This window comes from Acinetobacter sp. ANC 5600 (assembly GCF_002018395.1).
Classification (GTDB): domain Bacteria; phylum Pseudomonadota; class Gammaproteobacteria; order Pseudomonadales; family Moraxellaceae; genus Acinetobacter; species Acinetobacter amyesii.
On the sequence record NZ_MVKW01000009.1, the window covers coordinates 1 to 57,671 of the forward strand.

The following is a 57,671-nucleotide window of genomic DNA, read 5'->3' on the forward strand; positions in this document are numbered from 1 at the left end:
CCATTTGTGCAGCACCAGTAATCATGTTTTTAACATAATCGGCGTGACCTGGGCAGTCTACGTGAGCGTAGTGACGGATTGGAGAATCGTATTCTACGTGTGAAGTATTAATTGTAATACCACGTGCTTTTTCTTCTGGTGCAGAGTCGATAGCAGCGTAATCTTTCGCTTCACCACCGAATTTTTTTGCACATACAGTTGCAATTGCAGCTGTTAAAGTAGTTTTACCGTGGTCGACGTGACCAATTGTACCCACGTTAACGTGTGGCTTATTACGTTCGAACTTAGCCTTAGCCATGAGATCTTCCTTTTTAAACTACTCATGCAGGGATACTGCATGAGCATTTGGTTTTTAACTATGAATTAGTTTGGGCTTATAGTAATCGAAAGATTACTCGTCGTCACCTTTTTTACCGCCAGATTGGAACTTAGCGATGATGCCTTCAGCCACGTTACGTGGTGTTTCAGCGTATTTAGCGAATTCCATAGAATAAGTCGCACGACCTTGAGACATAGAACGCATTTGAGTCGCGTAACCAAACATCTCAGCAAGTGGAACTTCAGCACGGATTGCTTTAGTACCGCCAGGAAGATCGTCCATACCTTGAACCATACCACGACGACGGTTTAAGTCACCCATGATATCGCCCATGTAGTCTTCTGGAGTTTCTACTTCAACTTTCATGATTGGTTCAAGAAGAACAGGATCTGCTTTCATGAAACCGTCACGGAAGGCATAAGAACCCGCCATTTTGAACGATAATTCGTCAGAGTCGACATCATGGTAAGAACCATCGAACAATGTCGCTTTGATGCCAACAACTGGGTAACCAGCAAGGACACCATTCTTCATACGTTCTTGGATACCTTTGTCTACTGCACCGAAGAATTCTTTAGGTACTACACCACCAACAACTTCTTCAGCGAACTCGTAGTCTTTGCCAGCATCTTCAGCAAGTGGTTCTAAGCGTACGTATACGTGACCGAATTTACCTTTACCACCTGTTTGACGAACGAATTTACCTTCTTGTTCAATCGTTTTCTTAATCGTTTCACGGTAAGCAACCATTGGTTTACCAATGTTTGCTTCAACGTTGAATTCACGTTTCATACGGTCAACAATAATGTCAAGGTGAAGCTCACCCATACCAGCAATGATAGTCTGACCAGATTCTTCGTCTGTGAATACGCGGAACGATGGATCTTCTTTCGCTAAACGGCCAAGCGCAACTGACATTTTTTCTTGGTCAGCTTTAGTCTTAGGTTCAACAGCCAATTGAATTACTGGCTCTGGGAATTCCATACGCTCAAGTGTAATGATGTTGTTTTCGTCACACAGTGTATCACCCGTAGTTGTGTCTTTAAGACCTACACACGCCGCGATGTCGCCTGCACGAATTTCTTCGATGTCATGACGGTCATTTGCGTGCATCTGTACGATACGGCCAACACGTTCACGTTTCATTTTTACTGGGTTATAACACGGGCTACCCGCTTTAAGAACACCAGAGTAAACACGTACGAATGTCAAGTTACCTACGAATTTGTCGTTCATGATTTTGAACGCAAGAGCAGAGAACGGAGCATCGTCAGACGCTTCACGAGAACCTTCGGTTTCGTCTTTGTCGTCTAAGATACCTTTAATTGCTTCAACGTCAGTTGGCGCTGGCAAGAACTCAATAACAGCATCCAACATACGTTGAACACCTTTGTTTTTGAACGCCGAACCACACATCATTGGTTGGATTTCACCAGCCAAAGTACGTTGACGAAGACCAGCTACGATTTCTTCTTTAGAAAGATCGCCTTCTTCCAGGTATTTGTCCATGAGTTCTTCTGATGCTTCAGCAGCAGCTTCAACCATGTTTGTACGCCATTCTTCAGCTGTATCTTGCAGATCAGCAGGAATGTCGCCGTATTCAAACTTCATACCTTGAGAAGCTTCATCCCAGATGATTGACTTCATTTCGATTAAGTCAACAACACCTGTGAATGTATCTTCCGCGCCCACTGGAACAACGATTGGCACTGGGTTCGCACCAAGACGTGTTTTCATTTGCTCAACAACGCGGAAGAAGTTCGCACCAGTACGGTCCATTTTGTTTACGAACGCAATACGAGGCACTTTATATTTGTTCGCCTGACGCCATACAGTTTCAGACTGAGGCTGTACACCACCCACAGCACAGTAAACCATACACGCACCGTCAAGAACACGCATAGAACGCTCAACTTCAATTGTGAAGTCAACGTGTCCCGGGGTGTCAATTACGTTAATACGGTGTTGGTCGAACTGGTTAGCCATACCTTTCCAGAAGCATGTTACAGCTGCTGAAGTAATGGTAATACCACGTTCCTGCTCTTGTTCCATCCAGTCAGTCGTTGCTGAACCTTCGTGAGTTTCACCTAGTTTGTGGCTCTCACCTGTGTAGAACAAAATACGTTCAGAAGTGGTTGTTTTACCTGCGTCAATGTGCGCAGAGATACCAATGTTACGGTAACGAGAAATTGGGGTTTGACGTGCCATGATTTCTAGCATTCCTAAATTTTGTTGTTTAAAACAGGACGCTTTAAGCTGCATAGCAACTTAAAGCGATTCGATGACAAAACAGTGACAACTGATTTGTCACCCTCCTGAATAGGGGCTGTTTTATCCGCTTAGAAACGGTAATGAGAGAAGGCTTTGTTGGCTTCAGCCATACGATGCACATCTTCACGTTTTTTGATCGCTGCGCCTTTACCTTCAGCTGCATCAAGCAACTCACCAGCAAGACGTAAAGCCATAGTTTTTTCAGAACGCTTAGCAGCAGCATCTACTAACCAACGCATAGCCAAGGCAGTACGACGGGATGGGCGTACTTCCATAGGCACTTGGTATGTAGCACCACCAACACGGCGTGCTTTTACTTCGACCATAGGACGAACTTTTTCAAGAGTAGTCTCGAAAAATTCAACTGGGTCTACTTTAGATTTTTCTTGAACGCGGTCTAAAGCACCGTAAACGATACTTTCAGCAATAGATTTTTTACCATCTTGCATTACGTGGTTCATGAATTTAGCGATTGTTTGGCTGCTGAACTTAGGATCCGGAAGGATTTCACGGGCAGCAACTACGCGACGTCTTGGCATTTTAATACACCTAATAAATATGACACTTCAGGTTACTCCAGCAGGTGCACAAAGTGTCATGTGCTTTCGCTGGCCTTACTATACGTCGCTTGGAATTTTCACAAAAAATGCAGAAATCAGACAAGCGAGACGATAAAGGATTGCAGTTCTAACGAACTAAGAAGTTAATCTTTTCAGATTATTTCTTAGGACGTTTAGCACCGTATTTAGAACGAGACTGGTTACGATCTTTAACACCAGCACAGTCTAAAGAACCACGAACGGTATGGTAACGTACACCCGGTAAATCTTTAACACGACCACCACGGATAAGAACAACACTGTGCTCTTGTAGGTTATGGCCTTCACCACCGATGTAGCTAGAAACTTCGAAACCTGAAGTTAAGCGAACACGGCAAACTTTACGCATTGCTGAGTTAGGTTTTTTAGGTGTAGTTGTGTAAACACGTGTACAAACACCACGACGTTGTGGACAAGCCTTCAACGCAGGAACTTTAGATTTTTCAACTAAAGTTGTACGACCCTTACGGATCAACTGATTTGTTGTTGCCATTTGGCAATTCTCCCGTTAATAAAAAGCCCCAAAAAATACTACTTTTTGAGGGCATGCAATTGTAAGCGAAGACTTAAAATTGGTCAACAATATACGATCATCGAAAACATTTATTCATCATGATTTGCGCAATTTTTCACCCACAAATAAATAGTTTATTTTTCAGAAGAATCTGCTGATTTTTTTGTAACTTTATCTACGGCTGCTGTTTTGGCTTTACGCGGCTTAGTTTTAGGTGCAGCTTTAGCCACAGGGACATCATCTTCCTGCACGGCTTCCAACGCATCAAACTCATCTTTTTCAGCTAAAGCAGGTTTTTGCGCAGCCCCGGGTGCATGAGGCTCAACAACTTTCTCCGCAAGTGCCTCCAAACCTTCTGAGACTTTTTGTTCCTGCTCTACTTCCACTTCGGCTGCATCAGAGTTTTTAACTTGTGCTTTTTTGATGACTTTTAATGCGCGGAGACTCTCATGACCTGTAACATCTATAGTCTGATCTAGTACAGGCTCAGCCAAATCCATATCTTTCGCCTTAATACCTTCTAGTAATTTAGGTGTTGCTTGAGCAAGCAACTCAAGAGAACGCTCATAGGCATGTAAAGGTGACAAGCTAATATCCTGATGCTGCAAAATATATTGGCGCGCATTAGAAAAGACTTGCTGTGCCTTCTGATTCACTTCATCCACTAAACGGCGACTATACACCACACTTACACCAACGCTCGCCACAGGAGATAATCGTGATAGCTGATTTAACAATGAAACTTTTGGCATTTGATTGAGCCATGCCCACTTAAACTGACCATTTTCATCTAGTACATATTTTTTCAATGCTGCTGCATCAGTGTCTGAACCCACCAATTGCTGCAATTGATGTAAATCACTATTTTGTAGCGTGCTACTCAGGGCTTTAATCGCCATAAGTAAGGTTTGTTTTTCTGCAATTAAACTCAGGTCGACCTGTTTAAAAATAAACTGAACAATATCTTGATCACTTTCTTTACTTAAGTCGAAACCATAAGAACGCCCAACTTGATAAATCACTCGCAAAGTCATAATCAGTGAAGCAGGAATATCAATACTTGAACCGATGACACCTGTCGCACCTGTTAAAGCCCCTTGAATTGAAGCAATCCATTTATTTTGCTCGCCCAAGGCCTGACTAATGCGACGTGAACGATCGACATCTTGTGTCAACTCTTCTAAATCACGCACCCCAGCTTCATCAAGCACCGCATCTACAGATGAAATATCCGAACTAAAATGATTAAGTCGATCAAATAAATAATCAGAAATTTTGTCACTAAATTGAGGAGCAACAAAATTAGCCACATTATTTACAGTATTAAAATGTCGACCGAATAATTGTCTAGAAACATTTGGAACGTGTTCACGTAAGATTTGCTGAGGATTATCATATTTTTTTACATCAAATACGCCCGCTTGCCTTGACTGACCCTCCAAGGTTTGACCATTTTTTTGAGGTTGAATGACCTTAGTTACGGATTCGGGTGCGACATGATTAATGATGGACACCCCAGTAGAACTGAGCTTTTTAGCCACTCCAAAGGCGTTTGAGAGTAGACCTGCCGTTGGTTTATTATTCGTTTTCACCATTCCCTACCTCATTAAAACTATTCTTGAAATTATTGATAAATACTAGGTGTAGTCAAACTTTATCACAACTTGAATATGTATCTTTAAGTTAAGTTTTTTGCTGCAAAGTTGCAAATTAGCTCAGTCAACAATAGGCATAGGATTTGCCATAAGAATTCAAAAAGCTTTCTGCTATCATTATTCCAATCAAATTATATGAGTTCGCCTATTTAGAAAGTTTCCTTCGTATACTTTCTATAGCTTGCTCACACACTACCTATAAAGGATCTGTAGATGAAACGTGTTGTAATCACTGGTATGGGCATCAACTCATGCATTGGTAATACATTAGAAGATGTCACTCATTCTTTGCAAAACGGGATTTCTGGAACACGTTTCAACCCAAGTTATGCTGAACTTAATTTTAAAAGTCATGTCAGTGCGGCTGCAGAACAAAACTTTGACGGTATTGACCGCCGTTTAAAACGCTTTATGGGCGTATGCGCAATGTATGCATACAACTCAGCTTTGGCTGCGGTAGAAAATGCAGGCTTAACAGCAGAACAAATCGGTGGTAATCCACGTTACGGTATTGCGGGTGGGTCAGGTGGTGGTTCAACTGCATCTGTTGTTGAAATGAAAGAACTTCTAGACACCAAAGGTGCACGTAAAGTTGGTCCATTCTTTGTACCACGTAACATGACCAACACCATTACCGCAAACGTGGGTGTGGCATTTAAAATGCAAGGTATTGCACATACGATTACTAGCGCTTGTGCAACATCTGCAGATGCCATTGGTTATGCATACAACCTGATTCAATTAGGCAAACAAGACTTAATGCTTGCCGGTGGTGGTGAAGAAGACCATTGGTCACAAAGTCTTTTATTTGATGCAATGGGCGCACTTTGTTCAAAATATAACGACACTCCAGAGACTGCTTCACGCCCTTACTCTGCTGACCGTGACGGTTTCGTGATCGCTGGCGGTGGTGGCTTCGTTGTACTAGAGTCACTTGAACATGCTCAAGCACGTGGTGCAAACATTTTGGCTGAAGTTGTCGGCTATGCAGCAAATTCTGACGGCGCTGACATGGTTGCACCATCGGGCGAAGGTGCGACGCGTTGTATCCTTATGGCTTTAGAAGAAGCTAAACAACATGGTGTAGATACCATCGACTATGTTAATACACATGGTACATCTACTCCGGCAGGCGATGTCACTGAACTTAAAGCGATGGAGCGTGCTTTCGGTGTAGGACAAGTTCCTCCGCTCAGCTCAACCAAGTCGATGACAGGTCACAGCCTGGGCGCTGCAGGCGTACAAGAAGCGATTTATTCTATTTTGATGATGCAAAATGACTTTATTGCACCGAACATCAACGTGACTGAACTTGACGAAGGCGCAAAACCTTTTGATATCGTACTTGAAAAACGTGATGCAAAATTGAATACTGTGATGAGTAACAGTTTTGGTTTTGGCGGTGTAAACGCTTGCCTCGTTTTCAAAAAATGGGAAGCTTAATATAAAGTTTGCTGCTTTGGCGCTTTGCTGCCAAAGCACACACCCACCGCCCTTTTAAGGGTTAATATATGGATGCTCCATCAGATGCTTTCCTCTGGGTAAAAGCATTGCATATCATCGCAGTTGTTTGCTGGTTCGCAGCGCTATTCTATCTCCCTCGCCTTTATGTCTACCACGCTATGAGTGATGATGCTACGAGTCATCAGCGCTTTCAAATCATGGAACGTAAGCTATACCGCGGCATTATGTGGCCCGCTATGATTGCTACATTGATCACTGCGCACTTCCTCGTAGATTGGGGTGATGCAACACGACACTACCATGAAGCGCTTTGGTTCTACTTAAAAGTGGGATTGGTTGGACTATTGGTGGTTTATCATTTTGTTTGTGGTTATTACCGTAAAAAGCTTATCGAAAATGCACATTATAAGTCGCATAAATTTTGGCGTTATTTTAATGAAATGCCCACTTTGATTTTATTTGCGGTTGTTATTTTAGTTGTAGTAAAGCCAAGCTTCTAATATTTCATATTCAAAAAAACCTCCAAATGGAGGTTTTTTTGAATTCATAGACATCAAATAAGCAAATTAATTAAAATAATTAAATCTTCATTATTTCAATGTCTTACGCTTAAATAATTTTTTTTGTAGCATAAGCTTTTGAAAACTTAGACTAAAGTCTAAGCCATCTCAAGTAAAGACAAATATCTTTTCAATTTACCTGTTGCATGCAACATGCTAGTATCTATTTTATAACCAATTCAGATACTCACTTGTACTGTAGTCAGACCAACTACTGTCCCGCTTAGCTGATTCTTGGTTAATCAATAATGTCGCTGTATTGATGATATGTGTACGCATGCAATCTGCAGCCTTTTGCGCATCACCTGCAACTACCGCACTATGTAGTTCCAAGTGATCTTCAAAAGTCTGCATGCAGTTTCTTGAAGATGGAATAGTTGCAGAACCTGCAATCAAAACCTGATTTCGCGTATTACTGATAACGTCAATTGCCTTTTGATTACCCACAATTTGCAGCAATGCCAAATGATAGTCGCGGTCCGCTTTTAAAGTTCCTGTGATGTTTTCTGATGAAGCCTGTAGCTTGAATTCTTCAAACAAAGTATTCAAGCGCTCAATATCAGCCTCTGTTCGAACCTCTGCTGCACGATGAATTAGCGGAACTTCCAGCATGAGGCGAATTTGGAAAGACTCAATCATGGTAGGAAATGAAGTGGGAATAATGCGAATGCCTTTGTTCTTTTCAATTTTTACAATTCCAATCTTTTCCAGCATTTGAGCAGCTTCGCGAACGGGTGTGCGTGAAATGCCGCCCAGCATCTGACCCAATTCGGTTGCAGAATATAAAACATTGAATTGCAAATGATTATTAATAATTGCGTCCTGCAATATTTCAAATGCTTCTTCCGTCAATGTTTTAGGTTTTTGAATCAATTTCATGCTGTTTTACAAGGGAATAAATATGACTAACAAACATTATGCCATCATCGGAGGGGGAATCAATGGATTAGCTGTTGCCCGACAACTCCTTCTCGATTTCCCTGATGCCAATGTAACAGTCTTTGAAAAAGAAACAGAAGTTGCAATGCACCAATCTAGCCACAACTCAGGCGTTGTCCATGCGGGTCTTTACTATGAGCCAGGCGGCTTAAAAGCGCGTTTGTGCCGACGCGGTGCGGAATTGGTTCAGCAATATTGCACAGAAAACAATATTCCTTATGATGAGTGCGGCAAAGTAGTTGTTGCACTTTCAAAAGAAGAAGAAAGCCGTTTAGATGCCATCTATCAAAAATCGATTGCCAATAAAGTGCCTGATGTCCGCATTTTAACAGGCAACGAAATACAAGATGTAGAGCCAAACTGTATTGGCACTAAAGCGTTGTATTCTCCACGTACAGCCATTGTGAGCTATGGCGAAATTGCACGTCATATTGCGCAAGAAATTAAACAAAAAAATGGCACAATAGTCCTTGGTCGCAAGGTCGTGAACTTAACCGAGCAGCACAACAAAATCACCGTTCACTTTGAAGGCGGCGACCATTATTCAGAAGCATTTGACTATGTTGTGACTTGTGCAGGCTTACAGTCAGATCGTTTAGCAGCAAACTCTGGTGATATTGAAACTCCCAAAATTGTGCCTTTCTTTGGACAGTACTATGTCATTGATGAGCAATTTAAAAGCCATGTCAAAGGCCTAATCTACCCAGTGCCTGATCCTAAATATCCATTTTTAGGTGTGCACTTCACCAAACGCATTGACGGTCAAATGACCATTGGGCCAAATGCATTTATTTCTTTCGGCCGTGAAAATTATACAGGCAATAAATTCAATCTTTCAGATATTTACGACTTTCTAACGTACAAGGGTTTTTGGAAATTCTCATCGAAAAATATGTCTGCAGCTATGCGTGAACTTAGAACCGTACTGAGCCAGACTAACTTCGTTTCTGAAGCAGCCAAATACGTACCCTCACTTGCCGATGTATCAGTTGAGCCTGCAACACGCGGCATCCGCGCGCAAGCCATGGAATCTGATGGCTCGCTAGTAGATGATTTCGTCATCCGTAAGCAAGGCAATATTACCCATATCCGAAATGCACCATCTCCAGGGGCAACCTCATCCCTTGCGATTGCCGAATATATTGTTCGGGAAATTATGACGCACCACTAATTCATCAGGACACTCACTTAAAGGAATATTAAATGAGCAACATCAAAGAGACAGAAATCGAAAAAAAGAAGCGGCTAAAGAAGGTAGCCACTGCAACCATCGTTGGCTCCATGCTGGAATGGTATGACTTCTACCTCTATGCAACCATGGCTTCGATTGTATTTAGTAAGGTTTTTTTCGATAATTCAGATCCGGGCAGCGCAACCCTAAAAGCTTTTGCAACTTTTGCAATCGGCTTTATTGCCCGCCCTATTGGTGGTTTATTCTTTGGCTATTTTGGCGATAAATATGGCCGTAAGAAAATGCTATTTGTCACCTTTTTATTAATGGGGCTATGCACCACTGCAATTGGATTCATTCCGACTTATGAATCCATTGGTATTTGGGCTGCGGTATTACTGGTATTCTTCCGTATTATTCAAGGTCTTGGTGCGGGTGCGGAGTTTGCAGGCGCTGCCATTACATCTTATGAACATGCCTCTGAAGATAAGCGCGGCAGCCAAGGCGCTTGGCCTGCTCTCGGTCTAAATTTAGGTTTATTGCTTTCATCTCTAACCGTATTCTTGCTGACTTTAAATGGCGATGAATTCTTGGTGAATGGCGGCTGGCGTATTCCATTTATCCTTAGTTTTGTTCTAGTCCTTGTGGGCTTATGGGTTCGGAAGAGTCTGCCAGAAACTCCTGACTATGAAGAAGCGCATGTCACCAAAGCTAAAGTGAAAAACCCATTCAAAGACATCATGAAAACCAACATGAAAGGTTTAGTGGTGGTGTTTATTGCAGCCATTGGCTACAACGCTTTGAGCTACATCTTTAAGACATTCTCCTTAGCCTATTTAACGCAATTTCAAGGCGTAAGCGCGCATGTCACATCTTTATCTGTGACCATTGCCAGTTTAGTGGCAATTTTCAGTGTGCCTTTCTTCGGCTGGCTATGCGATAAGTGGAACAGCAAAAAAGTGCTGATGATGGGCGGCTTTCTATCTGTACTCTTTGCCTATCCATTTATGAAACTTTTAGAAACGGGTGACAGCACTTCTATCTATATTGCGATTGCAATTGGTACAGGTCTTTTAGCACCAATGATGTTCGCACCACAAGGATCGTTCCTCAGTCGTCAATTTGCTGTCGAAAACCGCTCTACTGGTGTAAGTTCAGGTCGTGAAATTGGAACAGCCATCGCTGGCGGTTTAGCCCCTTTAGGTGCACTTTCCATGGTAGCTGCATCGCCAACACACTCAACAACCAGTGTTATTATTATTTTGGGCATCTCTGGCATTTTGGTGGCAATTGCTGCATTCTGCGATCAGGGCTATAAGTTTTCCAAACATAAAAATTAATATGGTGTATATATAAAAAAGGCGCATAAAGCGCCTTTTTTATATTGTCCATTTTTACATTGCTCATATCTAAGATGAGCACTGAATAACAGCCCCTCCCTGCTTAATATTAGGCAGGAATACGCAGCACTTGCCCTGGGAAAATGTCATCGGCATTTTTTAACAAAGGACGGTTCGCTTCAAAAATTTTATTGTATTGATTTGCATCACCATAAAATTCTTTAGAGATTTTAGACAGATTATCCCCCGACTTAACAGTATAGAACTTACTTTCAGGCTCAGGACTCGTCACTGTTAACTGATCATCCACTTGCGCCACATGATCAATATTTCCTACTGCTAAGATAATCTTTTCACGATCTGCTTGGCTTTGTACCTGACCTTTCACTGTTGCTAGATCTGAAGTCCCGTTATAACTCACAGACAAGCCTGTTACAGGTAAGCCCAGTGCTTTGATATGACCCAATAACTTATTGGCAATTTCTTGTGCAGATGGTTCAGAAGGTGTTGCTGGCGCTGCCTGAGGTTCTGCAGGCGCTGTATTTTTTTTACCAATACCTTTTACAAAATCAAAAAGACCCATGTTTTTCTCCGTTGTTTTTACTGTTTTAAATCATTTAACTATTGTTCAAACTCTATTTTTATAGCTAAAAAATAACCGCTTTTGAGTTGTTGTTGGTGACAGAAACGTAAGCTAATGTAAAAACAAAATATTCGGCATAAAAAAAGCCACCGAATGGTGGCTTTTTAAATCAGCATCGCTGAAATCTAAAATTAACCTAGTTTCTTAGAAACGTAGTCAATTGCAGATTGTACAGTAGTGATTTCGTTTGAATCTTCATCAGGAATAGTGATGTCGAAATCGTTTTCGAAAGACATAACTAATTCAACTAGGTCTAGAGAGTCTGCACCTAAGTCATCCATGAAAGAAGCTTCGTTTTTGATCTCGTCTGCTTTAAGACCAAGTTGTTCAGCTACTGCTTGTTTTACGCGTTGTTCGATATCGCTCACAGGAATTCTCCTCATTGCTTGTGGCGTTTTTAATGCCGTTAGTTTAATTGAATCTAAATCGTTTTGAAAGTTTATACTTGAGCGCTTAGCTCATGTATAAACCACCATTTACATGTAATACAGTTCCGGTAATGTAACTTGCCTTTTCAGAAGCAAGAAAACTTACGGCATTTGCGATATCTTGTGGCTCACCTAAACGGTTTAAAGCCACTTGATCACTCATCTTTTTACGAATTTCTTCGCTTAACTGTTCTGTCATTTCTGTTGCAATAAAGCCCGGAGCCACTGCATTTACAGTGATTTGGCGGCTTCCCATCTCTTTTGCAAGGCTGCGACCAAAGGCCTCAATCCCTGCTTTTGCAGCAGAATAGTTTGCTTGTCCTGGGTTAGCAAAATGTGCAACCACAGAACTAATATTAATAATTCGGCCAAAACGTGCTTTGGTCATACCCTTTAAAACACGTTTAGAAAGTCGATAAACGGCTTTCAAATGAATGTTAAGAATGTCATCCCAATCATCTTCTGACATACGAAGTAACAAATTATCTTTGGTAATACCAGCATTGTTCACCAAAACCAATACAGAACCAAAGTTTTGCTCAATGTCTGATACCAATGCATCAATTGCAGTTGCATCACGTACATCTAGAACTTTACCCGCACCATTTTCAGCAAAAGCAGCAGATAATTTTTCCGCACCCGCTTCTGAAGTTGCAGTACCTACAACAAAATAACCGTCTTGAATCAATTGCTGAGCAATTGCTGCTCCAATCCCTCGGCTCGCACCTGTTACTAAAGCAACTTTGCGTTCTTGTGTCATGCAATTTTCCCTTCTGCCACTAAAATGGCATTCAGTGCATCTTCCATACGACCTTTCGTGTCGAGTGGGAATGCTTTTTTAATATTTGGCAAACGTTTTGCGAGATTCGCAAGGACATTACCCGGACCACATTCAGCAATGTACTGAATACCTTGGTCTTGCAAATACTGCATGGTCTTTGTCCACTGTACAGATTGGTATAACTGTGCAGTTAACGCCTGACGTAATTGCGCTACATCAGTCGCGATTTCAGCGCCTACATTTTGTATTACAGGTATAGTAGGCAGCTCAATGGCAGTTTGTTCCAATGCTGTCGCAAACTGTTCAGCAGCAGGTTTCATCAATGCACAATGCGATGGCACAGAAACCGGAAGTGCAATTGCCTTACCGCCATTTTCTTTAGCAGCAGCCATAACCGCTTCAACCATGGCTTTATCGCCCGCAATGACAACTTGACCTTGTGCATTGTAGTTTGCAGCATCTACTGAACCTGGTCCTTCTGCTTGAGCACAAAGTTCAATGACTTTGGCATCATCTAGACCCAAAATTGCCGCCATTGCACCTTGACCTTCAGGTACAGCACTTTGCATTAACTGACCACGTAGGTTCACCAGTTTAACGGCATCACCTAGGCTCATCGCACCTGCAGCAACCAAGGCGCTGTATTCACCTAATGAGTGACCTGCAAGGTATTTCGGTGCAACACCACCTAACTCTAACCACACACGCCATAAAGCAATACTGGCAGTCAGTAGTACAGGTTGAGTAAATTCTGTTTGGTTTAACCCTTCACCACTTTGAGCAATTTGCCAAAGATCAAAGCCAGCCGCTTCTGATGCTTCTGCAAATGTTGCTTGCACACTACTAAACTGTTCTGCAAGTTCAGCGAGCATGCCGACTTTCTGTGACCCTTGACCCGGGAACACGAATGCAGTTTTAGTAGCTTGAGCTGCTTGCTCGAGTTGTTTAGCAGACATAAAAAAATCCTTTATCAAGACTGGTGAATTTATGCTATTTGGACATTTATTCAACACAATCCCATGTAAGCTTGTTTCAGGGACGGAAATTTAACACTTAATTTTTGTCTTTGTAATTGCCAAATGCAACAAAAAATCGGTACAAAAAAAGGGAGCTTAAAGCTCCCATTTTTTCTACTAAGCTTGACGCTTAATACATCACCAATTATTCAGCAGATGCTTTAGCGAATAATTGACGACCACGGTAGATACCATCTTTAGATACGTGGTGACGACGGTGAGTCTCGCCAGTAGCTTGGTCTACAGTTAATGCATTCTCGGTTAAAGCGTCATGTGAACGGCGCATGTCACGGCGAGAGCGACTTTTACGGTTTTGCTGAACGGCCATGATGGCTCCTTACAAAGATCGAAAAAATGGATCAGAACAAATTCGATTGTCTTATACTCAAGAGTATAACACAAAAATTAGTTAAGTTTACCCTTCAAACCTGCCAAAACATCAAACGGGTTGTCCCGTTTTTCTTCAACAAGCTCTTCAGCGGCAGGTTGATGCTTATGTTCACAAGCGTCATGCTTAGGTGACAAAGGCATCAACAATAACAATTCATCCTCTATCAGTGAGAGTAAATCAGCAGTCGCAGGCGCATCATATGAACCTTTGGTTGTTGCTTCACTTTCACCTAAAACGATGAAATCAGCATCCTCATCCAAGCGCTCTATCAGTGACTCGTCATCTACAAGAGCTAGATGAAAACTTGAAACAAGTGGGATCTCAACAGTATCCAGACAACGCTGGCATTCCATTGGAACATTTGTTTCAACATGACCATCTAGCCATACAATACGATGATAAGCATCCATTGATAGCTTACAGTCTATGTTAATCAATTGATCATCAATTGATCCAACAGCTTCACGAGCAATACGAACAAAGCGAGATAATGGCAGTGTTCCTGACCATTTAAAGCCCTGTTCAGCCCATTTAAACGGCTCAATCTGTGCCGGAAAGGTATTTGCTGACATAATTAAGGCGGCAATTCTACAAATTCATCAGTACTCTGTCAAAGATTAAGATACAATTTTGTACTTATTTAGACAGACCATTTGGGTAACTTAAGTTATGCATCTGTTGCAGCCGCAAACAGAAGTGAATGTTTCATCACTTATGAGCACAATTTCAACGCTTGATTCTGACATTTCAACCGACCAAGTGCAACTCTCGGCTTGGGAGAAACTTTCCACAGAAACAGAACACGTCGATTGGCTCATCTTACACTTTAATCATTGGTTTTCCCACCTGAATGTGTGCTTAGTGAAAGGTGACTGTGAGCCCGAGTACTTTCCTGCCGATTTAAACGGCCCTGCCCGCATTCAATTTGCTCATGGTTATTTCAATAGCGCTTTGCATGAAATTAGCCATTGGACTATTGCTGGCGAGCAACGCCGTTTACTTCCCGATTTAGGCTATTGGTATGCACCAGATGGTCGTAGCAAAGAGCAACAAGCCCTCTTTGAACAGGTAGAAATTAAGCCCCAAGCGATCGAATGGTTATTTGCCAAAGCCTTTGGACGTAAGTTTCGTGTATCACTCGATAACCTCACTGGTGAAGGAGGAGATGGCAGCAGCTTTAAAGATAATGTCTATGCACAATTACAGGCTTATTTTAAAGGTGAAGCCAAACTTCCACGCGATGCTTGGCGCTTTATCCAATGCATTTGCCACTGTACACGTGCTGGCAAAATGTTACAGGCGAATGAATTTCAACGTGAAATGCTTGATTAAATTATACAATTTGACTGCATTTCACGTTGCACAAAGCGAATAGACCGCGACATAATGTCTAGAGCTTTTAATAATAAGAGGAAAACGACATGTTGCATTTAAGAATACATCCGGAAAATCCTCAGCCCCGTTTAATTACGCAGGCCGTTGAACGGATTCGTGCCGGCGATGTGGTGGTTTATCCTACAGATGCCGCCTATGCCATCGGTTGCCAGATTGGGAACAAAAATGCCATGGAACGCATTGCCCAAATTCGTCAGCTCGATGCTAAACATCAATATGCGATTATTTGTGCAGATTTATCTGACATTGCCACGTATGCCAAAGTCGACAATGCCATGTATCGTCTATTGAAAAATAACACCCCTGCTGTCACCACCTTTATTTTGCCTGCGACCAGTGAAGTTCCTCGCCGTTTAATGCATCCTAAAAAGAAAACCATTGGACTGCGTATTCCGAGCAACCCGATTTGCCAATTATTACTCAAAGAATTGGGTGAGCCTTTATTAACATCGACCTTAATTTTACCGGGCCAAAAAGAACCGATTGATGATCCTTACGAAATTGAACTGCAAATCGGTAAACGCATAGATGTATTGATTGATGGCGGTTTAGGTACTTTAAATACCACTAGCGTTGTAAACCTTGCAGGTGAATACCCTGAAGTGATTCGCCGTGGTGTCGGTGATGTCAGTGCCTTTGAATAGCATGTACTGTTAAATACATGCTGTTACCGATCAGAGGCACAGCATGTAAAGGTCATCTGCTCAAAACGCGGTTAAAGCACCTTTCGATAAAGGAATCGACCTGATGACTTTATTTCAGATTTTACTCAAGCTCCAAAATGCGATAGACCTCAGTGTCTCCGAGCAAAACAGTCTCAATCATTTTGCTATATATGCCACTGAGCCTTGGACTTTAGAATCCACGGCTCAACTAAGGGCAATAGATAAGAATTTAATTTCACCAATAGCGACAACACAGCCGCAAATTTTTCATTATTTTCTACATACATCAACTGTGAAATCGCTGTTTAAACGTAGAGCTAATCAAAACCTCTGTTCGCAAGCGCAGTGCCAACTCATCATCGAATTTGCACTTGAACAAAGGGTCTTACTAACAGGTTCAAAGCCTTGATCGTGTACTTTTGCTCAAGCGCAATAAAGCTGCATAAATTCTTTTAAGTGAATTTTTTGTTGTCCCTGCTCATCAAAATTATTTGTATTGAGCCATGCTGTATAAGCTTGAGACAATATTGGCCAATCCTGATCCAACATCGCAAACCAAGCAGTATCACGGTTACGACCTTTCACAACAACATGCTGACGAAACAGCCCTTCAAATTGAAAGCCAAAACGTAAAGCAGCATTTTTCGACGGCGTGTTCAAGTCATCACACTTCCACTCTACCCGTCGATAACCTGCTGCAAAGCACGCTTTTAACAATAGATAAATGGTTTCTGTTGCGGCTGTTGATCGCTTCATTAAACTTGAAAAATAGACATTGCCAATTTCGATGACGGCATGTACTGGGCGTACATTGAGCAATCCAATCCACCCTACAATGGCATCACCGACCTCAATGACATAATGCATCGAACCGGCAAAATGAAAGGATTGCTGAAAATAATCACGCAATTGCTGGATGCTTTGAATTTGAGAATAAGGCAAATACGTCCAACAGCCTTCATCGGGTTCTTGTTGTACTGTCTGCCATAGCCGCTGTAAAAGACTATCATCAAGCTGATCGGGCAACATCGGAATAAGTCGAACAGATTGCCCCACTTCGGTTTTACATCTGAACTGGCAAGGTTCAAACTGCGCCAACGTCATCCCTACAGACTGACCCCATTGATTATATTGTTGTGGCATAGCAAATATTCTTTTAGTCAATTCATTCAAATCATTTCATAATGGACGCCCATCATCCAGACATCACAGCTTAAATGAGTTCATGGATTGATGAGTGTATTTTTTACAATTAACACAAGATGTGATCGATATCACAGCTTTAAAATTTTACATGTGTATAAATAAAGCCTATTCCCTATAAATTTTAAGTTTTTTACCCAATTCAACCGTTCAGTAATTTCTTTAAACGCATTTTTCCATTACACTATTCCCTATAACTTTTGTGCTTTTACTTTCGATGTGAGATCGAAGCGAAAGCTGTCTGCATGCCTTTGAAAATTCGCGTGGCCTATAATTGCAATGAACCAAACTGTCCATAATTCTATGGAAGATGCTCCACACATTCGCGTTTTGGATGAGTGGCAAGAAGCTATTCCAGAAGATTTGTACATTCCACCCGCTGCATTTGAAATTCTATTAGAGCATTTCGAAGGACCACTCGACTTTCTGATTTACCTGATTCAAAAAAATGGCTTCGACTTATTACAAGTCGATATTGCCCCGATTGCATCCCAATATTTGTCTTATATGGATGCAATGAAATCTCTAGATATTGAATTAACTGCAGACTATATGGTTATGGCAGCCCTATTGGCCGATTTAAAATCGCGTCTATTATTGCCAAAACCTAAATCGACCGCGGCACATGAACAAGATCCTAAACAAGAATTGATTGACCGTTTAGAAACGTATTTGCGCATCAAACAAGCTGCGGAAAGATTAGGTCAAATGTCAGTGTTGGATCGAGATACTTTCGATACCAATGTCAGTTTAGGAACGATTGTCGAAACCAATGATGGCTATGATATTCAATTACTTCGTGATGCCATACTCTGTGTTTTTAATCGACCAGAACCGGTTACCCACCAAATTTTGCAAGAGCCTGTCTTACTCGAAGAACGTATTGCTTATATTGAAACTAAGCTAGCGTCAGGTGAAGTATTAGATTTTGCGGACTTACTCAAGCCAAGCCAAGGTCGCATGGGTGTTGTCGTGACATTTATGGCTGTATTAGAACTGACACGCCAACAAAAAGTCCAAATTGTCGCATCAGGTGTAGAAGCACCGCTTGCAATTCAGGGAGCACGTGCATGAACACTGAACTTAAACAGATGACTGCGGTGTCTTCAGAAGATAATCTGCATGAAATTTTGATGCAGCTTGAAGCCATTATTTTTGCCAGTGAAGCGGCAGTGAGTATTGCCCGTTTAAAAGAGGCTTTCCAAGACCGTTTCAGTAAAACCGAATTACGCCAATATTTGCAGCAGCTTTCAATGCTGCAACACGGCAGATCAATTGAACTTGTTGAAACCGCTCAAGGTTTCCGTTTTCAAGTACGTGCAAAATATCGTAATATTATTGCACAGACCTGGCCTGAACGACCAACTCGTTTATCGCCATCCTTGCTCGAAACTCTTTCTGTCATTGCTTACCATCAACCGGTAACCCGCGCAGATATTGAGCAAATCCGTGGGGTGACCAACAATAGTCAAATTTTACGTACGTTATTTGACTGGAACTGGATTAAAGAATCTGGTTTTCGTGAACTCCCAGGACGACCCGCGTTGTTAGTTACAACGCCTCAATTTTTAAATGCTTTTGGTCTAACCTCTTTGGGCCAATTGCCTCCCCTGCAGGATGCCAAGGAAGCTTTTATGGCCCTCGATGCGAATGCACCGAAGTCATAAATAGGTGAACTGTTGATGATAATTTCTAAGGTTATGCTGTCATGAGTGAAAAATTGCAAAAGGTGCTCGCACGCGTTGGTTTGGGTTCTCGCCGTTATATGGAAGAAGTCATTGCCGCTGGTCGTGTGAGCGTAAATGGGCAAGTTGCCCAAGTGGGTGAACGTATTGAACCGGGTGATGAGCTTCGCATCGATGGTCGTAAAGTTCAGTTCCAAATTGAAGACGAGATTCGTCGCCGTGTGTTGATTTACTACAAACCAGAAGGCGAAATTTGCTCACGCAATGACCCTGAAAACCGTCCAACGGTATTTGAACAATTACCTCAAATTACAGGTGATCGTTGGGTAATGGTAGGTCGTCTAGATATCAACTCTACAGGTCTATTGCTGTTCACGAATGACGGTGAACTGGCGAACCGTTTAATGCACCCTTCTAGCGAAATCGAACGTGAATATGCCGTTCGTGTCATGGGTGAAGTCACTCCTCAATTAAAAAACAACATGTTACAAGGTGTTGTTTTAGATGATGGCCCTGCAAAATTTGAGTCATTCTCTGAAATTGGTGGTGACGGTATTAACCGTTGGTATCAAGTGGTCGTAAAAGAAGGTCGTAACCGCGAAGTTCGTCGTATTTTCGAATCTCAAGGCTTAAAAGTGAGCCGTCTTTTACGTACACGTTATGGTTCAGTGATTCTGCCACGCGAACTGCGTACTGGTCGCTGGATCGAGCTAGATAAACAAGATATCGACAACTTAACCAAGTCTGTTGAGCTTAAACCACGTCAAGGTACTGGCCTGTTTGGTATGGCTAAACGTCGTACTGAACGTATGCAAGACAAACCAATGGCAGCACGTCGTGGTGGTTACTTACGCCAACAACGTCGTGACAGTGACGAAAACCAGCCACAACAAAGCAATGGTTATCAAGACAACCGTGGCGAACGTCGTACTGGTCGTACTGAAGGTGGATTCCAAGGCAATGGATTTAATCGTTCAGAGCGTCGCAACGACGGTTTCAACAATAACCGTAATGATCGCAACAGTGAAAACTTCGGTAACCGTGAACGTCGTAACGACAATTTTGGCAATCGTGAGCGTCGTAATGACTCTGTGCCAAGTCGTGCATTTAGCGGAAACAACAAAGGCTTTAAGAAATTTTAATTTCTTAAGCACAAAAAAACCGCTCATTTGAGCGGTTTTTTTATACCAACACTAAACAAATTGTTCAGTGGTTTGTGGAATCGCACTCAGCAAACGCTTGGTATATTCATGCTGAGGTGATCGATACAACTCATCCGAGTTTGCAATTTCAACGATATCACCATGGTTCATCACCATGATTTGGTCAGAAATATATTTCACCACAGATAAATCATGTGAAATAAAGATATAGCTCAAACCAAATTCATCTTGTAAATCTTGTAATAAATTAAGAACTTGGGCTTGAACCGAAACATCTAGGGCAGAGACAGACTCATCACAGATCAAAATTTCTGGCTTTAAGGTCAAGCATCGTGCAATGGCAATACGTTGACGCTGACCACCAGAAAACTCATGTGGGTAGCGATAAAATGCTTGGGCAGGCAAACTGACACGTTCAAGCAAATCAAACGCCATTTGCTCGCGTTCAGCATCATCCTTTCCTATCTGATGCACTTGCATCGGCTCCATCAGAATTTGACCCACCGTAAAACGTGGATTAAGCGAAGCATATGGGTTTTGGAAAATGATCTGTATTTTGCGCTGATATTGGGTAAATTCTTTGTCACTCATCGCCAAAATATCATGACCTTCAAACAGCGCCTGACCACCTGTCGCTTCCTGTAGACGCATCAGTAAAAGGCCGATTGTGGTTTTACCTGAGCCAGATTCTCCAACCAACCCGAGCGTTTTACCTTTCGCCAGTTGAAACGAGACACCCTTGACCGCCTGATATTCATCCTTACCAAATAAACCCTTGCGACTATAAAACGATTTTTTTAAGTCTTTGACATCTAAAATAATCTGTTCATTACCCGTAAGACCACGCGTTCGTTGTCTACGGGTTTCCTCAGATAAATGCACATCCTCAATCAGCTCATCACCATTTTGACGCATAAAATCACTGATCATCGGTAATTTATAAGGACGTTCTGACATCTGCGGACGGCACTTGAGCAAAGCTCGAGTGTAGATATCTTTAGGATGATCCAGCACTTCATTGACCAAGCCTTGTTCACGGATTTCTCCATGACGCATGACAATCACCTGATCGGCAATTTCGCTTACCAATGCTAAATCATGCGTAATGAATAGCATCGACATCTCACGTTTCTTTTGCAAGGCTTCAAGTAAATCTAAAATTTGCTTTTGAATCGTCACATCAAGTGCTGTGGTTGGCTCATCGGCAATCAATAACTTCGGCTCACATGCAATTGCCATTGCAATCATGACACGTTGCTGTTGACCACCTGACATTTGGCTAGGATAAGCATCAATTTTCGTTTCAGGAGAAGGAATACCCACTTCCTTCAATAATTCCAAAGTCCGTGCTCTGGCTTGCTTACGCCCCATACCTAGATGAAGTCGTAATACTTCGGCAATTTGATCGCCCACCGTAAAGACTGGATTGAGTGACGACATCGGTTCCTGAAAAATCATCGCAATATCTTTACCGCAGATATTACGCATTTCTCTTGGAGACAGACTCAGTAAATCCTGCCCTTCAAAAACAATTTTACTACTTGCATCTATACGGCTTTGATCACGTGGCAACAGCCCCATAGTTGCCAACGAGGTCACCGACTTGCCACTGCCAGATTCTCCCACAAGTGCCACAGTTGTATTGGCAGGAATGTCAAAAGATATTCCTTTGACCGTTTCGATATAGCTTTTATCTTCGGCTTTAAAGCTCACTTTCAGGTTTTGAACACTGAGGAGCGTTGGTTTAACAGTTTGATTTTGTTTCGTCATCCTTTACTCCTCCTTATTTCAATTTTGGATCTAATGCATCACGCAGTGCATCAGTAAACATTGAAAATGCCGTAACTAAAACCGCCATTGCTACAGATGCTGCGATAAGCTGCCACCATTTACCTAAAATCAATTCACTTTGTGCTTCATTAAGCATGCTACCCCATGACACAACCCCAACAGGAACACCAAATCCCAAGAAGCTCAAAATCACTTCTGACTTAATAAAGGCCACCACTAAAATCGAGATTTGCACCAATGCAATATGACTGACGTTCGGAAAGATATGCACAAAGATGCGTCGGAAATGACTCACCCCTATCGCTTTGGCAGCGAGCACATATTCACGCGAAGTATGTTTCATATACTCTGCACGAATCAGACGATACACCCCCGTCCACCCAGTAAGTCCTAGAATGAGGACAATCGATAAGATCCCCTTTTGCTGTAGTACAGCTGCAATCGCAAGAACCAAGAGCAAATACGGAATCGAGGTAAAAATGTTATAGAACCAGTTTAAAATATCATCGACCCAACCACCGAAATAGCCAGAAATTGCCCCTAAAATTGTCCCAATCACGACAGCAAGTAATGCAGCTACCACGCCAACAATAATAGATGTTTCAGCACCTTTAATGGTTTTTTGCAGGACATCCTGCCCCCATTTATCCGCACCAAACGGTAAAGTTTGTTTTAGCTCGCTTTGTTGATCTAACAAATGGCCACCCAATTGCTGATCAATCGCTTTCATATCTTCTGCTAGTGGATCGACAACTCCATAGTAGTCAATTGCATTGGCACCACCTTGCTCAGTCGCAATCTCTGCATTCAGTTCAGCAATTACATCTTTTAAAGGATCAACAGGATTTTCAGGCAATGCCATATCTTCTGCTGATGCTTTGGTTTTGGCTGTTTCATTGAGTTCCGCCCCAATAAAACTTGGAGGTGCATAACTAACAGCCACTTCTTTATTCCAATTGGATGCAACCATGCCTGTCATCGACAATAACAACACCACGAAATAGCACAGTACAACGAACAACGACACCATCGCTAATTTATCGGCCTTTAGGCGTCGCATCGCCAACTTCCACAAGCCAGTCGATGCAGGTGTTGATGCCGTTGCTTTGGTCTTATTGAATATTCCTAGCATAGGCCACCTACTTCAACTGAACGCGAGGATCGACAAGTTTATAAATCAAATCCGCGATTAAGTTAAAAATCATTGTAGCCGCTGCAACGTAGACCGTAATCGCCTTAATGACAGGGAAGTCACTGCGTTCAACAGCAATAATGACTTCACGACCAATACCCGGAATACCAAAGAATCGTTCAATCAGGAAAGCGCCTATCAGCAGTGCCGGTAGACTCGACATGACATCGGTAATAATTGGAATTGAGGCGTTACGCAGTACATGTACACCTAAAATACGGCTTTCACCCACACCTTTTGCGCGCGCAGTTCGAACATAGTCTTGATTGACTTCATCCAATACAAAACTGCGGTATAAGCGCAAAGTTGGCGCAATACTTACCACCAACATAATTAAGATAGGCAGTAAACCGTATTTAAATAAGTTTTCGCTAAAGTGATCACTCCAGCCTTGAACAGGGAACCAACTCAACTGATATGCAAAAACATATTGAAAAACAATAATATAAACCAAAATACTGATCGACATACCAATCGTACAAAGCATCATAATCATACGATCGGTTAATGTGCCACGAACTGAAGCCACAGCAAGTGCCAAACCAATTGAAATGATCATTTGCAAAATGGTTAAAGGAATTAAAATCGTCAGTGACGGTCCTAGACGGGTCAAAATAATATCTGACACCGACTCACCTGTACTCCAACTCATTCCATAATCAAAAGTTAAAATCTGCTTAATGAAAATCCACAATTGGACATAGTAGGGTTGATCAACCCCCAACTGTTGTCGGATGTTTTCAATTTGCTCTGGGTTCGACATTTTGCCTGCTAGAATATATGCAGGGTCTCCACCTACCCAGTTAAATAAGAAGAATATGAGCAGAACAACCCCCAACATCGTTGGGATCATCTGCCATATACGCCGTATGATATATGCCAGCATAAAGTTGTCCTTACTTCACTCGTTGCCCAGTAATTTCATCAAAGAAAGCTTTGTTATCAGGTTTACGACCTAAGAAATCATGCACCAGTTTTTCGGCTTCATATTGACCACCTTGCGATAAGATCGTTTTACGGTAGCGTTGTCCCACTTCAGGGTTATTTAGGTTATCTCCGAAAGCAGACAACATATCGAGTGCCATCACTTCAGACCACATATAGCCATAATAGCCAACTTGGTAACCGCCCATGATATGGTTGAATTGTCCTGGGAATTCAGTGCTTGGGACATAGCCTAAAGCTGTCTCGCCTTCCATTTTCTTCCAGACATCTAAGGGTTTAACACTCAAAGCATCTGATGAGTGAAGCGCCATATCATATTTTGCATACAAGGCTTGACGTGCATAATGCAAACCACGTCCATAGCTATGAACCGCTTTTAATTTATTAATCAGTGCGTCATCTACAGGTGGACACGCTGGATTACAGTAATTTGCGAGTGTAGATAAAGTTTCTTTACGACGCGCCCATTCTTCATACATTTGTGAAGGTGCTTCTACAAAGTCACGCTCTACAGAAGTCCCCGATTGGGATGCATAGCGTGTATTGGACAAAATACCGTGTAAAGCATGACCAAACTCATGAACAAAGGTTTCAAGTTCATCACTATTTAAACCTTTACGGTTAAAATTGGTCACCAAAGCAGAAATCGGTTTACGCTTAGTCAAGGTACTGCCACCTTTTACGCCCCAAACAGCCGCATGACCATACTTCCCTTCACGTGGGTATTTATCGATGTATAAACCACCAAGCAACTCACCGGTCTTTTTATCTTTTACATCATAATATTCAACTTCTGATTGCCAAACATCGACTTTCGCAGGCTTAAATTCAATGCCATAAAGGTCAGATGAAATGGCAAAAATCCATTCTTGAGATGCTTGGGTTGGGAAATAGTCACGCAATTTTTCTTGATCGATTTGATACTTTTCTTTGCGAAGTTTTTCACTCCAATAACTCTCACTCCAGCGATTGATTTCAGCTTTTTCGAGTGGAATTTTCAGGCTTTTCGCTTTGAACTCACGTAAAGTCTCAACTTCTTTTTTCTCTAAAGGTGCCACCGTTTGATGAACATCGGCTAAGAACTTATTCACTGTTTCAGGGTCTTTTGCCATACGGTGTTGCAACACCCATTCGGCATAGCTTTTTTTGCCAAAGAGCTGCGCAATTTCATAACGTAAATCCATTGCTTGCTTTAACAATACTAAGTTTTTCTCAGTACCACGACGCGTGAATGCAGTTTGGTAACGCTTACGCGCATCATCGCTTTCTGCTAGTTCCATAAATGGACGGTATTCTGGGTATTCAAAACCGAGCAAATAATTGCCCTTTTCATTTTTCTTTAAGCCCGAAATATAGCTGTCTGGCAAGCCTTTCAACTCCGCCGGTGTAAACTCCAGTTTTTCTTTATTATCTCGTACATTACGCGCATATTCTTGTTCAATTTTTGCTAATTCATCAAAGATAGCTTTCAAACGAGCACGTTTTTCAGGTGTAAATTGTACCCCTGTATTTTCAAAACCATCCAAGATGTCTTGACGCATTTTTTTATCAATTTCGTCATTGGTTTTGAGTTTTTTAATTTGCTCGTAAAGTTTTGGATTTTGATAAACCGAAGTTTGAAACTCCATAATTTTAATTTCACAATCTTCCGCCGCCTTACGTAAAGCCTCATCAGGATCGACGTTACTATATAGTCCGATTGGTCCATAAAAATCTTCAAATTTGGCAAAAATTTGATCCCACTCCGCCAAAATAGGTGCTGCTTTTGCATTATTTTTTATCTTTTTTTGCTCAAATGCCGCTAAATCTGTTTTCACTTGCTGAATTTTGGCATCACACAGCGCAGGTATTTCTTTGGCTTGGAACTTTGGCAAAGTACTCCGTATTGAGTCTTCGGCTTGAACGAATTGGCTAGCGCCGATCATCAACATACTGAGGGTGGTGAGTTTCAAAGCTTTATTTTTCATAATTTCTCCAGTTTTGTTCCATTTTATTTTTTCGGGTCAATATCGATATACATCCATTCTGTTGCCAAAATTGGATGCTTTTTATAACCAATCACGCGTGGTTGCGACAACACACTACGGTAACGTGCATAATTAATTTGGACAGGCATGTACACTTCTAATATGCGTGACATTTTCCGATAGATTGCATCACGCTCCGGTCCCGGTTTCATACGCTGCGTCTGTTCATATAAACGGTCGTATTCAGGAATTTTTGAACAGCCGTTGTTGGTGACATTGATATTTTTGCCATAGAACAATTGCATAAAATTGTCTGCATCTGGATAGTCTGCGATCCATGCAGATGCTTTAAACATGGTTTTACACTGTTTTTCGGCTTTTAAAGCTTCTGCAAATGGCATCGACTTTGTTGTCATTTTAATTTTGATGCTATCTAAAGTTTTCTTCCAAAATTCGCCCAACTGCTGACTACGGCTACTATTGCCCGATATCGTCATTTCAATCGTAAGCGGTTTACCATTCGGTTGAGTACGCCAGCCATCTGCGCCGACTTTATAGTTATAACGATCGAGCAATAAATTTGCCGCTTTAACTGAGTATGGAATACTCGACTTATAATTCGGGTCATAGCCGACAACGCCGAGTGGAATTGGGCTTTGTAATTTTTGTGCATCACCATTCATCAAAATTTTGATTTGATTATCTGCTGAATAAGCCATCGCCATTGCACGACGTAATGCAATTTTTTCTTTACTAAAACCTCCAACCACAGGGTTTTGCATATTCCAATAGTGATAGTCGATAGAGGGGTCAGAAATCCGCGACATTTGGATGCCTTTTTTAGCCAACTCAGGCTTTAGCTCTCCATCTTTTAAGGCTTGTACCGACAAATCTCCATCTAGTACCAACAAATCCGCTTCATTTTTTGCAAAGGTCAACCAACGTGATTGTGATTCTTCCATCACCTGAATATCAATCACGCCAATTTGCGGCATTTTTTTGCCTTGCATGGCTTTTACAATCTTTTCATCTTTGGCATCTGATGCTTTAAAGTCCCAGACAAAGCCACGATAGTTTGGATTGGCCTTTAAAATAATTCGTGAACCAGGTGTCCAGCGTGTCAAAATATATGGCCCTGTGCCCACAGGTTTACCCATCACAAAACCCGCTTTGTCTCGATATTTTTCGACCACTTCACGTGCCATGGCCGATGCAGGTTGATGAGCCAATAACATTGGAAAGTTTTGATCTGGAGAATTTAATCGAATGACAAGGGTATACCGATCAGGGGTTTGTATGCCTTCAATGGGCGCATCATAATCAAACTTACCTGTTTTTTTCGCCTTTTCTAGAACCTTCTCCATGCCTAAAATGCGACCATCGAGTAGCCAACTGTTTGGTGAGCGAAGTTGCGGATCGACTAAACGTCTAAAGGTATATGCATAATCAGCCGAGATTAACTCTCTTTTCTTACCCTTAAATACAGGATCATCAGCAAAATAAATGCCTTTTTGCAGGCGAATGGTATAAGTCAAACCATCAGCACTGATTTCCGGCATGGCAGCAGCCGTTTTAGGAACCAACTTTGCCGGCGATGCTAAATAGTCATAAGTATATAAGGTTTCAAAGATTGAGGTATTCACATGTGCAGAATACAGATCATGTACGCCAACTGGGTCAAAACCTGTTTCTGCGACAGGAAAAATATGACGTAAAACTTTATTTGGATCTGCTGGATTCTTTGCCAATGCTAATGTCGGCATCGCACTGAACAACACTCCCCCCATCAAACACGCTGTAGCAAATTTGGTTAGCGTAAAATTCGAATTTCGCTTCATTGTAATCCTGACTCAATTATTTTTTACTAGGCTGAATATCGAGATATTGCCAACTGGTGTTCATCATTGGATGTGTTTTATACCCCTGAATTTCAGGGTGAATTAACCAATTACGAATCCGTGTAGAATGGATAATCCAAGGGTTATCCGCTTCAATTTGACGGTTCATTTTTTCATAAAAAGGTTCACGATCTTTAGGTTTCAACACAATAGCTTGCTTATATAATGCGTCATAAGCTTTAGATTGATAACAACTTAAATTCCCTTGTCCTGAATTTGGCCCATATAGTAATTGAGCAAAGTTCTCCCCTTCAGGATAATCTGCAATCCACGCTCCAGACCACATCATATATTTACATTGCATTGCTTCTTTTAAATTGTCAGCAAAGTTACTGACCTTAAACTGTACCCGTATCCCAATGGCATCGAGATTTTTTTTCCACAACTCAGATTGAATCACCGATTTAGAGCTATTTTCAGTATTTATTTTTAAGGTCAACGCTTTACCATCGGGCAAGGTTCGATAACCATCAGCACCTTTCTTATACCCAAATCGATCCAGTAATTTATTGGCCAGCAATGGGTTATATCCCAAACTACTGCGATATTTTGGATTAAAGCCACTCACGCCTTCTGGTAAAAACATTTCAGCCTTTACGGCCTGCCCTTGATATAACTGTTTAATCGATTCAGCTTGATTGTATGACATGCTGATGGCACGGCGTAAAGCTATCTTTTCAAGGCTTTGACCACCGACAAGCGGGTCTTGCATATTGAACATGCTGTAGGTGATTTCAGCGTCTTTATTTGGATAATGCTTAATGCCGAGCTTTTGCATATCAGGCTTAAGTTTATTTTGAGAATCTAAGGCTTGTGGGACAGCATTTGAGGTCAATTTATCAAAGTTTAGCTGCCCTGTTTTAAATGCTAACCACCGTGACTGTTCTTCTTCAATAATACTGACGGAAACCTTGCCGATTAGTGGCATTTTCTTCCCGTTCATTTCTTTAACTAACTGATTGTCCCAAGCGGTGCCTGTCGATTTAAAATTCCAGACAAAACCACGATAATTCGGGTTTGCAACCAATTCTATCTTGCTACGTGGAACATATTTACTGAGCTGATACGGTCCTGTTCCCACAGGATGCTGTGCAATTTTATTGCCATAAAATTCAACAACTTCTTTTGAAATTGCACCAAACGTAACATAGGCCAAAATATATTGAAAATTATAGTCAGGGCGCGTCAAAGTAATTTGCAAAGTATAAGGATCTATCGCTTTTAGGCCGGCAATAGCCGCATTGTAATTAAATTTTCCTGACTTCTTTGCATCCGCAACGACCGCATCCCCTCCTAAGATTTTGCCATCAATAAATGAATAGGTCGGAGAACGGTTAGCTGGATCTAAAATTCGTTGAATCGCGTAAATGTAATCTTGCGCAACTAGCTCGCGTTTTTTTCCCTTAAAGGCTGGATCATCTGAAAAATGGATGCCTCGTTTGATTTTGAAGGTATAGACTTTTCCTTCTTGTTCAATCTTTGGCATCGCTTCAATAGTATTTGGAACAAGAACAACAGGACGTGCTAGATAGTCATATTTCAATAAGGGTTCAAAAATGGCTTCCGCAATATTGCCACTATAATAATTATAGGTTTTGACCATATCAAAACCATCATCCGGTGCTTCAAATGCAATATTTAAAACTTTATTCGATTGTGCAGAAGCTTGAACCTCGGCCATCATCCCTGTTGAAATTAATAATGCAAGGAGCGCTATTTTAAATTTTCTAGTTTCCAAACCTTTTCCTTTCTGATGATTTTTTAATAATACAAAGCCGCAAGCAGACTTTAAATAAAGCCACCTTTACTAAAATAAAATAAACCAGTTTAAATTAAGTTTTAAACGTAGAACTTAATACAGTAATTAATATAAAGCGAAATTCATGCCACCACTCCTTGGTTGAAAGTTATCTGAATTAAATATCCTTTTAAATTCATTTTTTAAGATAAATTTATACTAATAGCGACTTTCCGAGTAAAGCTCGTTTTTATCAAAAATTCAACTCTTGTTGTTGAACGCATCCAAGCATATTTTGCACAAATATAATACATTCCTGATTCATAATGGATCATGTTCAGATGAAATGACAGACAACAGACAACTAAGCCACTGAATTTATGGTTTTTATTTTTTATTTATTTCTCTTATTAACATTATAAATCAAACACATAAATATGAATTAATTCACACTTTTTAAGGTTTAATTTGCATCTAATCATGTTTTTAAAAAAAATTTTGATCAAAAGTTAAATTCCTGATAAAACCTAATTAAAAGGATAACTTTAAAAAAAATATACTTACCGTTCATCTTAAAGTTCTCCACTTTAAACTCAATAATGTAGATATTTATCAGTATTTTATATTTGAAAATAAAATTTAAATATAAATTTGGCACTTGAATTGCTTAAAAAGAATCAAGCAATATCGCTAACTACAACAAAAAGGAATACTTTTACTATGAAAGAGAAAAAAAATGCTAAATCAGTGGGGGGCACACCATTTAGCAAAACAATACTTAAATTAAGTACTCTTAGTTTAAGTATGCTGTGTTTATCTTTAGCGCATGCAGCAGAAACAAATGAAGAAGAAACAGTAAAGCCAACGAAAGTAGCCAAAGTAACTGTGACTGGTTCATCCATTAAAGGGGTTTCTGCTCAAAGTTCTTCACCTATTACGGTGATTAAAGTTGAAGAATTAACTAAACAAGGGGTTACAACGACTGAAGAAGCCTTAACTAAAATTAGTGCGAACCAAGCGGGCTACAGTACAGCGCAAAACGTTGGTGCAAGTAATACGTCAGGCTCAACAGCGAACTTACGTGGCTTAGGATCAGATAAAACCCTCGTCTTACTTAATGGACGTCGTTTGGCTTATAGCCCATTTAGTACATCTGAGACCAACTTAAATACTATTCCGCTTGCAATGGTTGAACGTATTGAGGTTTTACGTGATGGTGCCTCTGCAATTTATGGTGCAGATGCAATCGCAGGTGTAATTAACTTTATTACAAAAAAACAATACACTGGCTTAGGTATTAGCGGTGGTTTACTCAAACCAGAAGATAAAGGCGGCGAAGAATACGATGTTTCGATTTTTGGTGGCTATGGCGACTTAGATGAACAAGGTTTTAACGTTTATGGCGCAATTGACTACCGTAAAGCCAAAGAAATTATGGCAAAAGACCGTAAAGTCAGCCGTCGTGGTGGCCTTCTACCTGAGTTAGGTATCGATGCTGGTTCAGCAAATGGCTTCCCTGCTAACTTTCTTGATCCAAACGGCGGGCCTTTAGATGCTGACGGAAATCCTGAAGGTGTTTTAGCGAACCCGTATGGTGGTGCAGCCAATTGTAATAATTTAACCAATGTCACTGAAGATGGCGGACTCTGCTTCCTTAATACGCAAGCTTTAATTGGTATTCAGCCAGAAACTGAGGACTTGTCTGCAATTGGTCGTGCAACCATCAAACTTAGCGATAACTTCAACGCTATTGGTGAATATGTCTATGCAAAAAGCAAAGTGACGACATCTATTGCTCCAGACGTCTACAGCCGCTCTGTCACGATTCCTAAAAGCAGTCAATATTATCCAGGCGAGGGTATTACCCCTGGTGTTGATGGTCTAAGTGGTGATCCATTACAACTTTACTTACGCTCTCAAGCGGGCAACCGTGTTTCACAATCTATCAATGAATCTCATCGTATTTTTGCTGGACTTGAAGGTGAAGCATACGGTTGGGATATCAACGGTGGCGTAACTTACGCAAAAGGTGAAGCATCAGATAGCTTTGTTAGTGGATACTTAAATCGTAACAAACTACAAGAAGGATTAAATGACGGCACAATCAACCCATTTGGTCCATCTGCAGATGCTAACGTTTGGACCTCATTAAATGTGAGTGGTACAACAAACGAAGCAACACTTGATTCCACAACATTTGACTTTACCGTGAGCCGCCCGATTTACACCTTACCAGCTGGTGATGTTGGTTTTGCATTTGGTGGAAGTTTTACAACTCAAGATTGGGAAGCAAAAGTAAACTCTGAGTTAGTACGCCTTGTACCAGGTAGTGGTATTGACCCTGACAAACCTCTGAGTAAAGGTGACCGAGATATTACTGCCGCTTTTGCTGAGCTTCAAATTCCAATTACCAAAACAATTGAAGCTCAACTTGCAGCACGTTATGACGACTACAGCGATTTTGGCGACACTTTCAATCCAAAAGTCGGTATTCGTTGGGAACCAATGAAGCAACTTATGTTCCGTAGTACCTACAGTACTGGTTTCCGTGCTCCAAGCCTTTGGGAAATTAATGCGCAACAAAGTAAAACCTACACTGGCGCAAAATATAACGACCCTGTCCTTTGCCCAGGCGGTAAACCAACCTCAACTCAATATCAAACCGAATGTAATACTCAGTTCTACCGTATGCAAGGTGGTAACCCAGATCTTCAACCAGAAGAATCTAAAACATTTACAGCCGGCTTTGTTTACGAACCAATTAAAAACTTAGTTTTAGCTGTTGATTATTACAACATTGAAATTGACGAATTAGTTGGCCAAGTGGGTGAAACTTCAATTTTTGAAGATCCTGAGAAATATGCTTCATTATTCGTGCGTGGTGCCGATGGTCGTATTGAATACATCAATACCATTCTAATGAATACAGGGGGTATTAAAACTCAAGGTATCGACATTAGCTTAGATTATCTTTCACCATTAACCGCGACAGGTCGTTTCGGCTTTGGCATTAATGGTACCTATGTCATCAAAAATGACTATCAAGAAGAAAAAGATGGTGCTTGGGAAGGCTTAGTTGGCGTGTATGACGATCCAGCTGTTTTACGTTGGAAACACACAGCAAATCTAAACTGGAGTTATGAAAACTGGAAAATGATTTTTGAACAACAGTTCTTCCGTGGTTATGACGACCAAAACCAAACTGGGAAAGCACAGTTCGACAAACATCGTGTTCCTGACTACACCCTTTATAACATTGCAACAACTTACAGTGGATTTAAAAACTTAGAGCTCACTGGTGGTATCAAAAATATCTTTGCTGAAGAACCTGCAGCATCGAACGTTTTAGATAACTTCCAATATGGCTATGACCCACGTTATAGCGATCCTACTGGTCGTACATTCTATGTCCGCGGTACTTACAAGTTCTAAAAGCTAAATTTGCAAGTACGATTCTAATAGGAATCGTACTTGCACTATTTATTTAATTAATTAGTCAAACATAAAAAATGCAAAAAACACTTATATCTCAAGTGCCAATTTCACTATTGATTGTTTGTCTCACATTTCAGGAGTAGTAATGGGCAAAAGCTTTTCCGAATTAGAAAATAATTCCGGCAAACGCCTGATCGGAATTGGGGCAGTCATTCTTCTGCATCTCATTGTACTCTACGGATTAATTACTGGCCTGTCCAAAAAAGGTGAGAAAACTGTAGAAGAACCTGTTGAATTAATCATTATTCAAGATAAAAAACCTGAGCCAGAAAAACCGAAACCAATTGAAAAACCACCTGAATTACCAAAACTCGTTAAGGAAGTGCTCAAAACACCAGACCCTCAACCTGAACAAAAGGTCGTTGAAAAAGCTGCACCAACTCAAACAGTTAAAGCCGTTTCAACACCTACGCCTACAGCTTCCCCATCTCCTAGTCCTGTGGCAGCACCAGCACCAGCACCAGCACCTGTAGCTGCAGCAGCTCCAGCACCTGCCCCTGCTCCAAAACCAGCTGGAGAAACACGTGGTGCTTCTGAAGGAAGTGTTGGATGTAAAGAACCACCATATCCACGTGAGGCCGAAATGGCTGGAGAAATAGGCACAGTCCATATTTCTGTTCTTGTTGGTACAGATGGAAGTGCAAAGCAAGTGAAGGTTAAAAAATCGAGTGGTACTAAATCTTTAGATAAATCCGCAAGTAAAGCATTCAGCTTATGTACTTTTAAACCTGCACTCAAAAATGGTGAGCCAGTTGAAGATTGGTATGAACTTGAATACGAATTTAAACTTGATTAATAAATCTACAAAAATTTGGAGAATATGAATGAATAAAATGATGAAATCTGCACGTATTTTTGCATCTGCTACAGTTTTAGTAACAAGTACATTACTCCCACTGCAAGCTGCATTTGCTGAAGAATCTGCAAATACTGCAACAACACAAGTAGAAACTACGAATACAACAAATACACCTGCACCGCCACCAATGCCTACAGCAACCAAAGAAGTCTATAACCCGTATGGCTTAGAAGCACTATGGCGTGAAGGTGACATCGTTGCTAAATCGACACTCTTTATCTTGGTCCTGATGTCGATTGGAACTTGGTACATCATGGTCACTAAATTTATTCAACAAGCTAAAATTAAACGTCAAGGCAAAGAAGCCGAAGCTAAATTTTGGGATGCTGCTTCAATTGATAGCGCTGCTGAAACGCTTGATGAGTCTAGCGCCTACCGCTTCATTGCAGAAAAAGGCATTAATTCAACTAAAAAACATGGTGGCAACCTGTTAGAACGTATCGACTTCAACACATGGGTGACTATTTCAATCCAGCGTGCTATCGATAAAATTCAAAGCCATTTAAGTGGTGGATTAGCTTTTCTCGCAACTGTCGGTTCGACTGCACCATTTGTGGGTTTGTTCGGTACAGTTTGGGGTATTTACCATGCTTTAACGGCAATTGGTATTTCAGGCCAAGCATCTATTGATAAAGTTGCAGGCCCGGTCGGTGAAGCCCTAATTATGACGGCAATTGGTTTGGCTGTAGCAGTACCTGCGGTTCTTGGCTATAACTGGTTAACGCGTCGTAATAAAGCAGTTCTAGATAATGTTCGTACCTTTGGTTCAGATCTACACACCGTACTTTTAAGCGGTGAGATCAAAAACAATAATAACGACACAAAATAAGAGAGGCATCAGCCATGGGAATGATGGTCAATTCAGATGGTGACGAAGATGATGTAATTTCAGCCATTAATACAACACCTTTGGTTGATATTATGTTGGTGCTGCTCATTATTTTCTTAATTACAGTACCTGTTGCAATCCATACAGTTCCGGTGAAGTTACCTGAGGAAAAAAACACACCTTATGAAACTAAACCGATCAATATTCAGATTGCTGTCAATAAAAATGGCGATATCTTCTGGAATGAAAAATACATTGCAGATAAAGACACGCTGATCAGTCGACTACAAGCGGAAGCTAAAAAGCGTCCGCAACCTGAAGTTCATATCCGTGGCGATCAGGTGACAAAATATGAAGCGATTGATGAAGTCATTAGTGCAACACAAGCAGCAGGAATTGGCAAAATTGCTTTTGTCACGACTCCTGTTGCCGCACCATAATCGGATGAGGGACAAGGTATGGGAATGAATGTCGGTTCCGATAAAGACGATGATGTTATGTTGGACGTCAACATGACGCCATTGATCGATGTGATGTTGGTTTTGCTCATTATGTTTATTATCACAATTCCAATTCCAAATAACTCGATCAATATTGATTTACCAAACGGTACGCCACCGCCAACCAATGAAAAGCCGCCTGAGCCGGTCACCTTACGCATTGATGCGCAGGGTAAATTATTTTGGAATGGTCAACCCGTTGCCAATAAGCAAGCTTTAGAAACACTTTTTGCTGGTGTTGCACAACAAGCAGATCAAGATACGATCAAAGTGCAACCTGACAAAATGACAGAATATAAAGATGTCGCTATGGTGATGGCAGCAGCACAACGTTTGAATGTCAAAAAAATTGGTGTCTCAGCAAATCAATAATTGCTCTCCAACAAAAAAAGCCAACTGATCACCTCAGTTGGCTTTTTTAATTCTTCACAGAAATCTATACAGTTAGTGACTCAGAAAGAAACTCTTATTATTTATTAAGTATTTTTCTGCTTCCAAAATTCATATAGCTCATGATCACAGTTTGGCTTTAACTGACTAAAACTCAACCCTTGCTGTTCATGTGGTTCAAGTCTTAATTTTTCGGCAATCTCTGCTGTAGATAAACCATAGGCTTCTGCATCAGCATTTGAATAGGCATACACAATTTTTTCAACTCCAACCATTCGCAGAGCTGCCAAACACATTGGACACGGTTGTCCGCTCGCATAAACGACACAGTCCTTCAAAGACGTCGTATTTAAATTTTGTGCGGCTTGTCTTAATGCATTTAACTCGGCATGAGATGTCGGATCGCCCGAGATTAATATTTGATTCACCCCTGTACTCACCACAACGCCATGCTTAACGATCACAGCACCAAATGGTCGGCCACCTTGCTCAATATTTTCTTTCGCAAGTTGAATCGCAAGTTCTATAAACGCATGATCCGTCATAAATACGCCCAATTATTGTCAATATAAAGAGTTAGCCCATTATGCCAATACAGGAACATCAATCCATAACGCCTCTGGAAAGTGTTTGGCTAAATATGCTTTTAAATATTCAGCAGTATCTTTGGAAATCAATGCATCTTGCGATTCATGATTTAAATTATAAGCCAGTGCATAAAGTGCCAAGCCACGACTTTTTAGTGCTTCCAAACTTAAAATCGTATGGTTAATGCTGCCCAAACGACCTGATGTCACCAAAATAACGGGATATTGTTTCTCTACAACATAGTCGATGGTTAAAAGATCCGTGGTTAATGGCACCATCAACCCACCCGCACCTTCGAGTAAAACGTTGTCATATTTTTCAGTTAAACGTTTTGTAGCGTATTCGATTTTAGCAAAATCAATGTCACGTCCATCAATTTTGGTAGCAAGATGTGGCGACGCAGGATAACTAAATATTTCAGGCATCGTGAGTTTGGTTTCATCTTCGACCAACAACCCCGTACCCATAATTTGACGATGTTGTTCTATATCCTCAGAAATATCGACATTGCCTGTTTGGATCAACTTTTGCGTGATCGTTTGCGCCCCTTGTTCATTCCATATTTTAGCCAAATAGCCCGTGGTATATGTTTTACCGATGCCTGTATCGATCCCACTAATGAAATAAACTTGCCCTGTCATGGCATTCTCCGTGCAATACAAAAAATCGGATGATAGGTCAGTGCATAACGCATCTGTCCAGTCTCATCACGCAAAGAAAACTGTTGATATGCTGAATAAAAATCAAAGAGCGATTGTTTCGTCCAACGAAAATGTGAGGCTGTCGCAGTCACACCTGTCGCTTTTAAATGCTGCAAAACCTGCTTTGGATGATCAAAATATAATGCCGTTGTCTGCTCTGAAAGATGCAGAATTTCAAAACCTTTTTGACTTAATATGACTTGAAGCATATCAACATCGAGGTAATCCAAACCCTGCCCAGTCAAAGCTTTTATTTCCTGTAAATTCTGCTGCCCAAAGGTCGAAAAACAAAAATATGACTCTGGATTTAAACTTTGAAAGGCTTTTTCGACAATGCCTGCAAAGTTCCCTACCCATTGCAAAGCCGAACTGGATGCGATCAAGTCGATATGCTGTGGAAATTCTAGTTGTTCGATATCTCCTAGCCAGTACTGAATCTGTGGACTTGAGGGAAAATGCTGTTGAATTTCTGCATACAGATCATTTAAAACCAAATGATTGATTTGCATATTTTCCAGCATTAAATGGCTTAAATTCCCCGAGCCACATCCAATTTCAAAAACGGTTTCTACGGGGTGATTTTGCAACTTTGGACAATACTGCTGCATCAACTCAAATAAATGTTGAGCAATCTCTTTTTGTACAACGGCATGTTCAGCATAGCTGTGCCCTGCCTGAGCAAAGCGCAACGCCACTTGGGATTTATCAATCTCAAAATTATTCACAGGTCACTCACAACAATTGAGTCAACTGATCCAAATCAGTTTGTGTAATCTGAGCAGTGAGTGAAATGCGTAAGCGCGAACTATGCTGCGGCACAGTGGGTGGACGTACAGGCATGATATAAAAACCTGCCGCTTGCAAAGCTTGAGCCTTGGCAACAGTTTTATTCGACTCGCCAATAATGACCGGCACAATATGTGATGTAGATGGACAATCAAAACCTTTGGCTTGCACCGCTTGTTGCAAATTTTGACTGATTTGCTGTAAATGGTGACGCTCTGCTTTTAAATTTAAAACGTTCTTGAAAATAAAATCTGTCCACGCCATACAGATCGGGGGCTGTGCGGTGCTAAAAATCAACGGTCGCATCGAGTTAATCAAATAGTCACGAATAATCGCATGACAGATGAGATACCCCCCTATTGAAGCCAGTGCTTTACCAAATGTCCCGACTAAAAGATCAATATCATCAATCGTCTGATATTGTTCAGCACAGCCTAAACCACGCTCACCGCGCACACCGATCGCATGTGCCTCATCGACATACAACATCACTTTGGGAAATTGTTTTTTGATCCGTACCAGTTCAGCCAAATCGGTTTCATCACCATCCATACTGAAAATCGATTCAGTCACCACAATGATCCGCTCAAAAGCCTCATCTTCATGATATTTGCATAAAAGCTGAGAAAGATGCGCCAAATCATTATGGCGATAACGTACATATTTCGCAGTCGATAATCGGATGCCATCAATCAAACTGGCATGAATTAACTTATCCGCCAATATCAAGGTTTTACTGTCTGCCAGTGCAGGTAAAATCCCGATATTCATATGATAGCCGCTGTTAAATAACAGTGCAGATCGACCATGAAAGGCATCACTTAATGTTGATTCAAGTTGTTCATATTCAGAAAAGTTTCCTGTCAATAAACGCGATGAGGATGAACTCATCCAGCATTGACTATTCGGTGTTTCATCAAAAAATTGCTCACGTAGCTGTGTATTTGCAGCCAGTCCCAAATAGTCATTCGACGATAAATTCAGCATGCGCTGCTGATCTATTTCAATCCAGCGATCAGTCTGAATATTGGAGCGAAACTGACGAAAGTTACCTTGAGTTTTTAATTCATCCAACTGTTCTGCATAGTGATCAAGCATACTCATGCTGCTTTCTCCCCCAGTCCTTGCACCACTTCTTGCAATTGCTGCAACAACACAGCCAACTGCTGCTCAGAAATAATGTACGGCGGCATCACATACACCAGTTTACCAAAAGGGCGCACCCAAATTCCGTGTCGCACAAATTCCTGTTGCAAGGTTTTCATATCAACATTAAAGGTCAATTCCACAACACCAATAGCACCAAGTATTCGCACATCTTTGACATGTTCAAGCGATGAAAGTGCTAGTAAATGAAACTTCAATTGAGCTTCGATACGTCGAATATTGGCTTGCCAATCTTGAGAAAGTAGCAGTTCGGTACTTTTTACAGCCACAGCACATGCCAACGGATTTGCCATAAAGGTTGGGCCATGCATAAACACACCAGCTTCGCCTTGGCTGATCGTATTCGCAACTTTCTGCGTGGTTAGAGTTGCAGACAAGGTCATATAACCGCCTGTCAGTCCTTTACCAATGCACATAATATCTGGCTCAACTGCGGCCCATTCCCAAGCAAAGAGTTTTCCTGTACGCCCGAAACCTGTCGCGATCTCATCGAAGATCAGCAAGATATTGTATTTTTCGCAGAGTAATTTAGCTTGGCGCAAATATTCAGGATGATAAAAACGCATGCCGCCAGCACCTTGTACAATCGGCTCCAAAATCAACCCAGCGATGCTGGCATGATGCTGAGCCAAAGTTTGCTCAAGAGCTGTGATGTCATCAGGATTCCATGCATCGTCAAACGCCGTTTGCGGAGCAGGTACAAAAATACGATTAGGCAAACTTGAACCAAAAATCTGATGCATCCCTGTCACAGGATCACACACAGACATCGCATTCCAAGTGTCGCCATGATAGCCAGAACGTGGTGTGATAAAATTGGTTTTATTCGGTTGATGCAAAGACGTCCAATACTGCACTGCCATTTTCAAGGCTACTTCGACAGCAACCGAACCTGAATCAGCAAAGAAGATTTTATCTAAACTGGGCGGGGTGATTTTTAACAGTAATTTAGCCAGTTGAATCGCGGGATCATGTGTCAATCCACCAAACATGATATGAGACATCTGTTGCAGTTGATCGGTCACAGCTTGATTTAGCTCAGGATGGTTATAACCATGAATCGCACACCACCATGAAGACATACCATCAATCAATTGACGACCATCTTCAAGCTCAATCATCACCCCTTGCGCACGTTTCACTTTAAACGTTGGAAGGGGCTGAGTCATCGATGTATAGGGATGCCAAATATGCTGCTGATCAAATTGTAGATCGGTTAAATTGGCCATCCCTCACTCCATGTATCAGGCTTAAACATCAATGTGGCAAGATGTTAAACCCACGGCAAGGAAAAATAAATTGCCATAAAGCCCAGCTATTCAGAGATTTGTTCTATTTTCTTTAAATATTGGCAGATTTTGCAACTTATGACTTCAGATTGAAACAATGGAAAGCCATGTGAGCCAGAAACAAATTCAGTCTCCAAAAACTTTACAGCTAAATTACGCAGTAAGCGTTCAACTTTGTAACTAACTAAATAATCTTGCTTAGCAAACAAATGGTATTGATGACCAGTGTAATTTTTCAAGATACTGACATTATTAAGCTTCCCCAAACAGTTCAATCCTGCTCGAAGCACATCTAAATTTTGCGCTTGAATCAAACTTTGCAAGGTGATGAAATCTTGCTTAGTGCTATCAGTACCCTGACAAACCATATAACCAAACTTCTTTAAGGTAGAAATAGCATCCTGCTCGAAAGATTGTTTGAAGCTTTGAAAACTCGCTTGATCCATCGCAGCGGGCCACTGTTCATGAGCCACAAAACTTGGATTTGAGCCTAATGTGATCAGCACTTTCTGTTGTTGATATTTTTTTTGAATTTCATCTACCAAAATCGTCGCCAATTGACCACCAAGGGACCAGCCAATAATCACATCAAATTGCTGCGCCAATTCAACTTTCTGTTCCAGCACTGCTAGATTTAAGGCATCAAAAATATTCCATAATTCGACCTGATAACCTTGAGCGATCAATGCCTTCTGTAAAGGAGCAAGTAATTTACGACCGCCGCCCCAACCAGTAATAAGTAAAATCTGTTGTTTCAATGCAAACTCTAAAATTAAACGATTCCAAATAGTATAAAAGTTCAGAGCACGTTTGATAGTGGCATTTCAGCACATCAACCGGTTTGCCAAAAGACATTCGAAATCGACTTCAATAAATATAAAATCAGCTAGCCTACAGCGCTTTAAAATTTGCTAAGATCAGATAAAGAACAATATAAACTGATGCTCTATGAAAGTTTCTTCATTGTTAAAAATCTGTTTCATGACATGTGCTTTAATAGCAACTACCCAAATCACAGTTGCTGAAACATCCATACTCAGCACCAATCAAAACAAACAAAAACAATGGGTAGGCACACCCGCACCCAACTTTAAATTGCAAGATCAAAATGAAAAATGGCACGAACTGAAGCAATATCAAGGGAAATGGCTCGTTCTGTACTTTTACCCTAAAGACAACTCACCCGGTTGTACAGAAGAAGCCAATCAATTTAAAACCCTATATCCACAATTTTTAAAAAGTAATGCTGTTGTTTTGGGCGCAAGCTTAGATGATGTTGCATCACATCAAAAATTCTCTAAATCACTCGGACTTCCCTTTCCAATTCTTGCCGATCAACAACATAAACTGGCGACACAGTTAGGTATTGTACGAAACTTAGGGATTTTGAAAGTTGCCAAACGTGAAACCTTTCTGATTGATCCGAAAGGCATTATTGTGTATCACTACAGTAGTGTGAATACACAGACACATGCGGCGCAAGTTTTGGCAGATATCAAAAAACTACAACAATAGTTTTCATGACTTAATAAAAAACCCAGCAGAAGCTGGGTTTATTTTGATATTTTTTAAATTACATTTGAGACTGAATATAGTTTGGAAGACCAATGAGTTCGATCAAACGCATTTGCTTTTCAAGCCAGTAGGTATGATCTTCTTCAGTATCTGACATTTGTTGACGGAGCATATCACGGGTCACATAGTCACCCTTTTCTTCACACAATTTTACGCCTTGAGCAAGTTTCTCACGAACATGATATTCAAGCGCCAAATCCGCTTTTAAACAAGTCACAACGTCTGTACCGACTTCAATATCATCACGATTCATATTCGGCGTTCCTTCAAGGAACAATACGCGACGAATCAATGCATCTGCATGTGAGCCTTCTTCTTGGCTTTCATGATCGATACGTTCAAAGATTTTACTTAAGCCCCAATCTTCATACATACGGGAATGAATTAAGTATTGATCACGAGCAGCCAGTTCGCCACCGATCAGCATATTTAAGTAGTCTACGACTTCTGGATTGCCACGCATTTTCTTCACTCCATACCCTTTTCAAATATTATGGACAAGTTTCAAAATGAATGCAAAATATAATTTTTGTAAGCTTATGATTTTTATATAATTTAAATGATAAACATACGCATTTGCAGTTCAATTCCGCGCATTTTTCACATATAAAAGAAGCCCTTGCAGAATATTCAAGGCATTTAGAACACGAAATAATCAAAAATCGCTGGATGCTGTTTTTTGTAACAATTAACAATACGTCTTGTTTAGCAAAAATATCTCCAGATTGATTCAACACACTGTGCTTATCGCTATAGGAAACTTTATACTGATGCCCTATGCATTGCTGTCAAAGACAAGGCGAAAATCTCCAACGAAGACGGACTTAAGCTGAAGTCCAACGTGCTTTCTTCCACGCTTGCTGTTGCCTTAAATCTAAAAAAGTCCAAGCGACAAAACGGCTTTCTTTTTGTCCCTGCGTCATTTTAATGGTTTTCACATCCACTGCACCGCTCTTCGCTAAGGCCTTTAAAAGCACTGGCAATGTTGTTTTCTTGGAAACCAGCGTACTAAACCAAAGACATTGTTCAGCAAACTGGATGCTCTCTTGTACCATTTGGCAGACAAATCGCTCTTCGCCGCCATCACACCAGAGTTCGTTCTTTTGACCGCCAAAGTTTAATACCACCTTGCTCCGATCAACTGGCTTGCCCAGTTTTCTTAATTTTTGCGTTGCTGTCGCGTTGGCTTCATCTTGCGAGGCATGAAATGGTGGATTACACATGGTCAAATCAAAACGATCTGAAGGTTTAATCACACCATTAAAAATATTGCTCGCTTTTTTTTGCAATCGAATCTGAATGCCTTTACGCAGATTCGGATTGGCCTCCACAATAAATTGAGCACTTTTAACCGATGCAGCATGTATGTCTGAGCCTACAAATTTCCAGCCATAGCTGCGATGACCAATAATCGGATAAATACAGTTCGCACCAACCCCAATATCTAAGACTTGAACGGTGTGTCCTGTTGGAATCTGCCCTTTGTTGTTGGCACTTAACAAGTCAGCCAAATAGTGAATATAGTCAGCCCTGCCCGGAATAGGCGGGCAAAGAAAATCTTTGGGAATATCCCAATATTGAATGCCATAAAAATGCTTAAGCAATGCTTTATTGAGCATTTTCACAGCGTGTGGATCAGAAAAATCTACCGATAAATCATTATATTTATTTGGGCTGACAAAAGGTGCAAGTTCCGGACAACTCTTGATGAGTTGAGGAAAATCGTAACGACTGCGATGCAGATTTCGTGCATGTAATTCCGATTTTTGCTGCGGAAAAGATTTCTTTGCTTGCGCCATGTGTATGCCAATATTCAACGGGAGAACAGAATCAACTGATAAGGCAGGATCTATACCTACAAATTAGTCAATATTGTACGTGAATTTGACCATCAATGACGCCCCAATCCTGTTATTTGTCTATCTTCAGAATGAATAACGACTTGGATAACTATTCATATTTAATCTGGACATTTTTGTTTGCTATATCATTAAACAAAACCGTGAAACATGAAGAATCAACAAAAAGCCCCATCGTTGATGATTGGGCTTTTTATATAAGTATAAGATAGTGATTTATATGAAATAAAAAATAGAATTTCGTATAAGGTGTATTATGTTAATTTTAAGATGCAGAGGGTTTAGGGCGTAATTGTTTAACCCACTCATTCGGAACACCATTAAAATGATCTCTTAAACGATCTTCTACATGTTCAGGATCCCATACAGCAGCACGTTCCAAATCTTTTACTTCTTCATATGTTGCTGGAATATCGATACCTTCAGTTCCATCTTCATAATAAATAGAAATTGAATGATCAAACATATCTTGCTTAAAGAAGTAAACCTTCTGTTTTAAATCGTCATTTAATTCTACATTCCCAATAATATGCCATTTCTCGGATTTAAATGCGTAATTCATGACAGGTACTTTAAACAAAATCGAATGTGATGTTATGAAATTAACATTCAACTCTAAATTTTTCGTCTGTAAATTGTAGAACCCTGCCAATGGAGATTTTAAAACTATGCCATAGCCATAGCTTAGATTCCCCAAATTAATTGCAATCACATCACCTTCTTTAATTCTCTTACGTTTTGTTCTTTGTTCCATAATTTCTGATCTACTTACCAAAATCTCAAATACATTCCTGCAAATAATAAGGTTCTGTCACATTAAGAAACTAGCTTAATTTACTATTGAGCTTTACAGAAGCTAATAGAAATAAACTATTTAACATAATGGCTGTTATACAAAATGAAGAAGCCTAGACCGAAGATCTAGGCTTTAAATTTAAAAAATATATAAAAATTAAGTCTATAGTATCAATTTTTTCAACTTCGCATCACGTGTATTATGCTAATTTTAGAGAAAATCAAGAATCAGTTGGAATAATCAATGACATTAAAAGCGTTATATATAGAACTTTATTATGGAGAATATTCTTACTCAGAAAGGAGAAAAAAATTAATTGAATATATTGATAACAATGAAAATACTCCTGCTGAATTACTTGAACTATATCCTAATTATGAACCACTATTACTCAGTGTAATACAGATAAAAGATTCTGAATTTTCATCCAATTGTTTAGAAGCCGAAATATTGGCAGCTAAATTCTTTTTAGGTGTTTTAGCTGACTATAAAAATGGTAATTTAAGCCCTCTTAAGCTATGTAAAATTTTTAGTAATTTAGAAAAAGGGTTCCTTGATGCACCAAGAGGACTTGAAAATAACATAGCTTACTATCCCGAATGGATAGGTGACCTCTATGACGCTTGTGACTGGTGCGATGAAACATGGACAATCGAAAATTCACCTCATTTAATAGATGCTATACAGCATCAGATTAATGTCATTCATGGGTGGCTTTTGAAGCCTATTTAACATCATAGAGGTTATACGAAATAAAAAACCAAGACCTAAGATCTAGGCTTTAAATTAAAGCGCACAAGTTAGATATGACTCTTTGTCCATTTTTCTGTGAGATTTTGCGTCCATACTCATAAGAATATACATCTATCCAACATTCATCCCATATTCGCATATTTTAAGATCAATAAAAAAGTACTTTTTCAGCATTCACATGCATTCTCTGCTGAATTTAGTGCGCATTAAACCCAATCATCAACATATATTTTTTCAAATCAATCAAAGACAAAACTAAATATTCTCAATATGATAAAAAAATGCGTCTATTAAAGTTGAAGAATATGAATAGCAAGACAACAAGACAGATACTCGTCACAGGCGCCACAGGCTATATTGCCAGTTGGGTCATTAAAAATTTACTCGAATTAGGTCATACAGTACATGCCACAGTTCGTGATCTGAATAAAACATCAGGTTTTGCACACCTCGAAAAAATTGCAGCTGATACAACTGGCACTTTAAAACTGTTTCAAGCCAATTTATTGGATGAGGGTGCATTTGATTCAGCCATGCAAGGTTGTGACATTGTGATCCACATGGCATCCCCTTTTGTAGTGACCAACTATAAAGACGCAATAAAAGATATTATTGAGCCGGCCATTTTAGGTACTGAAAATGTGCTCAGCAGTGTCAATAAAACTGAGTCAGTAAAACGTGTTGTCGTGACTTCAAGTATCGCATCAACCTATGGTGATGCCATTGATATTCTACAGACCGAGCATAATGAATTTGATGAATCGCATTGGAATACCTCCAGTTCAGAAACTCATCAGCCTTATCCATATTCAAAAGTGATGGCTGAGCGCAAAGCGTGGGAAATGCAAAAAGCACAAAACCGTTGGGATCTGGTCTGTATTAATCCAGCACTGGTCATGGGGCCATCTTTAACAGCGTCAACACAGTCAGGAAGCGTTGAAGTACTACAACAGTTTGCCAATGGTATGACTTTGGCCGGTGTTCCACCAATGTGGAATGGAATTGTCGATGTTCGCGATGTTGCCGATGCGCACGTACAAGCCGCTCTCAATCCCGCAGCGAGCGGACGTTATATTATTAGTGGCGGCACACTAAGCCTATTAGACATGGGCAAATTATTACGCGCACATTTTGGGAATAAATTTCCATTTCCGCGCAATACCTTACCGAAGTTTGCCTTTAAGGCATTTGGCCCTCTTGCTGGCTTCCCACGTAAATTTGTTGAACTCAATATGGGCTACCCAATTTACTTTAATGCAGATAAGAGCAAGAAAGAATTAGGGATCGAATACCGCAATATTCAAAACAGTGTGGTTGAGCATTTCCAACAACTCCTCGATGACGGTGTGGTGAAGCAATATATTCCGTGAATAACTCATCAACAAAAAAGCCACCTTAAATAGGTGGCTTTTTATATTAAAAAAATTAAACTAACTTAGAAATCAAAAGTCACGCCGACTTTATAGGTACGTGGACCACCCACTAAGGCATAACCTGAGTTGAATGTACCTTCCCAATATTTCTCATCAGTCACGTTAGCAATATTGGCTAAGAATGTAGTATTTACACCACCCAAATTGGTTTTATAACGCGCACCTAAATCTAAGATTGTATAGTCTGGTAGTTTAAGACTATTAGTTTCATTTAAATATTGTTCACTCACATAATTTGCACGCGCATTCACATTTAATCCATCTACATAAGGTACTGCATAATCTAAGCCAAGCGTTGCGGTAAAGTCAGGAATACCATATATCGAATTACCTTGATTAGTTACACCCTTTTTCACCGCTGCTTTGGTATATTCAGCATCGATATAAGCCAAACTACCCATCAGATTTAGACCTGTATAAATCTCTCCTGAAAATGCCCATTCCACGCCACGTGAACGTGTTTCTGCATCATCTGTGGTAATTTGATTGATTGTACTATTGGGTTGACCATCAGAATATGAAGATACCATGGTCGATGGTTTTTCAATTTGATAAAGGGCAAATGTATTCAACCAAGAACCTGCTTGATATTTTGCACCCAATTCATATTGCTTAGTTTGAAATGGCGCGAAAGTAACATTATTGTTAGCATCTGCAACGTTATTCACCGTTACCCCTTCAGAAAGTCCCTCTACATAGTTTGCATAAATAGAAAGATTCTCACCAAAAGGTTTAACCACAACACCTAAGCTAGGCGAAATTTTATCATCTTGATAGCCAGTCTTTCTTTGTAAATTCTTGGTATCGATATCCTGATAGCGTGCACCGACAATCAGCTGCAATTTATCATCTAACAGGGAAAGCTGATCAGTAAGAGTATAACTAATATATTTATTATCCAATAATGAAGCCATAAGTGGCTTACCTTCAGGCATCATTTCATTAGAGCTAGGATCATAAATATTAGTCGGATACTCTACTGGTGTTGCACCTTGCCCGCTATGCTGGCTCGTTTTGCGTTCCAAATAGTCTGCGCGTAAACCCAAAGTATGTTTTATTGCAGCGGTACTGAAATTACTAACTACTCCAAAATTCGCAGTTGTGTTCTTCTCATTCATACCTACACGGTAATATTGAGAAGTTGCATCGCCAGTATTACTATCATTTACAATAAAGCGTGTACCAAAGATATGACCACGATATTTTTTCTCGACTTGACCAACACCAGCATTAAATTGCAACGTATCATTAAATTTATATTCTCCTGATAACCCCGCAAATTGTGTATTGGTGTGACCTTCTAAATTAGAGAAATAATTAGTATCCCCTTCAGGAGCGTCCATTAATCGTAAAGGCTTAGTGCATTTTTTGGGATTAGTAATTCCTTCACATGAAATGAACCCTACCATCGCAGGTGAACCACCATTACGATCATCACGTACCGCATAGGCATCAAAATTAAGTTTTAACTTATCCGTTGTATAGTCTGCAGCAATTGCACCTGATGCATGTTTATCTTCCATGCCTTCAATAATGTGCTCACCTTGACCATAAGCACCATTCACACGTAGACCAAATTCTTTTTCAGCACCAAAACGTCGCGAAACGTCAAAACCTGATTGGTAAAAACCACCTTCTTCCATTGAAGCTGAAACTTGAGTTTTTTCTTTATCTGCACGCTTAGTTTTAGCGATGACCACACCACCGACCCCGCCAGCAGGCGACATACCTGCAACCAAGGCATTCGGGCCTTTTAAAACCGTTACCGAATCTAGAAATTCAGTCGGTACGCGTCCATAAGGCGCCATACCGTACATACCATTGAGTGCAATGTCATCGTGATTGATGTCAAAGCCACGAATATTAAAGTTTTCGTTTAAATGACCTTGGTTGGTTGTAATACGGATACTCGCATCATTTTTTAATACTTCACCAACAGTCGTAGCCTGCTGTTCTTCAATTAACTTTTCACTATATGCAGCAACGCTAAATGGCGTATCGACAATTTTTTTATTTCCCAAAGCACCAAGTTCTGTCTGCGCTTTCAACTTACCATTTGCAAGTTGCTTTTCTGCAGGTACCTCAATTTCAATTGTTTCAAGCACGGTTCGCTCTGCTGCATTTACTACTGCAGATGTGCCCACCCCTAAGATCGCGATTGAAATCGTACGGACTAAATGAGTTTTTGGAAAATTGATCATTGTTGAACGCTTAATTTATTTGAATAATAATCATTATTATATTTAGAATAATTCTTAACTGCATCATGAATCTCGATGATAATATTTTTTTAATGAAAAATATAAATATTCATTTTTTATAAATTGTAGATAAGACAAATGTAAATAATTGTTTATTATTAATTTTATAAAAAATAAAAACACAAACTGTGCATGTTAAATTAAAGTTCTCAGGCAAACAAATGATTAATTAATATACAAATAATTTGAATTTTTACATACTTAATTGCTACATGAATAGATGTATCCATTTACATCCTACGATTATTCAAAAGTTAATAAGGCATTTTAGTTAGTGCCTTTTAGCCAAATTTAAGTCTCTTTTTTAATTTTTTAACAAAAAAAAAGCGACTCAAAAGAGCCGCTTTTTTATAACCGAAGTTAAACTCAAATTATTGAGCTTGACCAGGTTGAGCCACTACAGTACGGCTACCAGAAATCGTAGCGAATACGCGACGGTTCATAGCACGGCCTTCTTTAGTGTTGTTGTCAGCGATCGGTTGATCCCACGCGAAACCTTGAGTAGATAAACGAGCTGGGTCAACGTTGTATTCGTTAACAAGTGAAGATTTAACAGAGTTAGCACGAGCTAGTGATAAACGTTCGTTTAGAGCACGTGGACCAGTGTTGTCTGTGTGACCTTCGATTTTAGCTGTAGCATTAGGGTATTCGCCTAATTTTTCAGCTACTTTAGCGATTTCAGGTTTGTATTGATCTTTGATGTTTGATTTGTTTGTATCAAAGAACACACGAAGTTCCATGTTAAGATCTTCAGTCAACTCTTGAGGAGCTGGAGCAACTGGAGCAACTGGAGTTACAGGAGCAACTTCAACTACAGGAGCAGCAGGTTTCAAGTGACCGCCAAGAACTACGTTAAGACCAGCTAAAGCTGTGTAGTTCCAGAAATCTTCATCGATGTTGTAAGTAGCACGAGCTTCAGTACGTAGAGATAAAGCATCGTTTAAGCGCCAGAAAGCACCTAGACCAGCATTACCCAAAGTACCTTCTTCAGTAGTACCACGGTCAGCACCTAAACCACGAGCAGCAGCTTCGTCAAATTTGTATTTGTAGTGACCAGCACCTAACAATACATATGGCTTAACTTTGCTGTCATAGTTTTTAGTGATCAAATCAGAAGTAGCATAGAAGTTACCGTTGATTTGAGTTTGTTTGTACTCACCCCAATCAGTATCCACATCGCCTTTAACTTGGTTGTATTCAGCTTCGAAACCTAACCATGGAGTTAATTCAACACCAAGTGCTGCACCAACAAACAAGTCGTCTTGTAGCTCTGGACCTTCAGTAAGGTTGCCACGGCTGTTGTTGTGTTCAGAATCTTGGAAAGTGTAACCAAGCATTAATGGAGTAACAGTTACGCCTGCGTTTGCAGCTGCTAAAGGAGCAGCTACGAGCATTGCTAATGCAATACGACTCATTTTCATGGATTTATCCTCCAGAGATAACAATTGTTGTTCAAGCTCAAGCCGAAAAATTGGCTATCCTGAGATAGGCTTTCTTATACCCCAGTTTTTTTTTTAAGCTATTCACGCTGAATCATACAAACACTTTTTTCTTTTTCCAAGTGCTTGATTAATCTAATCAAGTAAATTATTGACAAAATTACTTACAATTTCCGTTGTAATTCGGTAAATTTTTACTCAATTTTGAGCAGTGAATCGCCTATTGTCACTTGCTATTTTCATTTTAACAGCTTTATCTAAAATTGAGTAATAAAATTCTATACTCAAAATTAATATCGCCATTAAAAACACATATAACATTAAACATATAAAAACAATATTAAATTTTGGATTAAATCAATGCCTTACAACAAAGAAACCGGCTTTACTCTATTTGAACTTTTGGTCTCAATCGCGATTATGGTCATTATCGTGACGATAGCTTTACCACATTTCAACAATTTAATGGCGCAGCGAGAAGCGAATAACATCAAATCGACTATTCAAAATCACAATGCATTCGCACGGGCTCAGGCCACAATTTATCACTCCAATATTGTGATTTGTCCTAGTCTTGACTTTAAACTTTGCCAACCTAACAACTGGAACAGTGGACTGATCATATTTATTGACAGTAATAAAAACCGTCAAGTCGATGCAAATGAAAAAATATTACGACAAGACAAACTCAACTTAAAATATGGCGATCTGTCTTGGCGTGGGACTTTACACATTCCGAGCCTAACCTTTCAGGCCAGCTCCGGTTTACCCAATGGTTCAAATGGTAGTTTCTACTACTGTTCAAAATCAACGCTTCAACCGATCCGAGCAGTCTTAAGTCGAATGGGACATTTACGATTTGAAAACCCAGCCAGTTGCTAATTTGAGAACCGGCGAGTCCATAGCAGCCTTCTAAATTTGCTTTATTCCTGTTCAATTTTACTTATACTGCTGACGTATTCAAAAATTAATGTATAAGAAAATGGAGATATGTAATGACTGATATCGTCATCGTGAATGGAGCCCGTACTGCAATGGGTGGTTTTCAAGGGAGTTTAGCCGCTGTCACTGCACCAGAATTAGGCGCAGTTACGATTAAAGCAGCCATCGAACGCGCGGGTTTACAACCGATAGATGTTGAAGAAGTCATTATGGGTTGTGTGCTTCCGGCTGGCCTGAAACAAGGTCCTGCCCGTCAAGCGATGCGTCAGGCTGGTCTTCCAGATTCAACTGGTGCCGTAACCATCAATAAGCTGTGTGGTTCAGGTATGAAAGCTGTTATGCAAGCGGCAGATATGATCAAGGCAGGATCAGCTCAAGTCGTAGTTGCAGGTGGTATGGAGTCTATGACCAATGCCCCTTATGTTTTGACCAAAGCACGAGCTGGCTACCGTATGGGCCACGGTGACGTTAAAGATCATATGTTCTTAGATGGTTTAGAAGATGCAGAAACGGGCCGACTCATGGGTTCTTTTGCGCAGGATATGGCAAACACAAAAGGCTATACACGTGAACAAATGGATGACTTCGCCATTCGCTCGCTTAAACGTGCTCAAACTGCAATTACTGAGGGTTATTTTGCTGACGAAATCGTGCCTGTCACTGTTTCAAGTCGTAAAGGCGATGTGATTATCGATAAAGATGAACAGCCTTTTAACGCCAATATCGAAAAAATTCCAACACTGCGCCCTGCTTTTGCTAAAGATGGAACAATTACCGCTGCCAATGCCAGTTCTATTTCTGATGGTGCGTCTGCTTTAGTATTAACATCAGCAGAACAAGCATCAGCAAAGGGCTTAAATCCACTAGCGAAAATTGTGGCTTATGCATCAAATTCACAGCATCCTTCAGAATTTACTATTGCACCTGTAGGCGCAATTCAAAAAGTTCTAGATAAATCGGGTTGGAATGTTGCTGATGTCGATTTATGGGAAATTAATGAAGCTTTTGCCATGGTCACGATGTGCCCTATTGATGAATTTAAATTAGATGCTGAAAAAGTAAATATCAACGGGGGTGCTTGTGCGCTTGGACATCCTGTTGGTTCTACAGGTTCACGCATTATCTTAACGCTGATCCATGCATTAAAACGTACAGGCGGTAAACGTGGTATTGCAGCGCTGTGTATTGGCGGTGGTGAAGCGACTGCTGTGGCGATTGAATTGCTTTAATCCTCTGCTGACTCCCTTCACAAAGGGCGATTTAGAGGGAATATTCTTTAATCCTCCCCTAACCCCTCCTTTAATAAAGGAGGGAGACTGAAAATCCCTCTGTAAGAGGGATTTTTTATGCTTACATTTTAGACATAAATTGTTCACATACAGCTCAGCCAAGGCTCTTAAAATAAATGTCGACATAATAAAAATGGATGACCTTTATGCAGCTCAATCACTACTTGAATTTTCAAGGCAATACCGAAGCAGCCTTTAATTTTTATCGTTCTGTATTTGGTGGAGAATTCCTCAATGTGATGCGTTATGGCGATATGCCTGCCGAGGAAGGCATTTCACTATCCGATGCAGATCGGCAAAAGATTATGCATATTTCCCTACCAATCAATGAATTTACCGTGCTGATGGCCTCAGATGTCAACGAACAATTTTGTGCACAAACCAACCAAACCTTTACCGTAGGCAGCAATCATTATATTTCGATTAATTTAGAAAGCAGTGAACAAGCTGAAGCCAAACGATTGTTTGATGCATTGTCCAAAGGAGGCTCTATAGAAATGCCTCTCGAAAAGACCTTCTGGGACGCGCTGTATGGCGCATTTACCGATCAGTTTGGCATTAAATGGATGGTCAATTGCCAGCTTAAAAATGAATAATCACTCATTAAAAGTATTTCGATCAATAAAAAAGCCTCCGAACGGAGGCTTTTTTAATCAATCATGGCACTTAAGCACCTGTTTGATAATGCGCTTGCGGCACTGCAGTTGAAGCTTGATATGGATTGGTAAAATCATCTAAGCCAGCAGCAGCTTCAGCAATATCTTTACCTTCTTTCACCACAAAAGTATCGAAACCTGAACGCTTCATGTAGTTCAACACATCTTTGAATACATCACCTGTTGCACGTAGCTCGCCTTGAAAACCTTGGCGACGTAACAATGCAGCAAATGAGTAACCTCGACCATCGTTAAAACCGGCAAATTCGATGAAAATAGCATCTAACTGGTCAAGCGGGAATTCATTGGTTTCAGGTGAAGCATCCACCGTTACGAAAAGTGCTTTTTTACCAGACACATTCGCAAGTTGATCTAACTGCTCAACTGTTAAAACCACGTCACCTTGTGGCAACACACCATCTTCACCAATGACTTGGTAAGTATTGTCTGCAATCGAGCCATCTTTAGAGAGGACTTGTAGTGCTGTATTAAGCATATGCACGCTCCTTAAATGGTTGGATGCCAACACGGCGGTAAGTATCAATAAACTCTTCGCCTTCTGCACGAAGGTCTAGATAAGTATTTAAGATTTCTTCAATGATGTCTGGTACAACTTCGGCTGCAAATGATGGGCCTAAGATGTCACCAATTGATGCATCATGGTCGGCATTACCACCCAAAGTGATTTGATAGAACTCAGCACCCTTTTTATCTACACCTAAAATACCGATATTACCGACATGGTGGTGACCACACGCATTCATACAACCAGAGATGTTCAGATCCAATTTACCTAAATTGTAAATGGTATCTAAGTCATCAAAACGACGTGTAATGGCTTCAGAAATTGGAATCGATTTCGCATTTGCTAATGAACAGAAATCACCACCTGGGCAGCAAATGATATCGGTTAAGAACCCAATATGCGCACGTGCAAGATTGTGTTGATCAAGGATTTTCCATAGATCAAACAAATCTTTTTGCGGTACATCCACAAGCGCAATGTTTTGCTCATGTGTGGTACGGAACTCACCAAAGGTATATTTGTCAGCCAAGTCAGCAATCAGGTTCATTTCTTCAACAGTCATATCGCCCGGTGCAATACCCGCACGTTTCAAAGAAATCGTAACGATGCGGTAACCTTTGACTTTATGTGCATTGGTGTTGATGTTGAACCATTGTTTAAATTTCGGCTCTGCGGCAAATTGCTCTGCGAAATCTTCATCCGCATAATCTTGGTAATCAAATGGTGTGAAGTTCTCATCCATTTTCGCCAAGGTATCAGCATCGATTTTTAACGTTTTGATGGTATGTGCAAATTCAGCTTCAACTTTCTCTGCAAATACTTCTGGTGTTAATGCTTTCACCAAAATTTTGATACGCGCTTTATATTTGTTATCACGACGACCGTGTAAGTTGTATACACGAAGTACCGCTTCTAAATAAGCAATCAAATCTTCACGTGGCAAGAAGTCACGAATAAAGCTACCAATCACTGGTGTACGGCCTAAACCACCACCAACTTTGATTTTATAGCCAATCTCGCCTGCTTCATTTTTCACGATATACACACCGATATCATGGAAAGACGTTGCCGCACGATCAGTTTCTTCCAGTGCTGAAACTGCAATCTTGAACTTACGTGGCAAGAAAGCGAATTCTGGGTGGAAAGTTGACCATTGACGAATCAATTCACACGTTGGGCGTGGGTCAGCAATTTCACCCGCAACCACACCTGCATATTGGTCAGTAGTTGTGTTACGAATACAGTTACCCGAAGTTTGAATCGCATGCATTTGAACAGATGCGAGCTCTTGTAACATATCAGGCACATTTTCTAGTGCAGGCCAGTTAAACTGAATGTTTTGACGAGTAGATACGTGCGCATAACCACGGTCATAGTCCTGAGCCAATGACGCAATTTTACGTAATTGTTTAGAATTCATCAGGCCATAAGGTACTGCAATACGTAGCATCGGTGCATAACGCTGTACATAAAGGCCGTTTTGAAGACGCAGTGGACGGTATTCATCTTCCGTCAATTTACCTGCTAAATAACGTTCCGTTTGATCACGGAACTGTGCAACACGTTCATTAACCAGTTGCTGGTCAAAATCAGTATATAAATACATGGCGTACAGCTAGTAATTTCTATTATAACAATGCACAGCATAACGAGATTTTATCTATCAAGAAAATGCGTTTTTTACATATTTAATAGCGATTTTATTGATAAGACTGTCGCAATTTCACTGATATAGCGGATTCCGGTCATTTACTTTTTATTTATTAATATATTGAATTATTTCTCCATTACTTAGCATAAATTTACATAAAGAATTTAAGCCAATAAAAAGCCCGATAAATAGGGCTTTTTATTTAGCGATGTAAAATCACTTATTTTTTATCTGGTAAAGCATACGCAACAAGGTAATCACCAAGTTTTGTACCAAATGAACCATGACCACCAGCCATGATCACAACATATTGTTTACCATTTGCTTCATAAGTCATTGGAGTCGCTTGACCACCTGCGGGTAGACGACCTTCCCACAAAGTATCACCATTCGTTACATTGATTGCACGGATATAGTTATCTTGTGTTGCGCCTACAAACATGACATTACCAGCAGTCGAGATTGATCCACCAAGACCCGGTACACCAATTTTCACAGCAGGTAATTGGAACAATTTCGGTAAACTATCACGAATTGTACCTATACGTTTTTTCCAGACCACTTCATGTGTATTTAAATCTACACCTGCAGTAAAGCCCCATGAAGGTTGTTTACAAGGTAAGCCAAGTGGTGACAAGAATGCTTTGATTTCCACCCCATAAGGTACGCCATACATCGGTTGCACGCCTTGTTCAGTACCCGCACCTTTCGCAGTTTGCTCACGGTTTGGATCTGTAGGAATCAACTTAGTCACAAATGGCAAGCCAATTGGGTTCATCACAGCAACTTGACGGTCTTGGTTCACCGACATACCACCCCATTCAAATACCCCAAGGTTACCTGGGAATACCAATGTGCCATTTTCAGAAGGTGGTGTATAAATACCGTCGTAGTTTAATGATTTGAAATACACACGACACATCAACTGGTCAAACATAGTGGCACCCCACATTTGTTTATCAGTCAATTTATCTTTTGGTGCTAAATCAAAATCAGAGAATGGTTGAGTTGCAGAATAATGCTCACCTTTAGTTTGTGGACCACGTTTTACAGTTTGTGGAACTGCTTTTTCGGTGATTGGCACAATCGCTTTACCGGTACGACGGTCAAGGACGAATGCATTACCTGTTTTGGTTAAGACATAGATCGCAGGAACAGTATTACCCGATTTATCTTTGATATCTGCCAATGAAGGTTGTGATGGTACATCCATATCCCACAAATCATGATGCGTGGTTTGGAAATTCCAAATTAATTTACCTGTTGATGCATTTAATGCCAACATTGAGTTTGCATAGCGTTCATCTAATGGCGTACGGTGACCACCAAAAATGTCTGGTGTGCCTACACCTGTTGGCACATAAACGATGTCAAGTTTTTCGTCATATGCTAAAGGTGCCCATGCATTCGGTGAGGCTACAGAGTATTTTTGACCTTCGCCTGGCATGGCATTTGGATCTTCCGCCCCTGTATCAAAGATCCACAATAATTCACCGGTATTGACATCATAACCACGGATGACACCAGATGGCTCTTTAGTCGAGAAGTTATCGGTAGTTGAACCGCCAATCACAATGGTTGTGCCAGTAACCACTGGAGGTGAAGTTGGGATATAACCACCCGGATACGGATAAGGCATATCTTTTTGTAGATCGACTTTGCCGTTATGACCAAAATCACTACATGCTTTACCTGTGTCAGCATTGACTGCAACCAAACGACCATCATTTACAGGCAAGATCACTTTGCGCGGACATTCAGTTGAAGTCGAGCGTTTGTTCTCTAAGCTTTTTGCAAACTGAGTGGTATTTGCTGCGTCAAAATAAGACACACCACGACATGTTAAATGTTGATAGGTATTGTCCGCTTTAAGTTTTGGATCGAATGCCCATTTTTGTTTACCTGTCGCAGGATCAAGTGCAATTAAACGTTGGTGAGTTGTACACATAAACATGTCATTGCCGACTTTAATCGGAGTGACTTGGTTTGTGGTTTCACCTGAGTCATTTTCTGTTGGTAACTCACCTGTACGGAAAGTCCATGCTACTTCTAAATCTTTAACGTTGTCGCTATTGATTTGGGTGAGTGGAGAATAACGTACACCACCTTGTGTACGACCATAGGCAGGCCAATCTTCAGGAGCAATACCCTCAA

54 protein-coding genes (1 of these 54 running past the window's edge) are annotated in these 57,671 nt (G+C 40.5%); 21 read left to right on the forward strand and 33 right to left on the reverse strand.

What is annotated here, in order from left to right; all coding sequences use genetic code 11:
* The 5 genes from B1201_RS14855 to B1201_RS14875 form a co-directional block, all read right to left on the reverse strand.
* On the reverse strand, nt 1–298 hold a 298-nt coding region (locus tag B1201_RS14855; RefSeq protein WP_228144791.1), incomplete at its 3' end, for a GTP-binding protein.
* Nucleotides 299–391: 93 nt separating this feature from the next.
* Nucleotides 392–2,527 carry an elongation factor G gene (fusA, locus tag B1201_RS14860; RefSeq protein ID WP_078194215.1) on the reverse strand — a complete coding sequence of 712 codons (2,136 nt, stop codon included), beginning with the start codon at nt 2,525–2,527 and terminating at the stop codon, nt 392–394.
* Nucleotides 2,528–2,658: 131 nt separating this feature from the next.
* Nucleotides 2,659–3,129 carry a 30S ribosomal protein S7 gene (gene rpsG, locus B1201_RS14865; protein WP_005011815.1) on the reverse strand — a complete coding sequence of 157 codons (471 nt, stop codon included), beginning with the start codon at nt 3,127–3,129 and terminating at the stop codon, nt 2,659–2,661.
* 178 nt (nt 3,130–3,307) lie between these two features.
* Complete coding sequence (gene rpsL / locus B1201_RS14870; protein WP_000246374.1) at nt 3,308–3,682, reverse strand: 30S ribosomal protein S12; 375 nt, start codon at nt 3,680–3,682, stop codon at nt 3,308–3,310.
* Between the two features lie 155 nt (nt 3,683–3,837).
* A complete protein-coding gene (locus B1201_RS14875) occupies nt 3,838–5,298 on the reverse strand; it encodes an EcsC family protein (protein ID WP_078194216.1) in 1,461 nt (486 codons plus the stop codon).
* Between the two features lie 273 nt (nt 5,299–5,571).
* Here B1201_RS14875 and B1201_RS14880 point away from each other — a divergent pair, with 273 nt between their 5' ends.
* Nucleotides 5,572–6,801, forward strand: coding sequence for a beta-ketoacyl synthase N-terminal-like domain-containing protein (locus B1201_RS14880; RefSeq protein ID WP_078194217.1), 1,230 nt, complete (start codon nt 5,572–5,574; stop codon nt 6,799–6,801).
* Between the two features lie 68 nt (nt 6,802–6,869).
* Nucleotides 6,870–7,322 (forward strand): protoporphyrinogen oxidase HemJ, encoded by a 453-nt coding sequence (hemJ, locus tag B1201_RS14885; RefSeq protein WP_078194218.1) that lies wholly within the window; start codon nt 6,870–6,872, stop codon nt 7,320–7,322.
* Between the two features lie 228 nt (nt 7,323–7,550).
* On the opposite strand, the gene B1201_RS14890 is transcribed toward hemJ, so the two are convergent.
* Complete coding sequence (locus tag B1201_RS14890) at nt 7,551–8,261, reverse strand: GntR family transcriptional regulator (protein ID WP_078194219.1); 711 nt, start codon at nt 8,259–8,261, stop codon at nt 7,551–7,553.
* 22 nt (nt 8,262–8,283) lie between these two features.
* Here B1201_RS14890 and lhgO point away from each other — a divergent pair, with 22 nt between their 5' ends.
* Both lhgO and B1201_RS14900 read left to right on the forward strand, forming a co-directional pair.
* On the forward strand, nt 8,284–9,492 hold the full coding sequence (gene lhgO / locus B1201_RS14895; RefSeq protein ID WP_078194220.1) for an L-2-hydroxyglutarate oxidase: 1,209 nt from the start codon (nt 8,284–8,286) through the stop codon (nt 9,490–9,492).
* Between the two features lie 32 nt (nt 9,493–9,524).
* Complete coding sequence (locus B1201_RS14900; protein WP_078194221.1) at nt 9,525–10,832, forward strand: MFS transporter; 1,308 nt, start codon at nt 9,525–9,527, stop codon at nt 10,830–10,832.
* A 109-nt stretch (nt 10,833–10,941) separates the two neighbouring features.
* Here the strand turns inward: B1201_RS14900 and lysM are convergent, their stop codons facing one another.
* The 6 genes from lysM to B1201_RS14930 all read right to left on the reverse strand — a co-directional run bounded on the left by lysM (nt 10,942) and on the right by B1201_RS14930 (nt 14,663).
* The gene (gene lysM / locus B1201_RS14905) at nt 10,942–11,415 is read right to left on the reverse strand and encodes a peptidoglycan-binding protein LysM (protein WP_078190053.1); all 474 of its coding nucleotides are present in this window, start codon (nt 11,413–11,415) and stop codon (nt 10,942–10,944) included.
* Nucleotides 11,416–11,606: 191 nt separating this feature from the next.
* A complete protein-coding gene (acpP, locus tag B1201_RS14910) occupies nt 11,607–11,843 on the reverse strand; it encodes an acyl carrier protein (protein WP_078190054.1) in 237 nt (78 codons plus the stop codon).
* 85 nt (nt 11,844–11,928) lie between these two features.
* Nucleotides 11,929–12,663, reverse strand: coding sequence for a 3-oxoacyl-ACP reductase FabG (gene fabG, locus B1201_RS14915; protein ID WP_078190055.1), 735 nt, complete (start codon nt 12,661–12,663; stop codon nt 11,929–11,931).
* Nucleotides 12,660–13,640: an ACP S-malonyltransferase gene (gene fabD / locus B1201_RS14920; RefSeq protein WP_078194222.1), complete on the reverse strand. Its 981-nt coding sequence runs from the start codon at nt 13,638–13,640 to the stop codon at nt 12,660–12,662. Before fabD ends, fabG begins: the two co-directional genes overlap by 4 nt.
* Before the next feature lie 205 nt (nt 13,641–13,845).
* Nucleotides 13,846–14,028, reverse strand: a complete 183-nt coding sequence (gene rpmF, locus B1201_RS14925) for a 50S ribosomal protein L32 (protein ID WP_004279227.1) — start codon at nt 14,026–14,028, stop codon at nt 13,846–13,848.
* 77 nt (nt 14,029–14,105) lie between these two features.
* On the reverse strand, nt 14,106–14,663 hold the full coding sequence (locus B1201_RS14930) for a YceD family protein (protein WP_078194223.1): 558 nt from the start codon (nt 14,661–14,663) through the stop codon (nt 14,106–14,108).
* Nucleotides 14,664–14,760: 97 nt separating this feature from the next.
* Here B1201_RS14930 and B1201_RS14935 point away from each other — a divergent pair, with 97 nt between their 5' ends.
* From B1201_RS14935 to B1201_RS14945, 3 genes are all read left to right on the forward strand, one after another.
* The gene (locus tag B1201_RS14935; RefSeq protein WP_078194224.1) at nt 14,761–15,423 is read left to right on the forward strand and encodes an elongation factor P hydroxylase; all 663 of its coding nucleotides are present in this window, start codon (nt 14,761–14,763) and stop codon (nt 15,421–15,423) included.
* 89 nt (nt 15,424–15,512) lie between these two features.
* The gene (locus tag B1201_RS14940) at nt 15,513–16,130 is read left to right on the forward strand and encodes an L-threonylcarbamoyladenylate synthase (RefSeq protein ID WP_078190059.1); all 618 of its coding nucleotides are present in this window, start codon (nt 15,513–15,515) and stop codon (nt 16,128–16,130) included.
* 103 nt (nt 16,131–16,233) lie between these two features.
* A complete protein-coding gene (locus tag B1201_RS14945) occupies nt 16,234–16,560 on the forward strand; it encodes a hypothetical protein (protein WP_078194225.1) in 327 nt (108 codons plus the stop codon).
* A gap of 14 nt (nt 16,561–16,574) precedes the next feature.
* On the opposite strand, the gene B1201_RS14950 is transcribed toward B1201_RS14945, so the two are convergent.
* Nucleotides 16,575–17,294, reverse strand: a complete 720-nt coding sequence (locus B1201_RS14950) for a GNAT family N-acetyltransferase (RefSeq protein WP_078194226.1) — start codon at nt 17,292–17,294, stop codon at nt 16,575–16,577.
* Nucleotides 17,295–17,633: 339 nt separating this feature from the next.
* On the opposite strand from B1201_RS14950, the gene B1201_RS14955 reads away from it, so the two are divergent.
* The 3 genes from B1201_RS14955 to rluB are packed head-to-tail and all read left to right on the forward strand — an operon-like array spanning nt 17,634 to nt 20,181.
* Nucleotides 17,634–18,428 carry a segregation and condensation protein A gene (locus tag B1201_RS14955; RefSeq protein WP_078194227.1) on the forward strand — a complete coding sequence of 265 codons (795 nt, stop codon included), beginning with the start codon at nt 17,634–17,636 and terminating at the stop codon, nt 18,426–18,428.
* On the forward strand, nt 18,425–19,021 hold the full coding sequence (scpB, locus tag B1201_RS14960; protein WP_078190063.1) for an SMC-Scp complex subunit ScpB: 597 nt from the start codon (nt 18,425–18,427) through the stop codon (nt 19,019–19,021). Before B1201_RS14955 ends, scpB begins: the two co-directional genes overlap by 4 nt.
* Nucleotides 19,022–19,062: 41 nt before the next feature.
* The gene (gene rluB / locus B1201_RS14965; RefSeq protein ID WP_078194228.1) at nt 19,063–20,181 is read left to right on the forward strand and encodes a 23S rRNA pseudouridine(2605) synthase RluB; all 1,119 of its coding nucleotides are present in this window, start codon (nt 19,063–19,065) and stop codon (nt 20,179–20,181) included.
* Between the two features lie 51 nt (nt 20,182–20,232).
* On the opposite strand, the gene B1201_RS14970 is transcribed toward rluB, so the two are convergent.
* The 6 genes from B1201_RS14970 to B1201_RS14995 form a co-directional block, all read right to left on the reverse strand.
* Nucleotides 20,233–21,972, reverse strand: a complete 1,740-nt coding sequence (locus B1201_RS14970; protein WP_078194229.1) for an ABC transporter ATP-binding protein — start codon at nt 21,970–21,972, stop codon at nt 20,233–20,235.
* Between the two features lie 13 nt (nt 21,973–21,985).
* On the reverse strand, nt 21,986–23,125 hold the full coding sequence (locus B1201_RS14975; RefSeq protein WP_078194230.1) for an ABC transporter permease: 1,140 nt from the start codon (nt 23,123–23,125) through the stop codon (nt 21,986–21,988).
* A gap of 7 nt (nt 23,126–23,132) precedes the next feature.
* Nucleotides 23,133–24,071, reverse strand: a complete 939-nt coding sequence (locus B1201_RS14980) for an ABC transporter permease (RefSeq protein WP_078194231.1) — start codon at nt 24,069–24,071, stop codon at nt 23,133–23,135.
* Between the two features lie 10 nt (nt 24,072–24,081).
* The gene (locus B1201_RS14985; RefSeq protein ID WP_078194232.1) at nt 24,082–26,097 is read right to left on the reverse strand and encodes a M3 family metallopeptidase; all 2,016 of its coding nucleotides are present in this window, start codon (nt 26,095–26,097) and stop codon (nt 24,082–24,084) included.
* A gap of 23 nt (nt 26,098–26,120) precedes the next feature.
* Nucleotides 26,121–27,884, reverse strand: coding sequence for an ABC transporter substrate-binding protein (locus tag B1201_RS14990; RefSeq protein ID WP_373684767.1), 1,764 nt, complete (start codon nt 27,882–27,884; stop codon nt 26,121–26,123).
* Between the two features lie 67 nt (nt 27,885–27,951).
* Nucleotides 27,952–29,679, reverse strand: a complete 1,728-nt coding sequence (locus B1201_RS14995) for an ABC transporter substrate-binding protein (RefSeq protein ID WP_078194234.1) — start codon at nt 29,677–29,679, stop codon at nt 27,952–27,954.
* Nucleotides 29,680–30,453: 774 nt separating this feature from the next.
* Here B1201_RS14995 and B1201_RS15000 point away from each other — a divergent pair.
* From B1201_RS15000 to B1201_RS15020, 5 genes are all read left to right on the forward strand, one after another.
* The gene (locus B1201_RS15000) at nt 30,454–33,165 is read left to right on the forward strand and encodes a TonB-dependent receptor (RefSeq protein ID WP_078194235.1); all 2,712 of its coding nucleotides are present in this window, start codon (nt 30,454–30,456) and stop codon (nt 33,163–33,165) included.
* Between the two features lie 148 nt (nt 33,166–33,313).
* Nucleotides 33,314–34,024: an energy transducer TonB gene (locus B1201_RS15005; protein WP_078194236.1), complete on the forward strand. Its 711-nt coding sequence runs from the start codon at nt 33,314–33,316 to the stop codon at nt 34,022–34,024.
* Between the two features lie 28 nt (nt 34,025–34,052).
* Nucleotides 34,053–34,916, forward strand: a complete 864-nt coding sequence (locus tag B1201_RS15010; RefSeq protein WP_078194237.1) for a MotA/TolQ/ExbB proton channel family protein — start codon at nt 34,053–34,055, stop codon at nt 34,914–34,916.
* A 14-nt stretch (nt 34,917–34,930) separates the two neighbouring features.
* Nucleotides 34,931–35,356 (forward strand): ExbD/TolR family protein, encoded by a 426-nt coding sequence (locus B1201_RS15015; protein WP_078190074.1) that lies wholly within the window; start codon nt 34,931–34,933, stop codon nt 35,354–35,356.
* 18 nt (nt 35,357–35,374) lie between these two features.
* Complete coding sequence (locus tag B1201_RS15020; RefSeq protein WP_078190075.1) at nt 35,375–35,788, forward strand: ExbD/TolR family protein; 414 nt, start codon at nt 35,375–35,377, stop codon at nt 35,786–35,788.
* A 104-nt stretch (nt 35,789–35,892) separates the two neighbouring features.
* On the opposite strand, the gene B1201_RS15025 is transcribed toward B1201_RS15020, so the two are convergent.
* The 6 genes from B1201_RS15025 to B1201_RS15050 all read right to left on the reverse strand — a co-directional run bounded on the left by B1201_RS15025 (nt 35,893) and on the right by B1201_RS15050 (nt 41,095).
* Nucleotides 35,893–36,351, reverse strand: coding sequence for a nucleoside deaminase (locus tag B1201_RS15025; RefSeq protein ID WP_078194238.1), 459 nt, complete (start codon nt 36,349–36,351; stop codon nt 35,893–35,895).
* Nucleotides 36,352–36,390: 39 nt separating this feature from the next.
* Complete coding sequence (bioD, locus tag B1201_RS15030; RefSeq protein WP_078194239.1) at nt 36,391–37,035, reverse strand: dethiobiotin synthase; 645 nt, start codon at nt 37,033–37,035, stop codon at nt 36,391–36,393.
* A complete protein-coding gene (bioC, locus tag B1201_RS15035) occupies nt 37,032–37,820 on the reverse strand; it encodes a malonyl-ACP O-methyltransferase BioC (protein ID WP_078194240.1) in 789 nt (262 codons plus the stop codon). The genes bioD and bioC overlap by 4 nt, the downstream gene beginning before the upstream one ends.
* A 7-nt stretch (nt 37,821–37,827) precedes the next feature.
* Nucleotides 37,828–38,985 carry an 8-amino-7-oxononanoate synthase gene (locus B1201_RS15040; protein WP_078194241.1) on the reverse strand — a complete coding sequence of 386 codons (1,158 nt, stop codon included), beginning with the start codon at nt 38,983–38,985 and terminating at the stop codon, nt 37,828–37,830.
* Entirely contained in the window at nt 38,982–40,277 is a 1,296-nt protein-coding gene (gene bioA / locus B1201_RS15045; protein ID WP_078194242.1) for an adenosylmethionine--8-amino-7-oxononanoate transaminase, read from the reverse strand. The genes B1201_RS15040 and bioA overlap by 4 nt, the downstream gene beginning before the upstream one ends.
* Before the next feature lie 86 nt (nt 40,278–40,363).
* Nucleotides 40,364–41,095, reverse strand: a complete 732-nt coding sequence (locus tag B1201_RS15050; protein WP_078194243.1) for a YqiA/YcfP family alpha/beta fold hydrolase — start codon at nt 41,093–41,095, stop codon at nt 40,364–40,366.
* A 223-nt stretch (nt 41,096–41,318) separates the two neighbouring features.
* On the opposite strand from B1201_RS15050, the gene B1201_RS15055 reads away from it, so the two are divergent.
* Nucleotides 41,319–41,852, forward strand: coding sequence for a peroxiredoxin (locus B1201_RS15055; protein WP_372491124.1), 534 nt, complete (start codon nt 41,319–41,321; stop codon nt 41,850–41,852).
* 58 nt (nt 41,853–41,910) lie between these two features.
* Here B1201_RS15055 and ftn read toward each other — a convergent pair whose 3' ends face one another.
* The 3 genes from ftn to B1201_RS15070 all read right to left on the reverse strand — a co-directional run bounded on the left by ftn (nt 41,911) and on the right by B1201_RS15070 (nt 44,525).
* Nucleotides 41,911–42,375 carry a heteropolymeric bacterioferritin subunit Ftn gene (gene ftn, locus B1201_RS15060; RefSeq protein ID WP_067762676.1) on the reverse strand — a complete coding sequence of 155 codons (465 nt, stop codon included), beginning with the start codon at nt 42,373–42,375 and terminating at the stop codon, nt 41,911–41,913.
* 361 nt (nt 42,376–42,736) lie between these two features.
* Nucleotides 42,737–43,711, reverse strand: a complete 975-nt coding sequence (rlmF, locus tag B1201_RS15065) for a 23S rRNA (adenine(1618)-N(6))-methyltransferase RlmF (RefSeq protein ID WP_078194245.1) — start codon at nt 43,709–43,711, stop codon at nt 42,737–42,739.
* Nucleotides 43,712–44,036: 325 nt separating this feature from the next.
* Nucleotides 44,037–44,525 carry an immunity 26/phosphotriesterase HocA family protein gene (locus B1201_RS15070; RefSeq protein ID WP_078194246.1) on the reverse strand — a complete coding sequence of 163 codons (489 nt, stop codon included), beginning with the start codon at nt 44,523–44,525 and terminating at the stop codon, nt 44,037–44,039.
* Between the two features lie 285 nt (nt 44,526–44,810).
* Here B1201_RS15070 and B1201_RS15075 point away from each other — a divergent pair, with 285 nt between their 5' ends.
* Together B1201_RS15075 and B1201_RS15080 are read left to right on the forward strand one after the other, a co-directional pair.
* Complete coding sequence (locus B1201_RS15075; RefSeq protein WP_078194247.1) at nt 44,811–45,299, forward strand: hypothetical protein; 489 nt, start codon at nt 44,811–44,813, stop codon at nt 45,297–45,299.
* Nucleotides 45,300–45,625: 326 nt separating this feature from the next.
* Nucleotides 45,626–46,690 carry an SDR family oxidoreductase gene (locus B1201_RS15080; RefSeq protein WP_078194248.1) on the forward strand — a complete coding sequence of 355 codons (1,065 nt, stop codon included), beginning with the start codon at nt 45,626–45,628 and terminating at the stop codon, nt 46,688–46,690.
* Between the two features lie 65 nt (nt 46,691–46,755).
* Here the strand turns inward: B1201_RS15080 and B1201_RS15085 are convergent, their stop codons facing one another.
* Both B1201_RS15085 and omp38 read right to left on the reverse strand, forming a co-directional pair.
* Nucleotides 46,756–48,954: a TonB-dependent receptor gene (locus B1201_RS15085; RefSeq protein WP_078194249.1), complete on the reverse strand. Its 2,199-nt coding sequence runs from the start codon at nt 48,952–48,954 to the stop codon at nt 46,756–46,758.
* Nucleotides 48,955–49,385: 431 nt separating this feature from the next.
* A complete protein-coding gene (omp38, locus tag B1201_RS15090; RefSeq protein ID WP_078194250.1) occupies nt 49,386–50,435 on the reverse strand; it encodes an outer membrane protein Omp38 in 1,050 nt (349 codons plus the stop codon).
* Between the two features lie 378 nt (nt 50,436–50,813).
* Here omp38 and B1201_RS15095 point away from each other — a divergent pair, with 378 nt between their 5' ends.
* From B1201_RS15095 to B1201_RS15105, 3 genes are all read left to right on the forward strand, one after another.
* Nucleotides 50,814–51,335: a GspH/FimT family pseudopilin gene (locus B1201_RS15095; RefSeq protein WP_078194251.1), complete on the forward strand. Its 522-nt coding sequence runs from the start codon at nt 50,814–50,816 to the stop codon at nt 51,333–51,335.
* 113 nt (nt 51,336–51,448) lie between these two features.
* Nucleotides 51,449–52,624, forward strand: coding sequence for a thiolase family protein (locus B1201_RS15100; RefSeq protein ID WP_078194252.1), 1,176 nt, complete (start codon nt 51,449–51,451; stop codon nt 52,622–52,624).
* A 206-nt stretch (nt 52,625–52,830) separates the two neighbouring features.
* Nucleotides 52,831–53,280: a VOC family protein gene (locus B1201_RS15105; protein WP_078194253.1), complete on the forward strand. Its 450-nt coding sequence runs from the start codon at nt 52,831–52,833 to the stop codon at nt 53,278–53,280.
* 70 nt (nt 53,281–53,350) lie between these two features.
* Here the strand turns inward: B1201_RS15105 and B1201_RS15110 are convergent, their stop codons facing one another.
* The 3 genes from B1201_RS15110 to B1201_RS15120 form a co-directional block, all read right to left on the reverse strand.
* Nucleotides 53,351–53,836 carry a DUF934 domain-containing protein gene (locus B1201_RS15110; RefSeq protein WP_078194254.1) on the reverse strand — a complete coding sequence of 162 codons (486 nt, stop codon included), beginning with the start codon at nt 53,834–53,836 and terminating at the stop codon, nt 53,351–53,353.
* Entirely contained in the window at nt 53,829–55,472 is a 1,644-nt protein-coding gene (locus B1201_RS15115) for a nitrite/sulfite reductase (protein WP_078194255.1), read from the reverse strand. The genes B1201_RS15110 and B1201_RS15115 overlap by 8 nt, the downstream gene beginning before the upstream one ends.
* A 265-nt stretch (nt 55,473–55,737) precedes the next feature.
* Nucleotides 55,738–57,671 carry the 3' portion of a glucose/quinate/shikimate family membrane-bound PQQ-dependent dehydrogenase gene (locus tag B1201_RS15120; protein ID WP_078194256.1) on the reverse strand. 472 nt of this gene lie beyond the right edge of the window, so only the last 1,934 of its 2,406 coding nucleotides appear in the window; its start codon lies beyond the right edge, outside the window; the stop codon is at nt 55,738–55,740.

Excerpts from the sequence above, each read along its gene's own strand:
- B1201_RS15040 (WP_078194241.1), bottom strand. The coding sequence starts at position 38,985 with ATGAGTATGCTTGATCACTATGCAGAACAGTTGGATGAATTAAAAACT.
- fabG (WP_078190055.1), bottom strand. The coding sequence starts at position 12,663 with ATGACACAAGAACGCAAAGTTGCTTTAGTAACAGGTGCGAGCCGAGGG.
- B1201_RS14970 (WP_078194229.1), bottom strand. The coding sequence starts at position 21,972 with ATGACGAAACAAAATCAAACTGTTAAACCAACGCTCCTCAGTGTTCAA.
- B1201_RS14930 (WP_078194223.1), bottom strand. The coding sequence starts at position 14,663 with ATGTCAGCAAATACCTTTCCGGCACAGATTGAGCCGTTTAAATGGGCT.
- B1201_RS15095 (WP_078194251.1), top strand. The coding sequence starts at position 50,814 with ATGCCTTACAACAAAGAAACCGGCTTTACTCTATTTGAACTTTTGGTC.
- rpmF (WP_004279227.1), bottom strand. The coding sequence starts at position 14,028 with ATGGCCGTTCAGCAAAACCGTAAAAGTCGCTCTCGCCGTGACATGCGC.
- B1201_RS14995 (WP_078194234.1), bottom strand. The coding sequence starts at position 29,679 with ATGATGGCCGAGGTTCAAGCTTCTGCACAATCGAATAAAGTTTTAAAT.
- omp38 (WP_078194250.1), bottom strand. The coding sequence starts at position 50,435 with ATGAAAATGAGTCGTATTGCATTAGCAATGCTCGTAGCTGCTCCTTTA.
- B1201_RS15085 (WP_078194249.1), bottom strand. The coding sequence starts at position 48,954 with ATGATCAATTTTCCAAAAACTCATTTAGTCCGTACGATTTCAATCGCG.
- B1201_RS15055 (WP_372491124.1), top strand. The coding sequence starts at position 41,319 with ATGACATGTGCTTTAATAGCAACTACCCAAATCACAGTTGCTGAAACA.
- B1201_RS15080 (WP_078194248.1), top strand. The coding sequence starts at position 45,626 with ATGAATAGCAAGACAACAAGACAGATACTCGTCACAGGCGCCACAGGC.
- B1201_RS15015 (WP_078190074.1), top strand. The coding sequence starts at position 34,931 with ATGGGAATGATGGTCAATTCAGATGGTGACGAAGATGATGTAATTTCA.
- B1201_RS14990 (WP_373684767.1), bottom strand. The coding sequence starts at position 27,884 with ATGGGGGGAGTGTTGTTCAGTGCGATGCCGACATTAGCATTGGCAAAG.
- hemJ (WP_078194218.1), top strand. The coding sequence starts at position 6,870 with ATGGATGCTCCATCAGATGCTTTCCTCTGGGTAAAAGCATTGCATATC.
- B1201_RS14935 (WP_078194224.1), top strand. The coding sequence starts at position 14,761 with ATGCATCTGTTGCAGCCGCAAACAGAAGTGAATGTTTCATCACTTATG.
- scpB (WP_078190063.1), top strand. The coding sequence starts at position 18,425 with ATGAACACTGAACTTAAACAGATGACTGCGGTGTCTTCAGAAGATAAT.
- fabD (WP_078194222.1), bottom strand. The coding sequence starts at position 13,640 with ATGTCTGCTAAACAACTCGAGCAAGCAGCTCAAGCTACTAAAACTGCA.
- B1201_RS15020 (WP_078190075.1), top strand. The coding sequence starts at position 35,375 with ATGGGAATGAATGTCGGTTCCGATAAAGACGATGATGTTATGTTGGAC.
- B1201_RS15005 (WP_078194236.1), top strand. The coding sequence starts at position 33,314 with ATGGGCAAAAGCTTTTCCGAATTAGAAAATAATTCCGGCAAACGCCTG.
- B1201_RS14875 (WP_078194216.1), bottom strand. The coding sequence starts at position 5,298 with ATGGTGAAAACGAATAATAAACCAACGGCAGGTCTACTCTCAAACGCC.
- B1201_RS14890 (WP_078194219.1), bottom strand. The coding sequence starts at position 8,261 with ATGAAATTGATTCAAAAACCTAAAACATTGACGGAAGAAGCATTTGAA.
- bioD (WP_078194239.1), bottom strand. The coding sequence starts at position 37,035 with ATGACAGGGCAAGTTTATTTCATTAGTGGGATCGATACAGGCATCGGT.
- rlmF (WP_078194245.1), bottom strand. The coding sequence starts at position 43,711 with ATGGCGCAAGCAAAGAAATCTTTTCCGCAGCAAAAATCGGAATTACAT.
- lysM (WP_078190053.1), bottom strand. The coding sequence starts at position 11,415 with ATGGGTCTTTTTGATTTTGTAAAAGGTATTGGTAAAAAAAATACAGCG.
- rluB (WP_078194228.1), top strand. The coding sequence starts at position 19,063 with ATGAGTGAAAAATTGCAAAAGGTGCTCGCACGCGTTGGTTTGGGTTCT.
- B1201_RS14980 (WP_078194231.1), bottom strand. The coding sequence starts at position 24,071 with ATGCTGGCATATATCATACGGCGTATATGGCAGATGATCCCAACGATG.
- B1201_RS15025 (WP_078194238.1), bottom strand. The coding sequence starts at position 36,351 with ATGACGGATCATGCGTTTATAGAACTTGCGATTCAACTTGCGAAAGAA.
- B1201_RS15100 (WP_078194252.1), top strand. The coding sequence starts at position 51,449 with ATGACTGATATCGTCATCGTGAATGGAGCCCGTACTGCAATGGGTGGT.
- B1201_RS15075 (WP_078194247.1), top strand. The coding sequence starts at position 44,811 with ATGACATTAAAAGCGTTATATATAGAACTTTATTATGGAGAATATTCT.
- B1201_RS14985 (WP_078194232.1), bottom strand. The coding sequence starts at position 26,097 with ATGAAAAATAAAGCTTTGAAACTCACCACCCTCAGTATGTTGATGATC.
- B1201_RS14900 (WP_078194221.1), top strand. The coding sequence starts at position 9,525 with ATGAGCAACATCAAAGAGACAGAAATCGAAAAAAAGAAGCGGCTAAAG.
- B1201_RS15000 (WP_078194235.1), top strand. The coding sequence starts at position 30,454 with ATGAAAGAGAAAAAAAATGCTAAATCAGTGGGGGGCACACCATTTAGC.
- lhgO (WP_078194220.1), top strand. The coding sequence starts at position 8,284 with ATGACTAACAAACATTATGCCATCATCGGAGGGGGAATCAATGGATTA.
- B1201_RS15070 (WP_078194246.1), bottom strand. The coding sequence starts at position 44,525 with ATGGAACAAAGAACAAAACGTAAGAGAATTAAAGAAGGTGATGTGATT.
- B1201_RS14955 (WP_078194227.1), top strand. The coding sequence starts at position 17,634 with ATGAACCAAACTGTCCATAATTCTATGGAAGATGCTCCACACATTCGC.
- bioA (WP_078194242.1), bottom strand. The coding sequence starts at position 40,277 with ATGGCCAATTTAACCGATCTACAATTTGATCAGCAGCATATTTGGCAT.
- B1201_RS14945 (WP_078194225.1), top strand. The coding sequence starts at position 16,234 with ATGACTTTATTTCAGATTTTACTCAAGCTCCAAAATGCGATAGACCTC.
- B1201_RS15110 (WP_078194254.1), bottom strand. The coding sequence starts at position 53,836 with ATGCTTAATACAGCACTACAAGTCCTCTCTAAAGATGGCTCGATTGCA.
- rpsL (WP_000246374.1), bottom strand. The coding sequence starts at position 3,682 with ATGGCAACAACAAATCAGTTGATCCGTAAGGGTCGTACAACTTTAGTT.
- ftn (WP_067762676.1), bottom strand. The coding sequence starts at position 42,375 with ATGCGTGGCAATCCAGAAGTCGTAGACTACTTAAATATGCTGATCGGT.
- B1201_RS14940 (WP_078190059.1), top strand. The coding sequence starts at position 15,513 with ATGTTGCATTTAAGAATACATCCGGAAAATCCTCAGCCCCGTTTAATT.
- B1201_RS15115 (WP_078194255.1), bottom strand. The coding sequence starts at position 55,472 with ATGTATTTATATACTGATTTTGACCAGCAACTGGTTAATGAACGTGTT.
- B1201_RS14975 (WP_078194230.1), bottom strand. The coding sequence starts at position 23,125 with ATGCTAGGAATATTCAATAAGACCAAAGCAACGGCATCAACACCTGCA.
- B1201_RS14950 (WP_078194226.1), bottom strand. The coding sequence starts at position 17,294 with ATGCCACAACAATATAATCAATGGGGTCAGTCTGTAGGGATGACGTTG.
- rpsG (WP_005011815.1), bottom strand. The coding sequence starts at position 3,129 with ATGCCAAGACGTCGCGTAGTTGCTGCCCGTGAAATCCTTCCGGATCCT.
- B1201_RS15010 (WP_078194237.1), top strand. The coding sequence starts at position 34,053 with ATGAATAAAATGATGAAATCTGCACGTATTTTTGCATCTGCTACAGTT.
- fusA (WP_078194215.1), bottom strand. The coding sequence starts at position 2,527 with ATGGCACGTCAAACCCCAATTTCTCGTTACCGTAACATTGGTATCTCT.
- B1201_RS14880 (WP_078194217.1), top strand. The coding sequence starts at position 5,572 with ATGAAACGTGTTGTAATCACTGGTATGGGCATCAACTCATGCATTGGT.
- B1201_RS15105 (WP_078194253.1), top strand. The coding sequence starts at position 52,831 with ATGCAGCTCAATCACTACTTGAATTTTCAAGGCAATACCGAAGCAGCC.